This window comes from Bariatricus sp. SGI.019 (assembly GCF_050315235.1).
GTDB lineage: Bacteria > Bacillota > Clostridia > Lachnospirales > Lachnospiraceae > JAFBIX01.
Map to the genome: position 1 here is coordinate 1 of NZ_JBNPOQ010000003.1, position 57,671 is coordinate 57,671.

Annotated in this window: 57 protein-coding genes and 1 pseudogene; 49 read left to right on the forward strand and 9 right to left on the reverse strand. The window is 41.9% G+C overall.

Features of this window, described 5'->3' with window-relative positions; genetic code table 11:
• Positions 1-37 precede the first annotated feature (37 nt).
• Positions 38-1,018 (reverse strand): glycosyltransferase family 2 protein, encoded by a 981-nt coding sequence (locus ACQRD1_RS02375; protein ID WP_235232125.1) that lies wholly within the window; start codon positions 1,016-1,018, stop codon positions 38-40.
• A gap of 233 nt (positions 1,019-1,251) precedes the next feature.
• Here ACQRD1_RS02375 and ACQRD1_RS02380 point away from each other — a divergent pair, with 233 nt between their 5' ends.
• The 7 genes from ACQRD1_RS02380 to glmS all read left to right on the forward strand — a co-directional run bounded on the left by ACQRD1_RS02380 (position 1,252) and on the right by glmS (position 11,035).
• Positions 1,252-2,655 carry an undecaprenyl-phosphate glucose phosphotransferase gene (locus tag ACQRD1_RS02380; RefSeq protein ID WP_347376565.1) on the forward strand — a complete coding sequence of 468 codons (1,404 nt, stop codon included), beginning with the start codon at positions 1,252-1,254 and terminating at the stop codon, positions 2,653-2,655.
• A 21-nt stretch (positions 2,656-2,676) separates the two neighbouring features.
• Entirely contained in the window at positions 2,677-3,813 is a 1,137-nt protein-coding gene (locus ACQRD1_RS02385) for an LCP family protein (RefSeq protein ID WP_427786872.1), read from the forward strand.
• Positions 3,791-5,110, forward strand: coding sequence for an O-antigen polymerase (locus ACQRD1_RS02390; protein ID WP_427786873.1), 1,320 nt, complete (start codon positions 3,791-3,793; stop codon positions 5,108-5,110). The genes ACQRD1_RS02385 and ACQRD1_RS02390 overlap by 23 nt, the downstream gene beginning before the upstream one ends.
• A complete protein-coding gene (locus tag ACQRD1_RS02395; protein ID WP_427786874.1) occupies positions 5,103-6,041 on the forward strand; it encodes a glycosyltransferase family 2 protein in 939 nt (312 codons plus the stop codon). The genes ACQRD1_RS02390 and ACQRD1_RS02395 overlap by 8 nt, the downstream gene beginning before the upstream one ends.
• Before the next feature lie 94 nt (positions 6,042-6,135).
• Positions 6,136-7,503, forward strand: a complete 1,368-nt coding sequence (locus ACQRD1_RS02400) for an LCP family protein (RefSeq protein ID WP_427786875.1) — start codon at positions 6,136-6,138, stop codon at positions 7,501-7,503.
• A gap of 38 nt (positions 7,504-7,541) precedes the next feature.
• Entirely contained in the window at positions 7,542-9,071 is a 1,530-nt protein-coding gene (locus ACQRD1_RS02405) for a cohesin domain-containing protein (protein WP_427786876.1), read from the forward strand.
• 137 nt (positions 9,072-9,208) lie between these two features.
• Positions 9,209-11,035: a glutamine--fructose-6-phosphate transaminase (isomerizing) gene (gene glmS / locus ACQRD1_RS02410; protein WP_427786877.1), complete on the forward strand. Its 1,827-nt coding sequence runs from the start codon at positions 9,209-9,211 to the stop codon at positions 11,033-11,035.
• A gap of 7 nt (positions 11,036-11,042) precedes the next feature.
• Here the strand turns inward: glmS and ACQRD1_RS02415 are convergent, their stop codons facing one another.
• From ACQRD1_RS02415 to pdaA, 4 genes are all read right to left on the reverse strand, one after another.
• Positions 11,043-11,324, reverse strand: coding sequence for a DUF3791 domain-containing protein (locus ACQRD1_RS02415; protein WP_427786878.1), 282 nt, complete (start codon positions 11,322-11,324; stop codon positions 11,043-11,045).
• 3 nt (positions 11,325-11,327) lie between these two features.
• Entirely contained in the window at positions 11,328-11,804 is a 477-nt protein-coding gene (locus ACQRD1_RS02420) for a DUF3990 domain-containing protein (RefSeq protein WP_235232134.1), read from the reverse strand.
• Positions 11,801-12,016 (reverse strand): DUF3791 domain-containing protein, encoded by a 216-nt coding sequence (locus ACQRD1_RS02425; protein ID WP_235232135.1) that lies wholly within the window; start codon positions 12,014-12,016, stop codon positions 11,801-11,803. The genes ACQRD1_RS02420 and ACQRD1_RS02425 overlap by 4 nt, the downstream gene beginning before the upstream one ends.
• A gap of 98 nt (positions 12,017-12,114) precedes the next feature.
• Positions 12,115-12,939 carry a delta-lactam-biosynthetic de-N-acetylase gene (gene pdaA, locus ACQRD1_RS02430; RefSeq protein ID WP_427786879.1) on the reverse strand — a complete coding sequence of 275 codons (825 nt, stop codon included), beginning with the start codon at positions 12,937-12,939 and terminating at the stop codon, positions 12,115-12,117.
• A 138-nt stretch (positions 12,940-13,077) separates the two neighbouring features.
• On the opposite strand from pdaA, the gene ACQRD1_RS02435 reads away from it, so the two are divergent.
• From ACQRD1_RS02435 to thiI, 13 genes and pseudogenes are all read left to right on the forward strand, one after another.
• Positions 13,078-13,668 carry a YdcF family protein gene (locus ACQRD1_RS02435; protein ID WP_427786880.1) on the forward strand — a complete coding sequence of 197 codons (591 nt, stop codon included), beginning with the start codon at positions 13,078-13,080 and terminating at the stop codon, positions 13,666-13,668.
• A 9-nt stretch (positions 13,669-13,677) separates the two neighbouring features.
• On the forward strand, positions 13,678-14,652 hold the full coding sequence (locus ACQRD1_RS02440; RefSeq protein WP_427786881.1) for a leucine-rich repeat protein: 975 nt from the start codon (positions 13,678-13,680) through the stop codon (positions 14,650-14,652).
• Between the two features lie 16 nt (positions 14,653-14,668).
• Positions 14,669-15,961, forward strand: coding sequence for a vWA domain-containing protein (locus ACQRD1_RS02445; protein ID WP_427786912.1), 1,293 nt, complete (start codon positions 14,669-14,671; stop codon positions 15,959-15,961).
• Positions 15,962-16,253: 292 nt separating this feature from the next.
• A pseudogene (locus ACQRD1_RS02450) lies at positions 16,254-17,115 on the forward strand (Rpn family recombination-promoting nuclease/putative transposase).
• Positions 17,116-17,351: 236 nt separating this feature from the next.
• Positions 17,352-17,633, forward strand: coding sequence for a nucleotidyltransferase family protein (locus ACQRD1_RS02455; RefSeq protein ID WP_235232142.1), 282 nt, complete (start codon positions 17,352-17,354; stop codon positions 17,631-17,633).
• Positions 17,614-18,027 (forward strand): HI0074 family nucleotidyltransferase substrate-binding subunit, encoded by a 414-nt coding sequence (locus ACQRD1_RS02460; protein WP_235232143.1) that lies wholly within the window; start codon positions 17,614-17,616, stop codon positions 18,025-18,027. Before ACQRD1_RS02455 ends, ACQRD1_RS02460 begins: the two co-directional genes overlap by 20 nt.
• Positions 18,028-18,057: 30 nt before the next feature.
• The gene (locus ACQRD1_RS02465; protein ID WP_235232144.1) at positions 18,058-19,560 is read left to right on the forward strand and encodes an ATP-binding protein; all 1,503 of its coding nucleotides are present in this window, start codon (positions 18,058-18,060) and stop codon (positions 19,558-19,560) included.
• 17 nt (positions 19,561-19,577) lie between these two features.
• Positions 19,578-19,925: an arsenate reductase family protein gene (locus tag ACQRD1_RS02470; RefSeq protein ID WP_235232147.1), complete on the forward strand. Its 348-nt coding sequence runs from the start codon at positions 19,578-19,580 to the stop codon at positions 19,923-19,925.
• A gap of 241 nt (positions 19,926-20,166) precedes the next feature.
• Complete coding sequence (locus ACQRD1_RS02475) at positions 20,167-20,733, forward strand: manganese efflux pump MntP family protein (RefSeq protein ID WP_347375992.1); 567 nt, start codon at positions 20,167-20,169, stop codon at positions 20,731-20,733.
• Between the two features lie 45 nt (positions 20,734-20,778).
• Positions 20,779-21,732, forward strand: coding sequence for a 50S ribosomal protein L11 methyltransferase (gene prmA, locus ACQRD1_RS02480; protein WP_235232149.1), 954 nt, complete (start codon positions 20,779-20,781; stop codon positions 21,730-21,732).
• Positions 21,733-21,741: 9 nt separating this feature from the next.
• A complete protein-coding gene (locus ACQRD1_RS02485) occupies positions 21,742-22,479 on the forward strand; it encodes a 16S rRNA (uracil(1498)-N(3))-methyltransferase (protein ID WP_235232150.1) in 738 nt (245 codons plus the stop codon).
• Positions 22,480-22,522: 43 nt separating this feature from the next.
• A complete protein-coding gene (locus tag ACQRD1_RS02490; protein ID WP_235232151.1) occupies positions 22,523-23,683 on the forward strand; it encodes a cysteine desulfurase family protein in 1,161 nt (386 codons plus the stop codon).
• A 24-nt stretch (positions 23,684-23,707) separates the two neighbouring features.
• The gene (thiI, locus tag ACQRD1_RS02495) at positions 23,708-24,889 is read left to right on the forward strand and encodes a tRNA uracil 4-sulfurtransferase ThiI (protein ID WP_235232152.1); all 1,182 of its coding nucleotides are present in this window, start codon (positions 23,708-23,710) and stop codon (positions 24,887-24,889) included.
• A 74-nt stretch (positions 24,890-24,963) separates the two neighbouring features.
• On the opposite strand, the gene ACQRD1_RS02500 is transcribed toward thiI, so the two are convergent.
• Positions 24,964-25,197 (reverse strand): HPr family phosphocarrier protein, encoded by a 234-nt coding sequence (locus ACQRD1_RS02500; RefSeq protein WP_235232153.1) that lies wholly within the window; start codon positions 25,195-25,197, stop codon positions 24,964-24,966.
• Positions 25,198-25,345: 148 nt separating this feature from the next.
• Here ACQRD1_RS02500 and mtaB point away from each other — a divergent pair, with 148 nt between their 5' ends.
• The 8 genes from mtaB to ACQRD1_RS02540 all read left to right on the forward strand — a co-directional run bounded on the left by mtaB (position 25,346) and on the right by ACQRD1_RS02540 (position 31,824).
• Positions 25,346-26,629 carry a tRNA (N(6)-L-threonylcarbamoyladenosine(37)-C(2))-methylthiotransferase MtaB gene (mtaB, locus tag ACQRD1_RS02505; RefSeq protein ID WP_427786882.1) on the forward strand — a complete coding sequence of 428 codons (1,284 nt, stop codon included), beginning with the start codon at positions 25,346-25,348 and terminating at the stop codon, positions 26,627-26,629.
• Between the two features lie 57 nt (positions 26,630-26,686).
• Positions 26,687-26,950 (forward strand): IreB family regulatory phosphoprotein, encoded by a 264-nt coding sequence (locus ACQRD1_RS02510; protein WP_235232156.1) that lies wholly within the window; start codon positions 26,687-26,689, stop codon positions 26,948-26,950.
• A gap of 5 nt (positions 26,951-26,955) precedes the next feature.
• Entirely contained in the window at positions 26,956-27,381 is a 426-nt protein-coding gene (gene ruvX, locus ACQRD1_RS02515) for a Holliday junction resolvase RuvX (RefSeq protein WP_235232158.1), read from the forward strand.
• A gap of 23 nt (positions 27,382-27,404) precedes the next feature.
• Positions 27,405-27,665, forward strand: a complete 261-nt coding sequence (locus ACQRD1_RS02520; protein ID WP_235232159.1) for a DUF1292 domain-containing protein — start codon at positions 27,405-27,407, stop codon at positions 27,663-27,665.
• Positions 27,666-27,671: 6 nt separating this feature from the next.
• The gene (locus ACQRD1_RS02525) at positions 27,672-28,127 is read left to right on the forward strand and encodes a Fur family transcriptional regulator (protein WP_235232161.1); all 456 of its coding nucleotides are present in this window, start codon (positions 27,672-27,674) and stop codon (positions 28,125-28,127) included.
• 27 nt (positions 28,128-28,154) lie between these two features.
• Positions 28,155-29,822: a ribonuclease J gene (locus ACQRD1_RS02530; protein WP_347375995.1), complete on the forward strand. Its 1,668-nt coding sequence runs from the start codon at positions 28,155-28,157 to the stop codon at positions 29,820-29,822.
• A 93-nt stretch (positions 29,823-29,915) separates the two neighbouring features.
• Positions 29,916-30,599, forward strand: coding sequence for an O-methyltransferase (locus ACQRD1_RS02535; RefSeq protein WP_427786883.1), 684 nt, complete (start codon positions 29,916-29,918; stop codon positions 30,597-30,599).
• On the forward strand, positions 30,589-31,824 hold the full coding sequence (locus tag ACQRD1_RS02540; protein ID WP_427786884.1) for a peptidase U32 family protein: 1,236 nt from the start codon (positions 30,589-30,591) through the stop codon (positions 31,822-31,824). Before ACQRD1_RS02535 ends, ACQRD1_RS02540 begins: the two co-directional genes overlap by 11 nt.
• A 116-nt stretch (positions 31,825-31,940) precedes the next feature.
• On the opposite strand, the gene ACQRD1_RS02545 is transcribed toward ACQRD1_RS02540, so the two are convergent.
• The 3 genes from ACQRD1_RS02545 to ACQRD1_RS02555 all read right to left on the reverse strand — a co-directional run bounded on the left by ACQRD1_RS02545 (position 31,941) and on the right by ACQRD1_RS02555 (position 35,311).
• Complete coding sequence (locus ACQRD1_RS02545) at positions 31,941-32,981, reverse strand: PTS sugar transporter subunit IIC (RefSeq protein WP_427786885.1); 1,041 nt, start codon at positions 32,979-32,981, stop codon at positions 31,941-31,943.
• Positions 32,982-33,188: 207 nt separating this feature from the next.
• Complete coding sequence (locus ACQRD1_RS02550) at positions 33,189-34,040, reverse strand: response regulator (protein WP_235232166.1); 852 nt, start codon at positions 34,038-34,040, stop codon at positions 33,189-33,191.
• A 2-nt stretch (positions 34,041-34,042) separates the two neighbouring features.
• Positions 34,043-35,311: a sensor histidine kinase gene (locus ACQRD1_RS02555; RefSeq protein ID WP_427786886.1), complete on the reverse strand. Its 1,269-nt coding sequence runs from the start codon at positions 35,309-35,311 to the stop codon at positions 34,043-34,045.
• A 150-nt stretch (positions 35,312-35,461) separates the two neighbouring features.
• Here ACQRD1_RS02555 and sigK point away from each other — a divergent pair, with 150 nt between their 5' ends.
• From sigK to ACQRD1_RS02660, 21 genes are all read left to right on the forward strand, one after another.
• A complete protein-coding gene (sigK, locus tag ACQRD1_RS02560) occupies positions 35,462-36,079 on the forward strand; it encodes an RNA polymerase sporulation sigma factor SigK (protein ID WP_235232168.1) in 618 nt (205 codons plus the stop codon).
• A 132-nt stretch (positions 36,080-36,211) separates the two neighbouring features.
• On the forward strand, positions 36,212-36,928 hold the full coding sequence (locus tag ACQRD1_RS02565) for a FadR/GntR family transcriptional regulator (RefSeq protein ID WP_235232169.1): 717 nt from the start codon (positions 36,212-36,214) through the stop codon (positions 36,926-36,928).
• A 178-nt stretch (positions 36,929-37,106) separates the two neighbouring features.
• Positions 37,107-38,474, forward strand: a complete 1,368-nt coding sequence (locus tag ACQRD1_RS02570) for an aldehyde dehydrogenase family protein (protein WP_235232170.1) — start codon at positions 37,107-37,109, stop codon at positions 38,472-38,474.
• Between the two features lie 14 nt (positions 38,475-38,488).
• Positions 38,489-39,406 carry a phosphate butyryltransferase gene (locus tag ACQRD1_RS02575; RefSeq protein WP_235232171.1) on the forward strand — a complete coding sequence of 306 codons (918 nt, stop codon included), beginning with the start codon at positions 38,489-38,491 and terminating at the stop codon, positions 39,404-39,406.
• 9 nt (positions 39,407-39,415) lie between these two features.
• Positions 39,416-40,525, forward strand: a complete 1,110-nt coding sequence (gene buk / locus ACQRD1_RS02580) for a butyrate kinase (RefSeq protein ID WP_235232172.1) — start codon at positions 39,416-39,418, stop codon at positions 40,523-40,525.
• A 23-nt stretch (positions 40,526-40,548) separates the two neighbouring features.
• On the forward strand, positions 40,549-42,051 hold the full coding sequence (locus tag ACQRD1_RS02585; protein WP_235232173.1) for a sodium:solute symporter family protein: 1,503 nt from the start codon (positions 40,549-40,551) through the stop codon (positions 42,049-42,051).
• A gap of 175 nt (positions 42,052-42,226) precedes the next feature.
• Entirely contained in the window at positions 42,227-43,765 is a 1,539-nt protein-coding gene (locus ACQRD1_RS02590) for a YifB family Mg chelatase-like AAA ATPase (protein WP_235232174.1), read from the forward strand.
• Positions 43,766-43,773: 8 nt separating this feature from the next.
• Entirely contained in the window at positions 43,774-44,853 is a 1,080-nt protein-coding gene (gene dprA / locus ACQRD1_RS02595; protein WP_235232175.1) for a DNA-processing protein DprA, read from the forward strand.
• A gap of 40 nt (positions 44,854-44,893) precedes the next feature.
• A complete protein-coding gene (gene topA, locus ACQRD1_RS02600; RefSeq protein ID WP_235232176.1) occupies positions 44,894-46,975 on the forward strand; it encodes a type I DNA topoisomerase in 2,082 nt (693 codons plus the stop codon).
• A 72-nt stretch (positions 46,976-47,047) separates the two neighbouring features.
• Entirely contained in the window at positions 47,048-47,830 is a 783-nt protein-coding gene (gene codY / locus ACQRD1_RS02605; protein ID WP_235232224.1) for a GTP-sensing pleiotropic transcriptional regulator CodY, read from the forward strand.
• Between the two features lie 92 nt (positions 47,831-47,922).
• Positions 47,923-48,228 carry a hypothetical protein gene (locus ACQRD1_RS02610; protein ID WP_235232177.1) on the forward strand — a complete coding sequence of 102 codons (306 nt, stop codon included), beginning with the start codon at positions 47,923-47,925 and terminating at the stop codon, positions 48,226-48,228.
• Between the two features lie 115 nt (positions 48,229-48,343).
• Positions 48,344-48,628 (forward strand): co-chaperone GroES, encoded by a 285-nt coding sequence (locus tag ACQRD1_RS02615; RefSeq protein ID WP_427743297.1) that lies wholly within the window; start codon positions 48,344-48,346, stop codon positions 48,626-48,628.
• Between the two features lie 63 nt (positions 48,629-48,691).
• Positions 48,692-50,317: a chaperonin GroEL gene (groL, locus tag ACQRD1_RS02620; RefSeq protein ID WP_427786887.1), complete on the forward strand. Its 1,626-nt coding sequence runs from the start codon at positions 48,692-48,694 to the stop codon at positions 50,315-50,317.
• A 110-nt stretch (positions 50,318-50,427) separates the two neighbouring features.
• Complete coding sequence (locus tag ACQRD1_RS02625; RefSeq protein ID WP_235232180.1) at positions 50,428-50,919, forward strand: DUF6106 family protein; 492 nt, start codon at positions 50,428-50,430, stop codon at positions 50,917-50,919.
• 110 nt (positions 50,920-51,029) lie between these two features.
• Complete coding sequence (guaB, locus tag ACQRD1_RS02630; RefSeq protein ID WP_235232181.1) at positions 51,030-52,484, forward strand: IMP dehydrogenase; 1,455 nt, start codon at positions 51,030-51,032, stop codon at positions 52,482-52,484.
• A 210-nt stretch (positions 52,485-52,694) separates the two neighbouring features.
• Entirely contained in the window at positions 52,695-53,723 is a 1,029-nt protein-coding gene (locus ACQRD1_RS02635) for an aldose epimerase family protein (RefSeq protein ID WP_331473053.1), read from the forward strand.
• 91 nt (positions 53,724-53,814) lie between these two features.
• On the forward strand, positions 53,815-54,507 hold the full coding sequence (locus ACQRD1_RS02640) for a peptidoglycan recognition protein family protein (RefSeq protein ID WP_235232183.1): 693 nt from the start codon (positions 53,815-53,817) through the stop codon (positions 54,505-54,507).
• A 93-nt stretch (positions 54,508-54,600) separates the two neighbouring features.
• On the forward strand, positions 54,601-55,386 hold the full coding sequence (locus ACQRD1_RS02645) for a shikimate kinase (protein ID WP_235232184.1): 786 nt from the start codon (positions 54,601-54,603) through the stop codon (positions 55,384-55,386).
• Positions 55,386-55,889, forward strand: coding sequence for a YqeG family HAD IIIA-type phosphatase (locus ACQRD1_RS02650; protein WP_235232185.1), 504 nt, complete (start codon positions 55,386-55,388; stop codon positions 55,887-55,889). The genes ACQRD1_RS02645 and ACQRD1_RS02650 overlap by 1 nt, the downstream gene beginning before the upstream one ends.
• 115 nt (positions 55,890-56,004) lie before the next feature.
• Positions 56,005-56,568, forward strand: a complete 564-nt coding sequence (gene efp, locus ACQRD1_RS02655) for an elongation factor P (protein WP_235232186.1) — start codon at positions 56,005-56,007, stop codon at positions 56,566-56,568.
• Positions 56,569-56,713: 145 nt separating this feature from the next.
• Positions 56,714-57,589 carry a DUF5688 family protein gene (locus tag ACQRD1_RS02660; RefSeq protein WP_235232187.1) on the forward strand — a complete coding sequence of 292 codons (876 nt, stop codon included), beginning with the start codon at positions 56,714-56,716 and terminating at the stop codon, positions 57,587-57,589.
• Positions 57,590-57,671 lie beyond the last annotated feature (82 nt).

Here is a 57,671-nt window from a genome sequence, read left to right on the forward strand (position 1 = left end):
ACAGGCTGCCATGATGGCAGCCTGATATTATGAAAAATTAACGCTTTAGAATCTTTCGGGTGGTCCAGTCTTTCACATAAGCAAAAGTATGGATAATAAGCTCGAGTTCAATTTTTATATAATTTGTAAGATGGCGCAGTTGAAACTTTACTTTCTTCTGCGCTTTCATTGTCTGAAGTCCTTCTATGATCCCTTCTTTGTAATCCTTTCCAAAGCCTTTTTTGATAAAGAAAGCATATTTGACAACATATCCTGTAAAAAGCGGAAAAAAGTTCAGAATCAGCTGCAGGATCGGCATATTCTTATAATTCAGATAGATGTTGTTCCTTGCGGATAACTTGACCTTGAAGGAGTTATATTTGGAACCGCTGGTGCCACTGCCTACATGATAGACGAGCGCAGTAGGGCAATAGGTATTCTTGTAGCCATAGATCTTGGCACGGTATCCTACGTCAATGTCTTCCAGATAAGCAAAGTGATTCTCATCGAAATAACCGATCTTGCCAAAAGCCGAGCGTCGGTAAATAGCAGCACCTGCACAGGCGGTGAAGATCTCATCGGCTTCTGTATAGTTGCTCACTGGGCGTCCGGTGCCACGACATACACCCCAGCCGAGAAGTGTATAGAGGTCGCCGGCACTGTCGATGAGTTCGGGATGATACATCTGAATCATCTTGCTGCTGACAGAAAAGATCCTGGGTGAGCGTTCGATTGCCTTGATCATCTCTTCTACATAATGTGGGTCTACAGTGGTGTCGTTATTCAATAGAATGACATAAGGTGTGGTGGAATGTTGGATTCCTACATTCACGGCCTTACTGAATCCGTAGTTTTTATCCAGGGCGATCACTTCAATCTCGGGATAGTGTTCCTTCATATATTCAAGGCTTCCATCAGTGGAAGCGTTATCTACAACAAGAACTTTATAATCTTGGCAAGTCTGTTCTTTTAATGATGCCAGACATGGTTCCATAAAGTGTTTCCCGTTATAGTTAGGGATTACAATCGTTACTTTCATCTTATCAAACTCCATTTTGTGTCGTTATGGGCATATTATATCAAAATTAAGAAGTATATGCCACTGAATTTTGCAAGATATAAATGAAAATATTTCAAAAGTATTAATAGAATGTTAAGAAAAAGTGCATGCCAATGGGTTGTCGATTTTGACAAATTATTGTATTATAAAGTGTAATGGTCAGAACTGTGTGTCTGAAAGACTGGAATATTTTAGAAAAACGGGTGAAAAATGTGATTAAGGATAATCAAAAGTTATTGAATAGATTGCATGTAGTAATGGATGCTTTAGTGATTGTATTTTCATATGTAGCGGCATGGTACCTTAGATTCAAGAGTGGCATCTTCGAGCTGGATCCATGGTTCTTATCGCTACAGGAATATATGAAGGTACTGTTCTTCATTGTTCCGGGGTATCTGATCTTATACTATGCCTTCCAATTGTATACGCCGAAGCGAGTACAGGGCAGACGCCTGGAAGCATGGCATATTATGCAGGCGAATTCCATAGGACTGATGGCATTCATCCTGCTATTATATCTGACAAAGCAGCCGGATTTCTCCAGAACTATGATTTTTATCTTCTTCTGTGTGAATGTGTTCTGTGAAGTTCTCATGAGAAATATTATCCGGGAGATTCTGCGTAATATGAGAACACAGGGGTATAACCAGAAGCATATTCTGCTGATTGGTTATAGCCGGGCAGCAGAGCAGTATATTGACCGCATTAAGAGTCATCCTGAGTGGGGATATATTGTCAGAGGAATTCTGGCAGATAATGTTCCGAGAGGAACAGAATACCGAGGGGTTAAGGTCCTTGGACGGACAGAGAATCTGACGATCATTCTACCAGAGAACAAGTTGGACGAGATTGCGATCACTCTGGGACTGGCAGAATATCATAAGTTGGAGCATATTGTAGGTATGTGTGAGAAGTCAGGTGTGCATACGAAGTTTATTCCTGACTATAATAATATTATCCCTACTAAGCCTTATACAGAGGATCTGTTAGGACTTCCGGTTATTAACATCCGTCACGTACCATTGAATAATATGCTCAATGCAGTTATGAAGCGTTGTGTAGATATATTTGGTTCGTTGGTTGCAATTATATTGTTTTCACCAATTATGGCGGTGGTAGCGATTATTATTAAAGTGACTGCTCCGGGACCGTTGATATTCAAGCAGGAGAGAATCGGGCTTCAGAATAAGCCATTTTATATGTATAAGTTCCGTTCCATGATAGTTCAGGAAGCTAAGGAGGAGAAAGCAGGATGGACGACTAAGAATGATCCCCGTGTAACTCCGATTGGAAAGTTCATCCGTAAGACGAGTATTGATGAACTTCCACAGCTCTTTAACATCCTGAAAGGTGACATGAGTCTGGTAGGACCGAGACCGGAGCGGCCGCAGTTTGTTGAGAAGTTCAGTGAGGAGATTCCAAGATATCGAGTAAAGCATCAGGTGCGTCCTGGTCTTACAGGATGGGCACAGGTCAATGGATATCGTGGAGATACTTCCATCCGTAAGCGGATTGAATACGATCTCTATTATATTGAGAACTGGACTTTGGGATTTGACTTTAAGATTATATTTTTAACATTTTTTAAAGGTTTTGTTAATAAGAACGCTTATTAGTCTATACGAGGGAGATACAGTATGAGTAAAAAGAAGCGTATGAGTAAGAGGGCTGAGCGTGAAGAACGCAAGAAGCGTAGACGAAGAAAGAGAAGAAAAAGAATCGCTGTCTTATTCGTTGAAGTAGTGATATTGGCTGCCTTATGTGTAGTGGCATATGGCATCTTTAAGCTTGATAAGCTGGATATGAATGTTCTGAATCTGGATAATCTAGAAGCGTATCGGGACACAGGACCGTATACCAATATTGCATTGTTTGGTCTGGATTCCAGAAATGGTGAATTAGAGGGCGGTGTACAGAGTGACTGTATCATGATCGCAAGTATCAATAATGAGACACATGATGTCAGGATTGTGTCTGTGTACCGAGATACACTTCTTCAACAGGCGGATGGAACTTATGAAAAGGCGAATTCAGCTTATAATATCGGAGGTCCGGAAGATGCAATCAGCCTGTTGAATCGGAATTTCGATCTGGATATTCAGAATTATGTGAGTGTGAACTTCAGTGCGTTGGTGGATGTGATCGATGCATTGGGCGGAATTGAGATGGATATGACTGCAGAAGAAGCATTTTACAGTAATGGATATGCCTTTGAGACGGCGCAAGTGGTAGGACAGGAGATGATTCCGATTGAAGAAAAGGCGGGAACCCAGCTGTTGGACGGTGTTCATGCGGTAGGATATGCCAGAATCCGTTATACGGAGGGAAATGATTTCAAGAGAACGGAGAGACAGAGAGTGGTATTGCAGAAAGTGGCAGAAAAGGCAAAAAAAGCGAATGTTCTTACATTGAATGAGATTGTTAATAAGGTGTTTCCCCAGATCTCTACGAATCTGACGATTAAGGATATGCTAGGATTTGCAGCGCATATTATGGATTATAATATCGTAGATACTTCTGGCTTCCCATACGCGGTAACGACAGATGATTCTGTACGAAATCATGAAGGGTCTTATGTCATACCTATTGATTTTGTAGGTAATGTGACACAATTGCATGAGAATTTATTTGGTGAGACGTCTTATCAGCCATCGGAAAAAGTACAGCAGATTCATGATGATATTATCTATCTGTCAGGAGTGACAGAGGATACCAATGCCATGGAGTCTGCATTTGAAGGAGATATACACGATGAGGGAACGCAGTCGGAATAATATTATATTGGAATATGGAACTTATATGCTGACATTTTTCGCCAGTTATATCGCATCTCTTGCTGGGTTTTATTATCTGTCAGGAGCAATTCTCATAGGAGAAGCCCTATTTCTGTATGCGCATTGGGTACGTGAGACTGGTAGTCTGGTAGAATTGCGGGCATTATTTACATTGGCCTGGGTCGGCGGTCAGGGGATTGCCTGTCTTCAGCTGAGTAAGCTACAGACGGATTGGAGTTATATTACCTGGCTATGCTTTTTCCTAATCTATGCTGGCTTCGGCATTGGGTATGAGTGGGGACAGAGATATGGTAAGATAGAAGAAAAAGAGCTGGAGAAGGATGAGAAGCAGGCGAAAAGATTGTTCCAATGTATGATTGGACTGGCGGTTGCGTCGGTAGTATGCTTTGCATTTGAAGCGTTGAAAGTAGGATTTATTCCATTGTTTTCGAGTGAACCACATGCTTATTCTTATTTTCATGTATCGGGGGTACATTATTTCACGATTAGTTGCATCCTGATTCCGGCGATTACTATATTGTATGTGAAGGTTAGTAATGGAATATCAATGAAAAATAAGTTGATTCTGGTAGTGACAAATATAATCGCGATAGCCATTCCGTTTTTGTGTGTTTCTAGATTTCAGCTATTATTTGCAGTTGGATTTGCGGTGGTTACATATATTATAGTCAATAAGAAGATTCGTCTGCGGACGATGGCAATACTGATTGTGGCAGTGATTCCAATCTATGTTATCCTGACGGTATTCCGACATCATGACGTGACTTATCTGAACAGTATATTCGAGATGAAGTATGAGAAGATGCCAATCTTCGTCACGCAGCCCTATATGTATGTGGCGAATAATTTTGAGAATTTTAACTGTATGGTAGTGCAGCTGACGGAACATACCTGGGGAATCAGAATGTTGTTCCCGATATTTGCTTTGACGGGTTTGAAATTTGTATTTCCGCAGTTGACATCTTCTGTGATATATCTGACAAAACCAGAATTGACTACATTGACGATGTTCTATGATGCATATTATGACTTTGGGATTGTCGGAGTATTCTGTGTAGCACTGATGATCGGGATAGCTGCAAAAGTGTTGAGTCGTGTTGTGAAGAACAGTAAGAATCCGGTTGCGTATCTGTTCTATGGGCAGCTGGCAATCTATCTTGGGTTGGCTTTCTTTACGACGTGGTTCAGTAATCCGACGACATGGTTCTGGCTGGTATTGACAGGGGTGATGTATTGGTTTGTCGGATACGATGAGAGTAAGAAAAGGAATGAGTAGTAAGATGAGCAATCAGAGAAAGGTGGATGTGGTTATTCCAACATATCGCCCGGATGAAAAGTTTGAAGAACTCTTAAGAAGGTTAGGAAAGCAGAGCTATCCGGTGCACCATATCTATGTTATTGATACAAAATCAGACCATTTTCCAGAAGAAGTGGAGCAGATGCCAGGGGTGACGGTGCATCGTATCCTGCCGGAAGAGTTCGACCATGGTGCAACACGTGACATGGGGGTATCCATGTCGGATGCGGATGTGGTGGTATTCATGACACAGGATGCAGTGCCTGCAAACACAAGAGTGATTGAGGCATTGGTACGGCCACTGGAAGAGCATGAGAAGGTGAGTGTATCTTATGCCAGACAACTTCCGGCCAGGGATTGTGATTTTATTGAGCGTTATACGCGTACATTCAACTATCCGGGAGAAAGCAGAATCAAAGGGAAGGAAGATCTCACGGAATTGGGGATTAAGACTTACTTCTGTTCGGATGTATGTGCAGCTTATCGTAGAAAAGTGTACCTGGAATTAGGGGGATTCACGAAGAAGACGATCTTCAATGAAGATATGATCATGGCAGCACAGATGGTGCAGCATGGATATTCTGTGGCATATGCGGCAGATGCCCAGGTGATTCATTCGCACAATTATTCAGGAATCCAGCAGTTCCATCGTAACTTTGATCTGGCAGTGTCACAGGTGGATCACCCGGAAGTGTTTGAGGGGATCCGGTCCGAAAGTGAGGGGATTCGCTTGGTAAAGCAGACTGCGCTGCATCTGATAAAGAGTAAGAAGCCTTATCTGATTCCGTGTCTGGTCTATAAGAGCGGATGCAAGTATCTGGGATACAAATTAGGACAAAAGTATAAGAAATTGCCGCTGTGGCTTGTAAGGTTCTGTTCTATGAGTACGACATATTGGGAAAATCCTTAGAAAACCGCGATTTTTCATTGAAGTTTTGAGGAAAATGGAGTAATATAGTGAAGAGTGTTACCATAAGCAGGAATAGAAGAAAGGATTTTGGATAATGGCAAAAGGAAGAAAGCACTATAGACGTGGTCGCAGATCGAAGAAACGTGGATTTGCTGCCTGGTCATTAGGTAAGAAGATTGGAGCCATTCTTGGTGGAACCGTAGCGTTGGTTGCAGCGGCCGGAGCTGTGATTCTGGCAAGTAAATTGTCGAAGATTGAGACGACAGAGCTGGATAGCGAAGCGTTAAGTATATCAGAAGAAGCGAAGGAACGAGGTACGGGTTATCTGAATGTTGCACTTTTCGGTGTGGATTCCCGTGATAATGAGTTGGATGGGGATACTCGAAGCGATACAATCATGATTGCCAGTCTGAATCGGGAGACTATGGAAGTGAAGATTGTCTCTGTGTATCGTGATACCTTGATGGAGCAAAAAGATGGTACCTTGAATAAGGCCAATTCAGCGTATTCCTTTGGCGGGCCGGAAGATGCACTGGCAATGTTGAATAAGAATCTGGATCTGGATATTGAACATTATGTGACGGTGAATTTTAATGCGTTGATTGATGTGATTGATGCAGTTGGCGGCATTGAGATTGATGTCCAGGAAGAAGAGATCTCTTACATCTGTGGTTATGCGACCGAGATTATGAAGGTGACAGGAAAAGAATCACCTGGAGTGACTGAACCGGGGCTTCAGACATTGAATGGAGTACAGGCGACCGCTTATGCCAGAATCCGATATACGGCTGGAGATGATTTCAAGCGTGCGGAACGACAGAGAGATGTCCTGACGAAGATTATAGAGAAGCTGCAGGGGGCAAGTCTTGCACAGATTAACAAGATTATTGACGAGGTATTCCCAGAAGTGTCTACGAACTTTACTTTGACAGAGATTCTGGAGTATGCCAAGGATGCATTTGATTATCAATTGGGAGAGACGACAGGTTTTCCATTTGACAAATCAACGGATACATTAGCTAATGTGGGAAGTGTCGTAATTCCGGTTACTTTGAGTAGCAATGTGGAACAGCTTCATAAGTTCTTGTATGGAGAGAGTGATACGTATACGGCATCGTCGACGGTGAATTCCATCAGCAGTAAGATTGTAGCGAAAGCCGGTGACAGGCAGGCAGATACCGATGAAGCAACACAAGGAATTATGGAACAGCCTGAGGAGACCTATTCTGGCAGTGGAAGCGGAAGTACTTCTGGAACGACAGGTGGAAATAATAACTGGAGTGGCGGAACCGGTGGCAATGCAGGAACCGGTGGAAGCAGCGGAACCGGCGGCAATACAGGAACCGGTGGAAGCGGCGAAACCGGTGGAACCGGGGAGACCGGCGGAGGAGAGACCGGCGGTGGAACTGGAGAAACTGGTGGAGGAGAAGCCGGCGGTGGAACTGACGAATTCGGTATGTAAGAAGAAAAGTGGAGTATAGAGAAAACGAGGTAGATTACATGAGAAGAATAAGAAAAGCACTTGCTTCATTATTGTTGGTGTGTATGTTATGTCCATGCATATCCACGGTTGTGAATGCGGCATCTGCAGAATTGCGTTTTACAGACCCGTCTACGACCGTAGGCGCGGAAGTTGAGGTAACTGCAAAGTTAACGTCATCAGTGAATATACAGTCTTTGGATGCAACATTGACTTATGACAGTAGTATGTTGAAGTTTATCAGTGGTGATAATGCGTCTGGAGGAGATGGAACAATCACGTTGTCAGGCAGTGGAAATGGAACGAGCATGGATTTTATCCTTAAGTTCCAGGCTCTGGAAGAAGGCACTGCGAAGGTTGAGGTGTCACAGGCATCTGGAAAGGATTCTTCTGGTTCTTCTCTGCAGATTACCAATGGTAGTTCAGCAGTAACGATTGGTCCTGGAGATCCGTCTCTGATTACGGAAGATGAGGATACAGGCACAGTCAGTGGAGATGGTCCACAGGTGGAAGTGGATGGCGTACAGTATGTAGTTTCCAATGATTTTTCGGATGCTGTGATTCCGAGTGGATTCGAGAGAAGCGAGATGACCTTTGAAGGAACAACTTGCCAGGTTGTGACACAGGCAGCCAGCGGCGAATCTGCAATGTATCTGGCACCGATGGATGGCGGCGAGGCAGACTTCTTCTTATATATCAGTGACAGCGGAACCTTTATTCCATTTGAGGAAGTGGAGATTGCACAGGATCGATATCTGGTTCTTTTACGGGATGATGGATCGACAAAGCTTCCGAGTCAGTATCAGGAAACGACTCTGACCATGAATGGAAAAGAGTTCACCGCATGGCAAGATACAGACAATGCAGATTATTATATGATCTATGCGTTGAATTCAGATGGAGAGAAGGCACTGTATCGTTATGATACGGTGGATAAGACATATCAGAGATATGAGCCACAGGCATCTGCCGATGATACACAGACGAAATCATCTCCCAAGGGATTATGGGGTAAGATACTTCAGTTTATTGAAGATTTCCTGGATATTGCAGTCATTCTTGGTGGACTTCTTCTGCTCATATTATTGATTATTATCATTGTGGTTGCTGTCAAGCTGCGTCATCGGAATCTGGAATTGGACGATCTATATGATGAATATGGTATTGATCTGGATGAAGAGGAAGAAGAACAGGCAAAAGGTAAGAAGGCTTCAAAAGGGAAAAACACAGAGAAGAAGGCTTCGGGAAAGGCTAAGAATGAGCCGGCGGTTCGAGTTCCTGCGAAGACAGCTAACCTTAGAGACGAAGATGATTTTGACGATTATGGTGATGAAGACGACTTTGATGAGTTTGAAGAAGTTGATTATGAGGATGCCGATTACGATGATTTTGAAGATGAAGTTGATTACGAAGAAGAATACGGCTATGATAACGATGAGCCAGAAGATATCATCGATGACCTGGATGAACTTCTGAGCAGCCAGCCTAAGAAGCGTGGTCATATGGAACCAGATGATACGTTTAAGGTTGACTTTATTGATCTTGATTAATGTTATACGAAGGGGAATGCGGGGCGCATTCCCCTTCGTTCTTTACATTTGAGTGAGAATTTGATACAATACACATTGATAATGCAAAAAAAATATTGTTTTGTACAAATACAAGAACAAAGTAAGGAGTAAAAAATATGTGTGGAATTGTAGGATACATCGGAAATCAACAGGCAGCACCAATTCTCTTGGACGGATTATCCAAACTGGAATACCGTGGATATGATTCTGCCGGCATTGCAGTATACAATGGTGAGAAGATTGATATGGTCAAGTCTAAGGGAAGACTGAAGGTACTGAATGAACTGACACATGATGGGGCAACACTTCCGGGGACAGTGGGAATCGGTCATACGAGATGGGCAACTCACGGTTCACCGTCAGATGTGAATGCACATCCACATTTCAATAGGGATAAGAGTATCGTAGTGGTACATAATGGAATCATTGAGAATTACCTGAAGCTGAAGAAGAAGTTAGAGAAGCATGGATATGAGTTCGTGTCAGAGACGGATACGGAGATTATTGCACACCTGCTGGATTATTATTATCATGGTAACCCATTAGAGGCTGTGACGAAGATCATGCATCGTATGGAAGGCTCTTATGCATTGGGAATCATCTTCCAGGATCATCCGGATGAATTATATGCTGTGCGTAAGGACAGTCCATTGATCGTGGGGCATACAGAGGGAGGAAGCATTCTTGCGTCTGATGTACCGGCAGTTCTTCGTTATACCAGAGATGTGGTCTTTATTGAGAATGAAGAGATTGTCCGCATGAAAGCAGATTCTATGGAATTCTTTAATGTGGATGAAGAGCCGATAGAAAAGAAGGCTACCAGAATTGAGTGGGATGTGAACGCGGCTGAGAAGGGTGGCTATGAATACTTCATGCTGAAGGAGATGTATGAACAGCCGAAGGCAATTACAGACACGTTCTCTCCAAGAATCAAAGATGGTAATATTGTGATTGAAGAATTAGGAATGACAGATGAAGAGATCCGGAAGGTTCAGAAGATTATGATCGTTGCTTGCGGATCTGCTTCTCATGTGGGATATAGTAGTAAATATATCTTTGAAGATCTGACAAGGATACCGGTAGAAGTAGATCTTGCGTCTGAGTTCCGTTACAGGAATCCCATTCTGGATGAGAATACCATGGTGGTTGTCATTAGTCAGTCTGGTGAGACGGCAGATACGTTGGCTGCACTTCGAGAGTCCAAGAAGAGAGGCGCGAGGGTACTTGGCGTTGTGAATGTTGTGGGAAGTTCGATTGCAAGAGAAGCAGATAATGTTATGTATACGTGGGCTGGACCGGAGATTGCGGTTGCAACGACCAAGGCTTATTCTGCGCAGTTGATCGCAATGTATCTTCTTGCAATGAAGTTTGCACATGTAAGAGGGCAGATTGATGACAAAGAGTTGGCAGAGCTGCTGGCTGATCTGAAAGCGCTTCCGGCACAGGTTGAGATGCTGCTGAATAACAAGGAGAATATTCAGAAATTCGCAAACCGCTATCTGGCAGCAAGAGATGTCTTCTTTATTGGACGAGGAATTGATCATGCGATTTCCATGGAAGGTTCTTTGAAGTTAAAAGAGATCTCTTACATTCATTCAGAGGCTTATGCAGCAGGTGAACTGAAGCATGGTACCATATCCTTAGTGGAAGAGGGGACACTGGTGGCTGCAGTTCTTACTCAGAAGGATCTGTATAAAAAGATGATCAGTAATATGGAAGAGGTCAGAACTCGTGGCGCATTCGTTATGGCAGTGACAATAGAAGGTAATACAGATGTAGAGCGAGCAGCAGATTATGTGATCTATATTCCAGAGACGAACAAGTATTTTACAAATTCTCTGGCAATTATTCCTCTACAGCTCTTTGCATATTATATTGCAGTAGGACGTGGATGTGATGTAGATAAGCCGAGAAATCTGGCCAAATCCGTTACCGTTGAATAAGATTCTATTATGAATTGAGAAGCTTTGTAAGGGCATCTTGATAGGCAGTCAGCCTGTCGAGCTTCCCTTTTTGATATTCTTTTTTATAGTGGTATTCTAAGATGATTTCATCTGCAAGATAGTAATCACTTCTGCAATGCAAGTCACTGACACCTTCTTCTATTAATTGGCGTGTAGTAGAACAATAGAAGAGATCCAGGGCATGTTCAGTTGAACATTGCAGCTTTTCAGCAAGTGCAATGACGATTTTGGCGTATTTCATATGAAGGAGAGTTTTATTTGCTTCCATATATTATACCTCGTAATAGGATTGAAAAATCAGATGTTGATCGAGCAGTTCCTGGCTGGTAATACATATCTGATAAGACGGTTTATGGTATTGCAATCGTCCTAGTGTTTCTTCTTCAGATATTAAGTGTTCCAGATATAATTCAATAGTATTGAATACTTTATCATTGGCAATGCCGCCGCGAATCAGATCATATTCAGAAGATGAGATATGTCCTTGTCGGTTCTGTACAACGAAGCGGAGCCATTCAGAATCATAATGCAAAAAGGTCTTGATGCGATATTCATGCAACTTATCTTCATTGAGCTGATATTGGTTAATAATTCCAGGAAGATCCTGGCGTTTGTACTTTTGTACCCATCGTACAGCCTGAGATTCTAGAGGAGTCAGATAGAATCCTTGTCCGAAGTCCAGACGTTTTCTGGAATGTTCGGTATCAGGATGTTCAATTATCTGATAGGAGCCATGGTATAGAATCATAAGACACCTCTTTCTTGCATAATGTGAATCAGATCATCTACGATATATTCTTTACTCTGCGTATGGAGGCTGTCATAGCAAGGTATGACATAGTCATAGAGAAGATTACTTTTTTGAGTGAGTGCCTGATATATTACTTTGGCGTCGGTTTTTTGTTCTTGAGCTACCGATTCAATACAGAAAATTGCAAATTCCAATTCTTGGGTTGTCATGATCATAGACCTCCTATTAATGTTATCATACGTGTTTATCATTGTGATTTCAAGCCTTTTTATCTCCTCGGAGTATGGAAGAATACTCCGAGGTATGTCTATATCTCATCTAGAGATTCGAATGTGTATCCCATCTCTTCCCATTTGCTTAAGAGTTCATCAAGAATCTGAGCATTGGTGCTGGAAGTACTGTGAAGAAGAACAATGGCACCCGGATGGATCCGGGTGAGAAGCTTATCGAAGGCTTCCTCTTTGGTTGGCTGTTTATCTTCGTACCAGTCTACGTAGGCAAGACTCCAGAAAAAAGTGCGATATCCCAGATCTTTGGCCATCTGGAGATTCTCAGTACTGTATTTACCTTGCGGGGGTCGATAGAACTTGTTCATGGTTTTACCGGTGATCTCCTGATACAAGTCTTCTACATCTTTTAATTCCTGTGCAAAGGCTTCTTTGGTTGAGATCTGGGACATGTCGGGATGATGGAAGGTGTGGTTCCCTACAATGTGCCCTTCTTCGACCATTCGTCTGATTAGATCTGGGTTGTCAGAGAGGAAGTTCCCAACTACGAAGAAGGCAGCGGGTGTGTTATGTTTCTTTAGGGCATCTAAGATAGCGGCAGTATTGCCATTCTCATAACCACAGTCAAAGGTCAGATAGATGACTTTTTCATCAGTGTCCTTGGCATAATATGCGTTGTATTTTTCTAATTCATCAAAAGTTGCATTTGCGATTGGTGGCTGTCCCTCTTCCTGAAAGCTTAGTCCCCAGTTCTCTGTTGTTGGCAGGATGGATGTGGAAGAGACCGGAGAGCCGGCAGAGTCAGAGGAGATCTGCCTGGAGGCGACAAATCGACCGGCAAAAAAGCAACATATGAAGAGTAGAAGAATACCGATATATCGGATGAATTGGTGGATTGACAGCATAGACACTCCATAGAATATTGTTATCATATATATATGAGAGCTGGAAAACAATCATGTATGGAATCATATGTGCCTATTTCCTTGAAAAGAAAGTGGAAAGAGTGTAAAATACATGGAGTACGAAAGAAGGAAGAGAATATGAAGAGATTAAAGAATAGAATTGGATGGCTGGCAGCGGGAGTATTAGCAACGAATGGATGCTTATTTTGTATGATGTTTCGTGCCCCGAAGAAGTGTTGGGAGCAGGATAAATATGATTGTGCAGTTGTCTGTGGATGTCAGGTAGAAGAGGATGGAACCCCTTCTGATCTGTTGAGGAGCAGGGTGGAGAAAGCAGTGGAACTGTGGAAGGAAAAGAAAGTCCGTTATCTGATTATGTCTGGAGCTGCTGTACATAATGCATATGTGGAAGCTGAGGCAATGAAGCAGTATGCGATGGAACTGGGAGTACCGGAAGATTATATTCTGGAAGAGAAACAGGCGGTCAGTACATATCATAATCTGATGTATGTTGCAAAGTTGATGAGGCATTGTGGCTTTCGGGATTGTGTGGTAGTGACGAACGGGTGGCATCTTCGAAAGGCAGATCACTATGCCAGGAGAAGTGGCGTGCGGTATGTAATGGCTGCAGCAGAGAATCCACAGGAACAGAGCCTGAGACAGACAATCTGCCTATATATAGAGACGAATCTGCATATGTATTTGAACATGTGGAAAGGGTATTATTAATCAGAGAATATGTGGGAGAAGAGAAGTGGGCAGATCTGCCCAGAGATTCATTATAAAGATACGAATCAAGGTATTGTGATTACAAGTTGTTATGGTATCGAAGGACAAATCATCCTGCCGGATGAGATTCATGGCGTACCAATTGTTGGAATTGCCCCTTATGCGTTCGCTGAAAATCGTGAAGAGGAAGAAGGGGTATCTGTCTGGGAACATGAAGATGCAAGTCTTGTGGGAAAGCCGAATAGAATCTGTGGAACTTCTGTGACTGAGATCTGGCTTCCGGCGCAGGTAAGAGAGATTGGAAGATATGCATTCTATCGCTGCAGGAATCTTAAAAGGCTTATATTGTCAGATAGTCTGCTGGACTTGGGAGGCGGCGCACTGACGGGATGCCATCTGGAAGAAGTAGAGATTCATTTCTTCTACGGAGAACGATGCTGTCTGAAATCAATTGTAGACGAGATGCGATATGCAATCCGCACAAAGCTGTATTATGAAAATGGAATGGCGCAAGTACTATTTCCAGAGCATTATGAAGAGGCTGTGGAGAATACGCCGGCAAGAATTCTGGTGACCCATCATCATGGCGCCGGAGGATATTATCGTCAGTGCTTCTATGATCGGAAGCTGGATTATAAGAAATATGATGAACTGTTGTACCATACGGTAGCGGAGGAGCAGCCGGATGTAGCAGCGGAATTAGTGCTGAACCGGGTAAGATACCCTTATCAGTTGTCAAAAGCAGCGCAGGATGCTTATGAGGTTTATCTTAGAGAACATGTAGAGGTGGCAGCAGATGTTCTGATTACAGCAGAAGATATAGAAGGACTTCATTTTCTGTCTCTGGGGAATTATTGGACGCCGGAAGCACTGGAGCATGCAGTGAAGAAGGCGACAGAGGAGAAGAAGACGGAAGTGTTGAGTTTTCTTATGGATGAAAAGCACCGATGCTTTCCAAAGAAGAAAAAGACATTTGAATTATAGAGAAAGCTTAGTATCTATGGAGAGAGAATTAACGACAGGTGATAAATTGAATATGGTCAGCCAGAAGATTCTGAAGGTCGCCAGAAATGAGCTGTATCTGAAGATGCGATTCATGGATGTGGCCTTGAGCAGTCTGGTATATGTCATGGATGAGGGCTCAGAAGGCATGGGAACGGATGGACTCTATCTGTATTATCATCCTCAGTATCTAGGTGGACTGTATCGGGAAGACCGGATACAGGTGAATCGGATCTATCTTCATCTGGTTCTTCACGGAATCTTCCGGCATATGGTCAGAAGAAGAGGGCGGGAAGAGCGGCTGTATCATCTTGCCTGTGATATCGTGACAGAATCCATGATTGATGGTATGCAGCATCGTTGTGTAATGAAGAGTCGTTCCTGGCTTCGAAGAGAGACTTATCGGAAGCTTCACAAGGAGATGAAAGTTCTTACTGCAGAGAAGGTATATGGTGTATTGATAAGGTGGGGACTGTCTGAAGATGAGATGGTGCGTATGGAAGCAGAATTCCGTATGGATGACCATAGTTATTGGCCCTCCGACGATGATCAGAAGAAGCAGGAGCAGATTGAACAAAGGTGGAAGGATATCAGTGAGCAGATGGAGACTGATATGGAGACGTTTTCCAAGGAGGCATCTGCAGAGGCGGGGAATCTGGTAGAACAGGTACGAGTAGAGAACCGGGAACGGATGGATTATCGGCAGTTTCTGCGGAAGTTTTCAGTATTGAAGGAGGAGATGGCAGTCGATCAGGATTCCTTTGATTATGTCTTCTATAGTTATGGTCTGTCACTGTACGGGAATATGCCGTTGATTGAACCGCAGGAGTGGAAAGAGGTTCAGAAGGTAGAGGAATTCGCGATTGTAGTTGATACTTCTATGTCTTGTTCTGGAGAATTGGTGAAGAGATTTCTGGAAGAGACATACAGTGTACTAAGTGAAAATGACAGCTTTTTTCGAAAAGTAAATATTCACATTATTCAGTGTGATGACCAGATACAGATGGATCAGAAGGTGACTTGTGAAGAAGAATTAAAGGAATATATGGAGCATCTGGAGCTTAGAGGAGAAGGAGGAACGGATTTTCGTCCGGCATTTGCCTATGTGGAACAGCTGATGGGCCAACATGCATTTGAACGATTGAAAGGACTGCTTTATTTTACCGATGGGAAAGGTATCTATCCTTCCAAGATGCCGCCTTATGAGACAGCATTCGTGTTCCTGAAAGAAGATTATGAGGATGTAGATGTGCCGCCATGGGCGATGAAACTTATATTAGATATAGAATAATGGAAAGGTAGTCTCTTCTGTCAGCCCGGCGGTGACTGAGGGTATTGAATGGAATACCTTCAGTCATTGCAAAAGGGCTGAAAGAAGATATGAAAATTGTACGAAATTGATTAAGTGTATAGTTACGGATTTGAAAATGAGGGCAGATGAAATCCGTGAAGCAAAAAATCAGATTGAAGATGGTGTATATCAGGAAGAATTATATAGTGATTTATATTAATATATAGTATCACTTGATTTCATATGCTATAATCAACTCATAGAATTCCTCTGCATATGTGGAGGAAATATTATGAAGCAAAGGAAACAATTAAAGGAACTTACAATCAAGGACAATTTCATGTTCGGCGCAGTGATGATGGAAGAAGATAATTGTAAGAGTTTTCTGGAACTTGCGTTAGGGTTTCCAATTGACCGGGTAGAAGTCAGTAAAGAAAAAAGTATCGTGTATCATCCGGAATATAAAGGGGTTCGTTTGGATGTCTATGCTAAGGATGAGAAAAATACGCGTTATAACGTGGAGATGCAGGTCGCAAAGAAGTCAGAACTAGGGAAAGCGATCCCGTTATTATCATGGACAAATTGATATGGAGTTGTTGCTAAGTGGCAGTGATTACGCGGAACTGCCAGATGTGTACGTTATTTTCATTTGTGATTTTGACCCATTTGGCAAGCAAAGGTATCGTTATACTTTTGAATGGCGCTGTGCAGAAGATGCAGATGTAATGCTTCGGGAAGGCTGTAAAAGTATTTTTCTGAGTACACGTGGGGAAAATGAAGAAGAAGTCCCGGAAGAGCTTGTGAAGTTCCTGCACTTTGTTAAAGCAGATCTTGACGAAAGTGAAATCGATTTTAAAGATGATTTTGTAAGAAAACTTCAGAATACCATCTATAGGGTAAAATCGAATCGTGAAATGGAGGAGCGTTTTATGATCTTTGAAGAAATGTTGAGAGATGAACGCGCAGAGGGAAAAGCAGAGGGAAAAGCGGAAGCCAAAATAGAAGATATATTGGATATATTGGAAGATAAATGCCAGCTTCCAGCAGATCTTCGAAGCAGAATCGAAGATGAGAAGAATCTGCAGACACTGACAAGATGGTTGAAACTAGCAGCCAAAGCAGATTCCCTGGAGGAGTTCCTGAGTCAGATGTAAAGAGCGGATTCCATATTCAGTAATATCATATCTATGACCGGATGTTGTAAAGGTATATGGCTTTATAATATCCGGTTATCGTAACAATCACAATATTCATGCCAATTCAGGCACATATCAGAAAGAGATGCAGAGGAATTCTATCAGTGTTCAGTTGAGAGAGTCTTGATATTATATTTCCTTTGAAGTAAAATAAAATCGGCTTTAAGTATGATGGAAAAGAGGGGGCCTTTATAATGAATGTGATGCCAGTATCAGAATTGATTGATAAAGTGAAGCGAATATGCCAGGATCATGGCGTAGAACGATTGGATTTGTTTGGTTCTTTTGCTACAGGTACTGCATTGCCAACCAGTGATATTGATTTTGTGGTATATGGGTGTAAAGATGTTGAAAAGCTTGAACGAGAACTGGAAGAAATTGACACGCTGCGAAAGATAGACATTTTTGATTATGACAGTATTCACAATGAATTTCTTTTGGAGGATATAAAAAATTATGGAAAGCAAATATATTAATCGATACAATACATTTTGTAAAAGTTTGAAAAATCTGGAAAAGAGTAGAACTGCGGATCCGAAAGCTGATTTTGTTCTGGAAGGTACAGTATTGAATTTTTCACTTACTTTTGATATCTCATGGAAAGTTATGAAAGATATTCTGGTAAAACAGCTTGGTGTCCTTGATTTTGCCATCGGTTCTCCACGGGCAACTTTGCAACAGGCTTTTACGAACCATATGATAGATGATGATCAGTGGATGGTAATGTTGAAGACTCGAAATCAACTTGCCCATGATTATGACGGAACTTTTGCAAAAGAAAGATTTCAGGATATTATAAATGTGTATTATCCATTGTTTGTGAAATTTCAGGACACAGCTAAAAAGTATTATGAGGACATTACAGAATAAATGATAGGACAGAGATAAAAAGGACAGATTATGGATATCAAGAGAGCAAAACAAGAGATTAAGGATTCGATTGAAGCGTATTTGAAGAAAGATGCGGATGGGGAGTATATGATACCGGCGATCCGTCAGCGCCCGATTCTTCTGATGGGGCCTCCGGGAATCGGTAAGACACAGATCATGGAGCAGATTGCGAAGGAGTATAAGATTGGACTGGTGTCTTATACGATCACGCATCATACGCGGCAGAGTGCTATCGGTCTGCCGTTTATTCAGGAGAAGATGTACGGCGGCAAGAAGCATTCGGTCACAGAGTATACCATGAGTGAGATCATTGCTTCGGTGTATGATAAGATAGAGGCTACAGGAATCAAAGAGGGAATCCTCTTCATAGATGAGATTAACTGTGTGTCAGAGACTTTGGCACCGACAATGCTGCAGTTCTTGCAGTGTAAGATGTTCGGCAACCAGAAAGTGCCGGAAGGATGGATCATTGTGGCAGCGGGGAATCCGCCGGAGTATAATAAGTCCGTGCGGGACTTTGATATCGTGACTTTGGATCGCATCAAGAAGATTGATGTGGAAGAGAATTATGAAGTGTGGAAGGAATATGCTTATCAGGCGGAGATTCATCCGGCGATTCTGGCATATCTTGAGATCCGCAAGGATCATTTTTACCGGATTGAGACGACGGTAGATGGAAAGGTATTTGCAACAGCCCGTGGCTGGGAAGATCTGTCTCAGCTTTTGAAGGTATATGAAGCTTTGGGTAAAAAAGCAGACCGTGAGGTGGTCCATCAGTATATCCAGCACTGGAAGATTGCTAAGGATTTTGCCAATTATCTGGTGTTATATGAGAAATATAAGAAGGATTATGGTCTGGAGAAGATTATAGAAGGCTGTTATAGTAAAGAGACTCTGGAACAGCTGAATTATGCTCCGTTTGATGAACGGCTGAGTGTGGTTCATATGTTGATTGGAAGACTGGGAAGTCTGTTCAAGGAATACTTTGTAGAAGATCAGTATGTGACGATGCTGTATGAATATCTACGACTGTACAAGGAGAATCTGGATCTGGAAGAAGTGACTGCTCAGGCGGAAGGTGCTTATGAGACCTTGCGTAAGGCAGAGCAGTTGACGAAACTGCAGGATAAGATTTATCGAAAGGTTGTTGAGACTTTAGAGCGGTTCGGACAGATGGTGCAGCAAGATCATCTTACAAGTGAGGCGGCATTTGCCAGGGTAAAAGAGGAATTTCAACAGTCAGTGGAAGTACGGGAGCAAGTAGTGGAACATACATTACAGTCACTGAATCATGCGTTTGATTTTATGGAAGATGCATTTGGGGACAGTCAGGAGATGGTTGCCTTCGTCACAGAACTGAATACGAATTATTACAGTATTCAGTTCCTGAAAGACAATGATTGTGATAAATATTATCGCTATAACAAGCGGTTACTGTTCGATGAACAGCAGCAGGAGATCCTGAAGGAATTAGATGAAGTGGAACAGGATCTGAATACTGCTTTGAAATAAGAGGAGGAGAAAGAAGAATGTTATTCGTATATTATCCAAAATGCAGTACTTGCCAGAGGGCAAAGAAATGGCTGGAAGAGAAGCAGATTATATTTGAAGCGCGGGATGTTAAGCTTCAGAATCCTACGAAAGAGGAATTGATCGAATGGCATCAGAGAAGTGGACTTCCATTGAAGAAATTTTTTAATACCAGTGGTATGCTCTATCGGGAGATGCAGTTAAAGGACCGGCTTCCTGAGATGTCTGAAGAAGAGCAGTATGACTTGCTGGCTTCTGATGGAATGCTGGTGAAGCGTCCGATTGTTGTGACGGATGATCTGGTGTTGGTCGGATTCCGTGAGAAAGAGTGGGAAAAGCTAGTATAACTTGGATAATTTTTGTGTTTTTTATTGACAGCAATCGAAAGAATTTCTATAATATCAATTACGGTAAGGGAGTAGTTGGCGCTAAGAATGCGTAGTTTTGTCAACATACTGATGCACAAGGCATCTGGCATTACTTTAAATGATGAGACTTATCCGTGGATATGCCACGGATAGGTCTTTTTATATGCACTCCTGTTGCCGGGTATCCGGAAGATAGAATATTCACAAAAGGAGAAGGAATATGGGATTGATAGAATTATTTTTGATTGCGGTAGGCTTGTCTATGGATGCATTTGCAGTATCTGTCTGTAAGGGCCTTGCGATGAAGCGGTGTACGTGGAGCAAGGCGGGGATTGTTGGACTGTATTTTGGTGGATTTCAGGCATTGATGCCGTTGATTGGTTATATTTTGGGTGTGCAGTTTAAAGATGTCATTACTTCGGTTGATCATTGGATTGCGTTTATCCTGTTGGGAATCATAGGAGGAAATATGATTCGGGAAGCACTGGGTTCCTGTGATGAGTGCGAGGAGACGGATGAGTCATTGGATGTGAGAACCATGTTGGGTCTTGCGGTGGCAACCAGTATTGATGCATTGGCAGTTGGGGTGACATTTGCCTTTTTACAGGTAAATATTGTACCTGCAGTAAGTTTTATTGGGGTGATTACATTTACTTTATCCGTCGCAGGTGTTAAAATAGGCAATGTATTCGGAACAAAATACCAGACGAAGGCAGAGATTATTGGCGGTATTATCCTGGCTCTTATGGGATGTAAGATTCTGCTGGAGCATCTGGGCGTAATATAGAGACGAATGACGTAGAAGTAATGTTCAGAAAAAAGGAGAAGACTGATGAAGTGGAATCAATTTCGTTTGACGACGACAACAGAAGCAGAAGATATTGTCAGCAGTATGTTGATGGATCTGGGAATCCAGGGGGTACAGATTGAGGATAAGGTACCTTTGACTCAGGGAGACAAAGAGCAGATGTTCGTAGACATATTGCCGGATATGCCGGAAGATGACGGAAAGGCTTATCTGACGTTTTATCTGGATGAAGATGAGGACGCAGGAGCCATCCTGATGCAGGTGCGCAGAGAACTGGAAGAGATGAGAAGTTATCTGGACGTGGGTGAGTGCACGATTGAGGAGTCTCAGACAGAGGATGTAGACTGGGTGAATAACTGGAAGAAGTATTTTCACCAGTTTTATATTGATGATATCCTTGTAATTCCGTCCTGGGAGAATGTCGAGCCGAAGGATCAGGATAAGATGATCATTCATATCGATCCGGGAACTGCATTTGGAACAGGAATGCATGAGACGACCCAGCTTTGTATCCGCCAGTTGAAGAAATACGTGACGGAAGATACAGAGATCCTGGATGTGGGATGTGGAAGCGGAATCCTGGGGATGTTGGCACTCAAATTTGGAGCAAAGCATTCTGTAGGTACGGATCTGGATCCATGTGCGATTGATGCTACCCATGAGAATATGGAAGTCAATGGGATTCGGAAAGATCAGTATGAAGTCATGATTGGCAATATTATTGATGACAAGGAAGTTCAGGATAAAGTCGGATATGAGAAATACGATATCGTAGTGGCAAATATTCTGGCAGATGTTCTGATCCCGTTGACGCCGGTCATTCTCCATCAACTGAAGGCTGGCGGAATCTATATTACCAGTGGTATTATAGATGTGAAAGAAGAAGTGGTTGTAGAAGCTGTGAAGGCATCTGGCCTTGAGGTCCTGGAAGTGAATCATCAGGGAGAATGGGTGTCTGTTACAGCGAGAAAGAATTAGGAGCAGAGTATGCAGCATTTTTTTGTGACACCTTCACAGGTGAAGGAAGAATGGATCTATGTGGAAGGGTCTGATGTGAATCATATGAAGAATGTTCTGCGCATGCGTACAGGAGAAGAATTGATGGTCAGTGATGGCAATAATCTCCAGTATCGGTGTGCGGTAGAGCGTTATGAGGAAGAACTGGCGGTGTTGAAGATCCTGGAAGAATTGCCGGTGGATACAGAGTTGCCTTCGAAGATCTATCTGTTCCAGGGATTGCCGAAGCAGGATAAGATGGAACTGATCGTACAGAAATCGGTAGAATTGGGAGTTTATCAGGTTATTCCTGTGGCAACAAAGCGTGCGGTCGTGAAGCTGGATGCGAAGAAGGCTGCCAGGAAGGTGGAACGATGGCAGCAGATTGCCCAGAGCGCAGCGAAGCAGGCAGGGCGAGGATATATCCCGGAAGTGGCAGACGTAATGTCTTATCGTGAGGCATTGGAGTGTGCTTCGAAGCTAGATGTTGTACTGATTCCATATGAACTTGCTGAGGGGATGAAGGAGACCAAATCTGTGATTGAATCCATTTATCCCGGACAATCGATTGGAATCTTCATCGGGCCAGAAGGTGGATTCGAGAAAGAGGAAGTAGAACAGGCGTTAGAGTATGGTGCCCATGCAATAACATTGGGAAAGAGAATCTTGCGGACAGAGACGGCAGGACTTACGACATTATCCGTTTTGATGTTCCATTTGGAAGGGTAATCACATAATCTGGTAGTAAGAAGAAGCATAGGAAGTGAAAATGATGAAAGAGATCTATTTGGACAATTCTGCGACGACCCGGGCTTATGACAGTGTCGGGGATCTTGTGCGGAAGGTAATGTGTGAAGACTATGGCAATCCGTCTTCCATGCATGCAAAAGGCGTGGAGGCAGAGAAGTATATAAAAGAAGCAAAGGAGACATTTGCGAAGCTTTTGAAGGTTCAGGAGAAGGAAGTGTTCTTTACTTCTGGCGGAACAGAGAGTGATAATCTGGCGCTGATTGGTGCTGCAAGAGCGAATCACAGGGCTGGAAAACATCTGATCACAACATCCATTGAACATCCGGCAATCATTAATACGATGCGATATCTGGAGGAAGAGGAAGGTTTTCGTGTTACCTATCTTCCTGTTGATAAGTACGGAAGAGTGAAGCTGGATGCTTTGCAGGATGCGCTTTGTAAGGATACGATTCTGGTGTCCATTATGTATGTGAATAATGAAGTGGGATCGGTGCAGCCCATACAGGAAGCTGCAAGTATTGTGAAGGCTTATAATAAGAATATCCTGTTCCATGTAGATGCAGTACAGGGCTTTGGCAAGTATCATATATATCCGAAGAAATTAAAGGTAGATATGTGTTCTATCAGTGGCCATAAGATCCATGGCCCGAAAGGAACGGGGGCATTATATATCGGTGAGAATGTTAAGATCAAGCCAATCGTATTCGGAGGCGGACAGCAGAAGGATATCCGTTCCGGTACGGAAAATGTTCCGGGAATTGCCGGACTTTCTCTGGCAGCGAGGACGATTTACAAGGATTTGGACGCCAAAGTGGCAAAGATGCGAGAATTGAAGCAGCATTTTATCGATGGCGTCAGTCAGATTGAGGATATAACGATTCATGGATTGTATGATGAGACTTCAGCACCGCATATTATCAGCGTGGGATTTGCTGGAATTCGAAGTGAAGTATTGTTGCATGCGTTAGAAGATAAGGGGATCTATGTGTCTTCCGGTTCGGCATGTGCTTCCAATCATCCGCAGATCAGCGGCGTTCTCAAAGGGATTGGAGCAAAACAGGAATTCCTGGATGCGACGCTTAGGTTCAGTATGTCAGAATTTACAACCTTAGAAGAGATTGACGATACGCTGGAGACACTATATAATATAGTACCGATGTTGAGAAGATATACCAGACATTAGGAGAATCTGATAGGAGAATAGAAGATGAGATTTCATACTTTTTTGTTAAAATACGGTGAGATAGGAATTAAAGGAAAGAATCGCTACCTGTTTGAGGATGCACTCGTCAGACAGGTGCGCTTCGCCCTGAAGGATGTAGATGGAGAATTTCAGGTACACAAGTCTCAGGCAAGGATCTATGTGGACTGTGAGGGAGATTATGATTACGATGATGCAGTGGAGCATCTGAAGAGAGTATTCGGTGTGGTTGGAATCTGTCCGGTTGTCCGCATGGAAGATCAGGGGTTTGACCAGCTGAAAAAAGATGTAGTTGCATATATGGATGAAGTATATCCGGACAAGAATCTGACATTTAAGGTAGAATCCAGACGTGCCAGAAAGTCTTATCCAAAGAATTCTATGGAGATTAACTGTGATCTTGGAGAGGCGATTCTGGATGCATTTCCAGAGATTCGTGTAGATGTACATCACCCGGATGTGATGTTGAATGTGGAAGTGAGAAATGAAATCTACGTCTATTCTCAGATTATTCCTGGAGCAGGTGGAATGCCGGTTGGAACCAATGGAAAAGCGATGCTTCTGTTATCAGGAGGAATAGACAGTCCGGTAGCTGGTTATATGATATCCAAGCGCGGAGTAGGCATTGAGGCTACTTATTTCCATGCACCGCCGTATACCAGCGAACGTGCGAAGCAGAAGGTGATAGACCTGGCTAGAATCGTTTCTCGCTATTCTGGACCGATCAAGCTTCATGTAGTGAATTTTACAGATATTCAATTGTATATTTATGATCAGTGTCCGCACGATGAACTGACGATTATTATGCGTCGTTATATGATGCGTATTGCGGAGCATTTTGCAAAGGAAGATGGATGCCTTGGACTGATTACCGGAGAGAGTATTGGACAAGTAGCCAGTCAGACGATGCAGAGTCTGGCAGCAACGAACGATGTCTGTACGATTCCAGTCTATCGTCCGGTTATCGGATTCGACAAGCAGGAGATTGTAGACATCGCAGAGAAAATAGATACGTATGATACATCTATTCAGCCTTTTGAAGATTGTTGTACGATCTTTGTGGCAAAGCATCCGGTTACGAAGCCGAATATCGATGTGATCCGCCGTTCTGAAGAGAACTTGAGTGAGAAGATTGATCAGTTGGTACAGGAAGCAATTGATACTGTAGAGATTATCGAAGTGAAGTAAGCGTAATAGATCTGGTTGAGAAAAAAAGGTCAGACCCTGTAAGATACAAGGCCTGACCATTTTCCATCATTTTATTAGCAGATGTATGGCTTTAATGTCTCAAGAATTGTGTCGATTTCTGCATTGTCAGCATGGATATTCAGATCAATTGGTTTAGAAAGATCCAAACTGAAGATACCCATGATAGATTTTGCATCAATAACGTATCTTCCAGATACCAGATCAAAATCATAGTCGAACTTTGTGATATCATTTACAAAAGATTTTACCTTATCGATCGAATTTAAAGAAATCTGAACTGTTTTCATGTTGGAAATACCTCCTTAGCTTCATTTCGTGTTCTATAAACATCTTAAGAGTAAGGGGTATAAAAGTCAAGGAACAATTTGCCAAAGAATGTAAATTAATTTTAATGAATCTTACAACAATATACATAGAAAGGGTTTGTGGGAAGATATGAAGAAAGTAGCATTACATAATCTGGGGTGTAAGGTCAATGCATATGAGACAGAGGCGATGCAGGAACTCCTGGAGGAACATGGCTATGAGATCGTACCTTTTAAGGAAGGGGCAGATATCTATATTATTAATACATGTACGGTGACCAATATGGCGGACCGTAAATCACGGCAGATGCTGCACCGTGCCAGAAAGATGAATCCGCATGCGATTGTTGTGGCTTGTGGATGCTATGTGCAGGCGAAAGCGGACGAGTTGGATGAGTGCATTGATATTGTGGTCGGGAATAACCGCAAGAAAGATATTATTGAGATTTTAAAGGAGTATGAAAGAGGAAGGGAAGGTTCCTGCCAGGAGATGGTGGATATTAACCATACGAAGGAGTATGAGGAAATGCATCTGACCAGAACAGCAGAGCATACCAGAGCATATATTAAAGTGCAGGATGGATGTAATCAGTTCTGTTCTTACTGTATTATTCCTTATGCAAGAGGAAGGGTTCGAAGTCGTGATCATGAAAGCGTACTTCGGGAAGTACAGGGGTTGGCTTCCAATGGATATAAGGAAGTCGTTCTGACAGGAATTCATCTGAGTTCTTATGGAATGGATACGGGAGATCATCTGTTGAATCTGATTCTGGATATTCATGAGGTTCCGGGAATTCAGAGAATCCGTCTCGGCTCTCTGGAACCGCGCATCATTACGGAAGAATTTGCACGTACTCTTGCCAGTCTTCCGAAGATGTGTCCGCATTTCCACTTGTCTTTGCAGAGTGGGTGTGATGCGACATTGAAGCGGATGAATCGTCGCTATACGGCAGAAGAGTATTATGAGAAGTGTGTCCTTCTGCGGAAATATTTTCATAATCCAGCATTGACGACGGATGTAATCGTTGGATTCCCTGGGGAGACAGAAGAAGAGTTTGCACAGTCAAAAGCATTTGTAGATAAGGTGAATTTCTATGAGACGCATGTATTCAAGTATTCCAGACGTGAGGGTACCCTTGCAGCCAAGATGGAGAACCAGGTGCCGGAGACGGTGAAGACAGTCAGGAGTAATGAACTTCTAGAATTGAGCCGTAGAAAACAGAGGAATTATGAGGAAGCGTTGATTGGAACGACGCAGGAAGTATTGATGGAAGAAGAGATTCTTCACGAAGGAGAGAAGTACCAGGTGGGACATACGAAAGAGTATGTAAAAATTGGTCGGAAAACGACAGAGAATCTAACGAATCAACTGGTAAATGTAGAAATTGAGAGTCAGTTGCAAATAATTCATTGAATTTTTGGTGCTAATAGGGTAGAATAACATTGAAGTATTTTTGGAGGACGTGAGTATATGAAAGATTTAAGCAGCACTCAGTTTTTTCAGGTAGAAAGCGGTCCACAAATTCAAGCAAAAGATATACTTGAGATTGTGTACAAGGCATTGAGTGAAAAGGGATACAATCCTGTGAATCAGATTGTGGGTTATATTATGTCAGGAGACCCGACATATATTACCAGCCACAATGGAGCCAGAAGCCTGATCATGAAGATGGAGCGAGATGAATTGGTAGAAGAGATGCTTAAGACGTATATTGAGCATAATAAGTGGGTATAATTTCTATGAGAATCATGGGACTGGATTACGGTTCTAAGACCGTAGGAGTGGCAATCAGTGATCCTTTGGGAATTACTGCTCAAGGAATAGAGACCATATGCCGAAAGGACGAGAACAAACTGCGTAAGACCTGTGCACGGATTGAAGCGTTGATTGAAGAGTACGGGGTAGAGCGGATTGTACTTGGCCTTCCGAAGCATATGAATAATGATATTGGGGATCGGGCAGAACATTCAATAGAGTTTGGAAAGATGCTTTCCCGACGGACCGGCCTGGAAGTCGTGATGTGGGACGAGCGTCTGACTACAGTAGAAGCAGAACGGACTTTGATTGAGAATAAAGTAAGGCGAGAAGACCGCAAAAAATACATTGATAAAATTGCGGCTGTTTTTATATTACAAGGATATTTGGACTCGATTCACATGAACTAAAACCATTTTCGAGGTGTATATATATGGAAAAGATTAAATTCATGTCGGAAGAGATACAGGAAGAGATAGATTTTTTTGTGCTAGAGCAGACCAAGGTGAACGGGGTATCTTATATTCTGGTCACTGATTCGGAGGATGATGAAGCGGAATGTTTAATTCTGAAGGATACATCAGATGAAGCGTCAGCAGACAGCGTCTATGAGATCGTAGATGATGACGTGGAGCTTACTGCTGTTTCAAAAGTGTTTGAGGAACTGCTCGAGGATGTTGATATTGAAAGGTAATATACTATGTCTATCAGTAAAGAAAAGTTTAAAGAAATGCTGAAAGAAAAGGGTCTTAAAGTAACCAATCAGAGGTTGCTTGTATTGCAGGTGCTGGCAGAACACAGAGACAGACATATGACTGCAGAAGATATTTATGAACTGGTAAAAGAGGACTACCCGGAGATTGGGCTGGCAACTATTTACCGGACAGTGCAATTGTTATTAGAAATGCAATTGGTGGATCGTATCAATCTTGATGATGGATGTGTGCGTTATGAGATTGGTGAGTCTTTCGATGGAGTGGAAAGACACCATCACCATCATTTGATATGTAAAACTTGTGGGAAAGTGCTTCCTTTTAAGGATGATTTATTGGACGAACTGGAGCGTCATATAGAGGAAGAGACCGGTTTTCACGTGTTGGACCACGAATTAAAGTTCTATGGACAATGCCAAGAATGCCAGAAAGGGCAAAATTAGTACGGAGAAGCACGTGGAGGTGTAAATTTGAAAAAAGAGAACAACGGAAAATTGCGTATCATTCCGCTCGGAGGTCTTGAGAAGATCGGAATGAACATTACTGCCTTCGAATATGAAGACAGTATTATTGTCGTGGATTGTGGTTTGGCATTCCCGGAAGATGATATGCTCGGAATCGATCTTGTGATTCCGGATGTGACATATCTGAAAGATAATATTCAGAAGGTAAAGGGATTTGTGATTACGCATGGACATGAAGATCATATTGGAGCTTTGTCCTATGTGCTGCGTGAGATGAATCTTCCTATCTATGCGACGAAGCTTACTATGGGTATTATTGAGAAGAAGCTTTCAGAGCATAATCTGCTTCGCAGCACCAGAAGAAAAGTAGTAAAGCATGGACAGTCTATTAATCTGGGGCAATTTAGAATTGAATTTATTAAGACAAATCACAGTATTCAGGATGCGGCAGCTCTGGCTATCTATTCACCGGCAGGAATTGTAGTCCATACCGGAGACTTTAAGGTGGACTACACACCTGTATTTGGCGATGCCATTGATCTTCAGCGCTTTGCTGAGATTGGTAAGAAAGGAGTTCTGGCATTGATGTCAGACAGTACCAATGCGGAGAGGAAAGGATTTACCCAGTCCGAGCGTACCGTGGGAATTACATTTGACCACATATTTGCAGAGCATCAGAATTCAAGAATTATCATTGCAACATTTGCTTCCAATGTAGATCGTGTGCAGCAGATCATCAATTCTGCATGCAAGTATAATCGTAAGGTTGTAGTAGAAGGAAGAAGCATGGTCAATATTATACAGGTTGCCCAGGAGTTAGGGTATCTGAATGTACCGGAAAATACATTGGTTGAGATTGATCAGTTGAAGAATTATCCGCCGGAAAAGACCGTGTTGATCACTACCGGAAGCCAGGGTGAGTCTATGGCTGCCCTGTCACGTATGGCAGCAGATGTGCATAAAAAAGTGTCCATTATGCCTGGAGATACGGTAATCTTCAGTTCGAATCCGATTCCAGGTAATGAAAAATCAGTTTCCAGGGTTATTAATGAACTCTCCTCCAAAGGAGCTAACGTTATATTCTCCGATGCCCATGTATCCGGTCATGCATGTCAGGAAGAATTAAAATTAATCTACTCCCTGGTAAAGCCAAAATACGCGATACCGGTACACGGCGAGTACCGTCACTTGAAAGCAAACGCAGGAGTTGCCATGAATCTTGGTATTCCAAAAGAGAATATTTTCATCCTGCAGTCAGGCGATGTATTGGAATTGAGTGATAAAGAGGCCAAAGTCGTAGATAAAGTACACACCGGCGAGATCCTCGTAGATGGTCTCGGAGTAGGAGATGTAGGAAATATCGTACTTCGTGACAGACAACATCTGGCAGAAGATGGAATCATGATCGTAGTACTTACATTAGAAAAAGGCAGTAACCAATTGCTGGCAGGACCTGACATTGTATCACGTGGATTTGTCTACGTCAGAGAATCAGAAGGTCTGATGGAAGAGGCTCGTAATATAGTGACAGAAGCAGTCGAAGATTGCCTGCTGCACCAGCGTAATGCCGACTGGAGCAAGATAAAAATGGTAATCCGCGATACCATGAATGAATTCATTTGGAAACGGACAAAAAGAAAACCAATGATCTTGCCAATTATTATGGATGTGTAAAAAGGTGAAAAAGGGGACGTAGTATTTTTTAATTTTACTACGTCCCATATTGCGATTTGTGGTGTACCAAAATGAAAAAAGGGGTGTCCCAAAATGATTGTTGATGAAAGAATGGTGACGTATATTCATTCTCTGGAGACGCCGGAGAGTCCGTTGATTGAGCAGATTGAGCAGGAGGCTTTGGATACGTATGTGCCGATTATCCGTAAGGAGACGCAGAGTTTTCTGAAGGTGTTGTTGATGATGAAGAAGCCTGTGCGGGTTCTTGAGGTGGGAACTGCGATTGGTTTTTCGGCGCTTTTGATGTGTGAGTATTTGCCGGAAAATGGGCATATTACGACGATTGAGAAGTATGAGAAGCGGATTCCGATTGCGCGGGAGAATTTTAAGCGTGCGGGCAAGGAAGATCGGATTACATTGATTGAAGGTGATGCGCTTGAGGTGATGCGTTCTTTGGAAGGGCCGTTTGATTTTATATTTATGGATGCGGCTAAGGGACAGTATATTCACTATATGCCGGAGGCGATTCGTCTGCTTTCTAAGGATGGTGTGTTGATGTCTGATAACGTGTTGCAGGATGGCGATATTATAGAATCACGGTTTGCAGTGGAACGGCGGAATCGTACGATTCACAGCCGGATGAGGAAATATCTGTATGAATTGAAGCATAATGACCAGTTACAGACATCCATTATACCACTGGGGGACGGTGTGGCTCTTAGTGTGAAGAAGACCATGACGGTAGAAGATAAAGGAGAATTACAGAATGAAGAATAGACGACCTGAACTCTTGATTCCAGCCAGCAGCCTGGAAGTATTGAAGACTGCGGTTATATTTGGCGCAGATGCAGTATATATTGGCGGTGAGGCTTTTGGACTTCGTGCGAAAGCGAAGAATTTCTCGATGGAAGATATGCGCGAAGGAATTGAATTTGCCCATGAGCATGGAGTGAGAGTTCATGTAACGGTAAATATTCTTGCCCACAATGATGATCTGGAGGGCGTAGAGGAATATTTGAGAGAATTGAAAGAAATAGGCCCGGATGCGTTAATTATCGCGGATCCGGCAATCTTTGAGATGGCAAAGGAGATATGTCCGGAGATTGAGCGTCACATCAGTACGCAGGCCAATAATACGAATTATGGAACGTATCGTTTCTGGTGGAAGCAAGGCGCGAAGCGAGTGGTATCTGCCAGAGAGCTGTCACTAAAAGAGATTAAGGAGATTCGGGAACGTATTCCGGAAGAGATGGAGATTGAAAGCTTCATTCATGGAGCTATGTGTATCTCTTATTCTGGAAGATGTCTGTTGAGTAATTATTTCACCGGACGCGATGCCAATCAAGGAGCATGTACGCATCCTTGCCGTTGGAAATATGCGGTGGTAGAGGAGACCAGACCAGGTGAATATATGCCGGTTTATGAGAATGAGCGTGGCACATATATCTTCAATTCGAAGGATTTGTGCATGATTGAGCATATTCCGGAGATGATTGATGCAGGAATTGACAGTTTCAAGATTGAAGGACGTATGAAAACGGCATTGTATGTGGCGACGGTAGCCAGAACTTATCGGAAGGCTATTGATGATTATCTGGAAGACCCGGAGAAATACAAAGCAAATATGCCATGGTATCTGGATCAGATTTCCAATTGTACTTATCGTCAGTTCACGACAGGGTTCTATTTTGGAAAGCCGAGCGAAGAGAGCCAGATCTATGACAGCAATACGTATGTCAAGGAGTATACTTATCTGGGAATCATCGGCGGTGAAAAGGATGGGATGTATCGGATCGAACAGAGAAATAAGTTTTCAGTCGGAGAGACGATCGAAATTATGAAACCGGATGGCCGCAACATTGAAGTGACGGTGAGACGGATCGTCGATGAAGATGGAACTGAGCAGGAGAGTGCGCCGCATCCGAAGCAGGTACTGTATATTGACTTTGGAGAAGAGGCAGAACAGTACGATATCCTGAGGCGTGCAGAACCTGAGACTTAGAAGAACTAATGTATGATAGGAATGTGAAAGAGCAGAAACCCTTGGAAGGATAAGGTGTTTCTGCTCTTTCTTTACATTTCCTGAAATATTTACAATAAATAAGTAATAATTGAGATTTAGCATTCTGCGTTTGCAGCTTCATTGCCAAGAAGCTCAGCAGCAGGAGTTTTCACACGCTTTTTGAATACCATACTTCCGATCAATCCAGCTGTTATTCCACCGAGCACAGCAAAGACGAGTGCAAGAATTACTTTTACTGGTGAATTGAAAGCAAATGGTGCCAGAAGTCCAGGGATAGGGGAAGCAGTTCCCGGTGCATTATTGATGATATGGAACGCTGCTGCAGATATTCCGGCAAATCCGCCTCCGAAGAAGTTAGAACAATAGATCGGGATTGGGTTCGTGGTAATAATGTCAGCCTGTGTTAAAGGCTCCAACATCACTGCGATGACATTGCTTCTGTCACCTAATTTTAATTTTGAGAAAATGATTCCGTTCGTAAAGGATCCGCCGACACAGGCGATGGCAGCAATTCCCATAGCCAGTCCATCCAGGCTCAACATGGCAGTCAGTGCCATAGAACTGAGTGGAGATGTACAGATCATCTTTATAATACCACCAAGTAAGAATCCCATGACGATCGGAGACTGTTCGGTTGCAGCAGAGATCGTGCCGCCGATTTTTACTAATGTAGCATTAACCGCAGGGTTCACTGCAAATGCAATAAAACGTGCCATTGGTGCGATTAATAAAGCACCGCCGATCATGTTAAGACCTTCTGGCAATTTCTTTTCGATGATTGGAGAAACCAGACCAACGATATAGCCTGCAATAAATCCTGGCAAGATTCCGTAACCGCCGACAGCGACACCAGCAGTCACTGCAAAGACCGGATTAGCACCCATGGAGATAGGAACCATGATTGCAGCGGCTACGCCGCCAAGACTTCCGGAAGTTTCACCAACTGTACGGAAGAATTCAAGACCTAACAAGTCGCCAGTGATATATTTGTGAACTGCTTCTACCAAAAATGTGGCAATGGCAGCATTGGCCATACCGGACATAGCAAGCTGTCCTTTGGGCATTTTTAGACTGAATAAAGAAAAACCAGCCAATGTGATTAATAATAATCCGACTCCAGATAAAATTGTTAACATAGACATTCCCTCGCATTTCATATTGAATTTTTGAATAAGTTCCGTTTCTCTATTGATATAGTTAATATAATAACGAGACTTCAAAAAGTATCAAACGGTATCAAAATAGATGAAAAAAAAGAAGTATCATTAGAAATTTTGTGACATTTCACAAAAATACTCTAATGATACTGTATATAATAACGAAGAAAAATGTCTTTGAAATTATTAGTGGGACAGACAATATACCACCAAAGCATTCAGAAAGCTCTTGATCTTTACATTTCCATGCTTTTTACTTTTCCCGCGGATATAGTCCATCTCTTTTCGAACCTGCTCAAAATTATAAAGAGTATTCGAATATTCGGTAAATATTTCATTGCTGTAATCTTCAATTCCTAAGTGGGCCAGATTGACAAGCCCGGTGTTGACCGTTCGACGGATGCGCTGTTCCATGGATTTGGGTGAATCACTGAACTTGCTGCAAAGTTCATTTAATGTGGTGTCATTCATCTGTTCTTTATGCTCCATCAGGTATTCTGCAACCAGGGCAATATCTTTGCTTCCAATGTCTCCGATAATACCCAGCTGCTGTAAAACATTGCGGAGTGTAGAAGAAGATTCGCTGTTTGACGGAAGAGAAGATTCTGGCTTTATCTCTGGCTGCATACCTTCCAGGAATATATTTTGCATCTTGTTCATGGTACGCTGCATGGTAAGAGAACTACTGACTTTTTTTATGACTGTCTCGACCTCGATACTGTTAAGTGGTTTTTGGATAAAAAATTCAATACCTGCTTCATAGGCGGAAGCTATCATATCCTTGGAAGAGACTTGGGAAAGCATGATGTAGGATGCACCAGGAAGTTGGGCTTTTGCATGTTCCACAAAAGTGATTCCATCCATTTTAGGCATTAATAAGTCTACGATTACGATGTCCGGCTTGAGTGAAAGCAGATCATCCAAAGCATCCTGACCGTTATCGGCAGAGCCGCAGATGGTACCTAAGTTCCGTTCTGTAATAATGATTTTTAATATATTTCGGACATTTTGATCATCATCAATTAGGTAGAATTTCATAATTATGACCTCTTTTCAAGAATTTGTCTGGGAATCTGAATGGTAAATGTAGTTTTGCCAGGGCGGGAAGTAAGGTCTATCTTTCCATTCAGCTGGTTTTCGACCAGATCTTGTACTAGATTCAGTCCCAATCCTCGATTGACTTCCCCAGTTGTAAAATTAATCTTTGTAGAAAATCCAGGATGAAAAACTTCGTTAATATATTCTTCTTTGATACCGGGACCTTGATCGGTAACTTCAAATGTGCAGAAGTCTGAATCGGAAGTCTGAGATACTAAGATTGTCACACAAGACTCGGCAGCAGCTTCTATAGCATTATTAAATAGATTCCGAAAGACAGACATCAGTGCGTATTGCTTGTCTGTATAAAAATTATCGGAACATCTGACAGATAAGGAAAGTTCTTTTCCCTGTTCTCTTGCTGTCAGAGTGACAGAGTCTTTTAATAGTGTAAGAAGGTCTTCCAGATACATTCCATCGCTTTGAAATTCCTGGTCAAGCGCTTCAGATATTCCACGTAAGATCAACAAATATTCCTTTTTGATTTCATGGATATCTTTTGCCACTGACAGAGCAGATGAAGAGATTTCCGGATCTGTGTCAGATGCTTTTAGTTTTTCAAATAATCGATAAGAAGTGTTCATAGTCTCTTCGATAAGCGAGGTATTCTTGCGCATCCAGACCATTTCCCCATTTAATTTGGATATCAACAGAAGAAGGCGCTTGTAGCGATCTTCATGTTCTTGCTGTAAAAGTAATAACTTATATCGATCAAAAATGGTCAGGACGCACCAGATGACCAATGTACGCAGACAAGCGACCAATAAGATACTAAGTTGTGTCTTAACTGTTAAAGCATCATTTTGCATACGTAAAAAAAGTTCCGTAAAATTTGCTGTGTAGTCAATGAATATCAGTGGCAGAACAACCAATATTCTTGATAGGGTTCGATTCTTCAGCCAGTGCGTGTACAGGCAGAGAAGAAGACCGTAACAGATGTAAAATCCTGTCTCCGGGAAAAAAGAGGCTATACTTCCATCCAGCGTTCCCGATTGAAACCAGTTCATCAGTACACGCAAGGCGAATACGCCAAATGCAGAACAAAAAGTAACGGGAATCAGGGGGAAGTTCTCTGTCAAAAAGAAAAAGACAGGAATAAAAATAATGGCAATAGAAATCTTAAAATCTGCAATAAAAAGATTCATGCTAAGCTGTGCAGCCAGTATGATAAATATACTATAATACAAAGTTTTATTCAGTTTGTGATTCATGACATACCCCAAATCGTCAATATAAATCCATAGTTATTTATATTTACTATAACTTTTTTGGCGCTTTTTGTATAGAGAAAATTGAATGGAAAAGCACAAAAGAAATTAAATTTACATAAACTATATTAAATACGCTTAGAGGTGCTTTCCTTGAAATCATTTCCCCAACCCCTCACTGCAGCGGAAGAAAGAGAATATCTGCAAAAATATACGGAGGGTGATCTTGAAGCGAAACATATCTTAGTCGAGCGGAATCTGCGCCTCGTCGCTCATATCGTGAAAAAATATCAGTCTTATGAAGAAGAGGCGGAAGACCTATTATCCATCGGAACTATTGGACTTATCAAAGCGGTCGTAACATTTAATCCAGAAAAATGTGTTCGATTAGGGACATATGCGGCACGCTGTATTGAAAATGAAATCTTGATGTATCTTCGGGCCAAAAAAAAATCATCCAAAGAAATATCCTTGTATGAACCTATAGGAACCGACAGAGAAGGAAATGAAATTCAGCTTTTTGATATTATTGAGACAGAAGAGACAGATGCACATAAAAAAGTAGAACTAAGTGATGATATTCAGATATTATATGAGCGGGTAGAGTCAGAATTGTCACCAAGAGAAAGACTGGTATTGAAAATGCGGTATGGATTGTATAACGGAGAAGAGTATACACAGCGGGAGATTGCTAAGCAGTTAGGCATCTCTCGTTCTTATGTTTCAAGAATTGAAAAAAGTGCTATCGAAAAATTGCGAGGATATTTTTAAAAAGGGACATTGCACTGGGGACGGGGTTTTTGAAAAAACCCCCGTCCCCGATTCACAAATCCGAAAAGAGATGTTATAATATGGGATATGTGAAATTTATGAGATATTTCGATACGAAAGGTGAATTTATGTATGGGAAGTAACAATCTTTTTGCGGAATTGCCAAAGGGATCTATCTCTGAGATTATTATACAGAGAATTACGGATGCTTTGATCAGTGGGGAATTAAAGCCGGGCGATAAGATTCCGACAGAAATTGAATTTAGTGAGAAGCTTGGTGTAAGCCGCAATGCGATCCGGGAAGCGATTAAGGTGCTGGTCGCATTTGGAGTGTTGGAGATACGGCGTTCAGAAGGAACTTTTGTTGTTGAAGAATATAATAACAAATTATTGGATCCGTTGTTGTATGGATTGATTTTGTCTGAGCATTCGATGGAGGAACTTCTGGAGGTGAAGATTGCGGTGGCCAATTCAGTGCTGTATCTTGCGATCTTGAATGCTTCGGATGATGATATCCGTCAGTTGAGACAACTTGGTTTGGAATTTAAACGGATCATGAATGAGGCGCCGGCGGATATTGAGAAGATGTATCAGGCGAGTAAGCGTTTTAATGAATATTTGAGTGAAATATCTCAGAATAGGATGTTATATCAGTTGGACAGCATTATCCGTAAGATTGCATCATTTACAAGGCACAAAGCGATAGAAGTGTCGGTTGAGAGAAATCAGCTGAATGCACTCCCGGATAATTATCTGAAAGAGGTAGACATATTGGAAGCGAGAGATAAAAGTGCAATTGCAGCCTTTATGGATGAAAGATTAAAATTATGGCAGGATTTGCTGTTGTGAGAAAGATTGGTAAAAATTTATCAAATACGTTAAAATATCAACAAAATGAGGTTGTGTTTTTTGTATAGTTTACACAAAAAACCAACCTCATTTTGTTGATATATGCCGATTGAAATAGAACGTACAATGTAGTACATTAAACATACAATGATGGAACGATTTTAAGGAGGCAATAAGAATGGAAGCAAAAGAATATGTATTGGATCTGATTCAAAAAGGAAGAGCAGCACAGCAGGAATTTGAGCAGTTCTCACAGGAAGATGTAGATAAAGCTGTACGCGCGATCGGAAAAATTATCTATGACAATGGCGAAATGTTGGCAAAGATGGCTGTAGAAGAGACACGTATGGGAGTCTATGAGGATAAGATTAAAAAGAACAAAGGAAAATCAAAGGCTGTATGGAACAAATTAAAAGGTGTTAAGAGCCGTGGAATTATTGAATACGTGGAAGAGGAAGGCATTGTAAAAGTTGCAAAGCCAATTGGTGTTATTGGAGCTGTTTCTCCGACAACGAACCCTACCATGACTCCAATGCAGAATGCCATGATCGCATTGAAGGGGGGTAATGCAATCATCGTCGGACCACATCCACGTGCAAAGAAAACAGGGGTTGAAACTGTAAATCTTATGAGAGAGGCATTAAAGTCTGTAGGAGCTCCTGAGGATCTGATCCAGATTATCCCAGAACCAACCGTAGAACTGTCTGGCTTGTTGATGTCCGAGTGTGACGCTTGTATTTCTACAGGAGGTCCAGGAATGGTAAAGGCTGCGTATAAGAGTGGAAAACCGGCATTTGGTGTAGGAGCTGGAAATGTACAGACGCTGGTAGATACAGATGCGGATATTGCAGCAGTCGCAAAGAAAGTTGCCACAAGCCGTACTTATGATAATGGTGTTCTTTGTACTTGCGAACAGTGTGTACATATCCCGGCATCCAAACATGATGAGATGGTAGAAGAACTGGTAAAACAGGGTGCTTATTATATCAACAAACCAGAAGATGTTGAGACACTTCGAAAAGGTCTGTTCCCGAATGGTGTAATCAACAAAGACGCAGTAGGTGCTTCTGCAACATTTATCGCTGAGCTGGTAGGCCTGGAAGTTCCGGCGGATACAAGATTTTTACTGGTAGAGATTGAAAAATCTGGAGCAGAAGAGTGCCTTGCAAAAGAAAAACTGTGTCCGGTTCTGGCAATCAACAGCTATGATACCTGGGAAGAAGCAGTAGATAAGGCTGTCACAAACCTGAAAAATGAAGGAGCAGGCCACAGTGCCGTTGTTCATTCTAATACAAAAGAACATGTCGAGTATGCAGCAGAATTACTTCCGGTATCCCGTATTGGTGTAAACATGATCGGTTCTTCCGGACTTGGCGGTGGATTTGACAATGGTCTGAATCCAACAGCAACACTTGGATGCGGAACCTGGGGCAATAACTCCCTCAGCGAGAACTTATGGTGGAATCATCTTGTAAATATTGCAAGAATCGCATATGTATTGCCAGATAAGCCGATCCCGACAGATGAAGAGATCTGGGCTGAGTAGATTGGAGACATGTTATGATTCGTAGTTTTAAAGAGTTAATTGAAAAAGTACAGAATGGGGAGCCACAGACTTTGTCTGTGGCTGTTGCCCAGGATGCAGATGTTCTGTTGTCTGTCTGGAATGCATACCAGAATCGGATCATTCAAGGGGCATACCTGGTAGGAAATGAAAAAGAAATAAGAGAAATCGCGAAAGAACAGGGAATTGACCTGTCTAAATTTGAAATTGTAAATGAAGAAGAAAAGCCGGAAGCATGTGCAGCTGCAATTAAGCTGGTAAGAGAAGGGAAAGCATCCCTTCCGATGAAAGGATTCGTAGATACTTCGGTTGCATTAAAGGCTTTATTGAATAAAGAATACGGATTAAGAACCGGAAATCTGATCTGTCACGTAGGATTGATGGAAGTAGCAGGATTTGACCGTATGTTTTTGTTAAGTGATTCTGCCATGACGATCGCGCCTACATTGGAACAGAAGGTAGATCTGATCAAGGCATGTACACAGATTGCACATGCTATGGGAAATGACAATCCGAAAGTGGCAGTTCTCTGCGCGGTAGAGAAGGTCAACCCTAAGATGCCGGCAACTCTGGATGCAGCAGAGCTTACCAGGATGAATGAAGAAGGAGAGATCACTGGATGTATGGTCAAAGGTCCTCTTGCCATGGATAACGCAGTATCTGTTGAAGCTGCGCGCCATAAGGGAATTGACCATCCGGTGGCTGGAAATGCGGATATTCTGATCACACCGGATATTGAGGCGGGAAATATTCTGAATAAATCTATGGAATATTTTGCAAAATGTGAAAAAGCCGGATGTATTATGGGTGCTGCAAAACCTATGGTTTTGACATCCAGAGCAAGTTCGGATACATCCAAGATGAATTCTATTGCACTTGCTGTACTTGCTGCGCAGGCAGTGGGAAAGAATTAAGGAGGGCATATGTATCGAATTATTGTATTAAATCCTGGATCAACTTCTACAAAAGTTGCATTGTATGAGGATGATCAGAAGGTTTTTTCGGAGACAATTGATCATCCAGCCAAAGATCTGGCGGTATTTCCGAATATTGTGGATCAACTTCCTTATCGCAAGGAGATCATTACAAAAACTTTGAAGGAAAAAGGTGTTGATCCGAGTACGGCAGACGCATTTTCTGCAATCTGTACAGGACTATTGCCGATGGCAGGCGGTGTGTTCGAAGTAAATGAGAAAATGTATGAGCACGGGCAGATTGGGCCAGGAAGTAAGCATCCGGGAAATCTAGGCCCCCTTCTTGCAAAAGACTTTGCGGAAGAGTTTGGTGGACGTGCATTTATCGTTGATGCGAGCAGTGTTGATGAATTTGAAGAAGAAGCGCGTATGACAGGTTTTGTAGAACTGTTCCGTACCAGTCGTGGACATCCGCTGAATCAGCGCGCAGCAGCCAGAAGATATGCGGTTGATTGTCAAAAAGCTTACGAAGAATTGAATCTCGTTGTAGCGCATCTTGGTGGAGGAATCTCTGTCAGTGCACATTGTCAAGGAAAGATGGTAGATACCGTTGACAGTACACGTGGAGAGGGACGTATGGCTCCGACCAGAAGTGGCACCGCTCCACTTGCAGATGTAATTGAACTCTGTTATTCTGGAAAATATACGAAAAAGGAAATGCTTACGAAGGTAATGAAGACCGGTGGCTGGACGGCACATCTTGGAACGTCTGATGCCCGTGAAGTAGAGCAGAGAATTGAAGATGGCGATAGATTTGCAGAATTGGTATACCGGACAACGGCTTATCAGATTGCAAAAGATATTGCAGCGATGGCATCCGTTATGAAAGGAAAGGTTGATGCTATTATTTTGACCGGCGGAGTTGCCTATTCAGAGATGATGGTAAATATGCTGAAAGAGCGAGTTGAGTTCATTGCACCGGTTAAGGTATATCCGGGAGAATTTGAGATGGATGCATTGGCTGCAGGCGCTCTTCGTGTACTCGAAGGCAGAGAAGAGCCGAAATCATATACCGGAGAACCTGTTTTTCCAGGGTTTGACGTTATATACAAGAACTAGATAAGAAACGAGGAGAAGGAACATTGGACATTGGAATATGGAATCTGTTAGGAATTATACTGATTATAGCCATTATCATTGGCGTAGGTATCTATTCAGGAAGAATGGTATCGGATGCCTCAGATTTTGATACTGGTGGAGGAAAGGCAGGACCATGGATCGTGTGTGGAGCCATTATGGGAAGTCTGGTCAGTGGTCAGGCGACCATCGGGACTGCACAACTGGCTTTTGAATATGGAATGTCAGCCTGGTGGTTCACTTTAGGATCTGGAATTGGCTGCCTGATTCTGGCAATCGGGTATGTGATTCCATTACGGCACAGCGGCAGTATTACGTTGCTGGAAGTTATCGGAAAAGAATATGGCGCGAAGGCTGAATATGCAGGATCTGTATTGTGTTCCATTGGTATTTTTATCAGCGTGATTGCACAGGTATTGTCTAGCTGTGCACTTTTGACGACCATTTTTCATATGGATTTCTTGCCGGCAGCTATGATATCTGTCGTAGTTATGATGATTTATGTGGTGTTCGGTGGTGCATGGGGCGCCGGAATGGGTGGAGTGGTAAAACTGATTCTGCTCTATGGCGCATCCATATTGGGATTAGGAATTGTTCTGACGAACAGTCACGGAATCAGTGCTTTGGTTGATCAATTACGTGCGACACTTGTGGGAACGGATGTAGGAGAATTGGCTGGGATTACAGCTTCTGAAGATATGTCAGCAAGATATTTCAGTCTGTTTTCCAGAGGATTTTTGAAAGATATGGGTTCCGGCCTGTCACTTTTATTGGGAGTACTGGCAACACAGACCTATGCCCAGGCAATCTGGTCCGCCAAAAGTGACAGTAAGGCAAGAAAAGGTGCCATGTTAAGTGCAGTACTTATTCCGCCGATTGGAATTGCATGTATATTTATTGGAATGTTTATGAGAAATCATTGCATGACGACGAATGAAATTGCAGCGCTTACAGAAGCGGGAAAGAGCATTCCGGAGGGAATGATTGAGATTGCAAGTTCTTCGCAGGTATTTCCGACGTTTGTTCTGCATTATATGCCAAAGTTTATCGGGGGAATAGTACTTGGTACACTGCTGGTTACTGTTATCGCCGGAGGTGCGGGTCTGTCCCTTGGTGTGGCAACGATCTTGGTGAATGATATTTTCTGTAAGATATCAAAGCAGCTGGCGGATGTAAAGAAGAAGTTATATACAACAAGAGTTACGATTGTGGTCATTCTCTGTTGTGCAGCGGCAATTGCTCTGGTTGTTCCAGGAGCAATTATCAATGATTTTGGATTCTTGTCTATGGGAATTCGGGGAACAGTCGTATTTATTCCGCTTACCTGTGCTTTATTTGCCAAAGGGAAGGTGGCATCCTGGGCAGTGCTTGTCTCTATGGCCGCAGGACCAATTGCAGTGCTGGGCGGTAATCTTTTGGGGCTGCCGTTTGATTCCCTGTTTCTTGGAATCTTCGTATGTCTTGTGATTATCGGAGCCGGAGTTCTGGCACCTTCTAAAAATGCATAGAATCATATAAAAAAATAATTGACATTGCTGAATGATTGGGATAAGATGGATTCACATTTATGATAAGAGAATCCTCTTATCCCGATTTTTTTCTAGATAAAAATCTTATCGGACTGTTTCGGTCCAAATCATCCAAAGTATAATTTGATAATTGCAAAGAGAAAGGAGTGCGTAAATGGCATTTAGTTCAGTATTATCCGCTGCAATTCACGGCCTTCATGTAGAGTTGATACACGTGGAAGCAGATGTAAGTAACGGACTGCCAGTATTTCACATGGTGGGATATCTGTCTTCAGAGGTGAAAGAAGCCTCGGAAAGGGTACGGACTGCAGTACGGAATTCAGAGATTCGTATTCCGGCGAAAAAGATGGTAATTAATCTGGCACCGGCCACAGTAAGAAAGCGGGGAGCTTCTTTTGATCTGCCGATCGCGCTGGCGTTATTGGCTGCATTGGGAATATTCCCGGAAGAGAAGCTTAAAGATGTTCTTGTGCTAGGAGAATTGGGGCTGGATGGAAGTGTACAGGCGGTATCGGGAGTTCTTCCGATTGTGATGAAAGCACGGGAGGAAGGCTGTAAGGCCTGTATTCTTCCAAAGCAAAATATGTCGGAGGGAGCATTAGTAGAGAATATGCAGATTCTTGGAGTAGAACATCTGAAAGAGGCATGCGCTTATCTGAAGGGTGAGAAGGCATTGCAATATGTTAACTCTAAACATAAGCAAGGAATGGAGAATCCACTTGGAACAACGCTGGTAGATTACAGTGATATTCAAGGACAGCAGGCGGTCAAGCGGGCAGCAGAAGTGGCAGTGGCAGGAGGGCATAACCTGCTCCTTGTGGGACCGCCTGGAAGCGGAAAATCCATGATGGCCCAGAGAATCCCGACCATACTGCCACCTCCGACTCTGGAAGAAAGTATGGAGATTACGAAGATATATAGTGTCTTAGGAATGGTAGATAAAGAACATCCACTGATTACTGGGAGACCGTTTCGCAGCGTACATCATACAGTAACAAAGGCTGCACTAATAGGCGGAGGGCTGATCCCAGTGCCGGGAGAGATCAGCTTAGCGCATGGTGGTGTACTGTTCCTGGATGAATTGGCAGAATTTCAGAAGCCGGTACTGGAAGTGCTACGGCAACCGTTAGAAGAACATCAGATTCGGATTACCAGAAGTCATGGGAATTACGTGTTCCCGGCGAATTTTACATTGGCTGCAGCTATGAATCCATGTCCATGTGGAAATTATCCGAATCTTGAGAAATGCACATGTACTCCTTCACAGATTCAGCAATATCTTGGCAGAATCAGTCAGCCATTCTTGGATCGGATTGATATCTGTGTAGAAGCACCAAGAATTTCTTATGAAGAATTAAGCGCTGGAGAGAGACAAGAGAGTTCGGAATCTATACGCAGACGAGTCTGTCAGGCAAGAGAGATTCAGAACCTGCGTTATTTGGAAACGACAATCAGGACGAACTCCATGCTTAGTGCGAAGGATTTGCAGAGATATTGTGTCTTAGGAGCAAAAGAAGAACGTCTGATGAAGCAGGCATTTAACGTATTAGGACTTACAGCACGGACTTATCATAAGATATTACGTGTTGCACGGACGATTGCCGATATGGAGATGAGTGAGCAGATTCGGGAGCATCATCTGAAAGAGGCAATTGGATATCGAACAATGGAAAAGAAGTATTGGGGAAGGTGAATGAGTAAATGATGTATGAATATTGGCTGTCAGCAATTCGCCCGTTATCTGACAAGAAAAAAAGACTGTTGAGAGAAGAATATGGAGATGGAAAAACTATATATAATATAGAAGAAATACATCTGCGATTCCTGAACTTTTTGGAAAGTCGAGATGTGGATACTATTTTAAGATCAAAAAAAGAATGGGAGATAGAGAAGTGTTGGGAGAAACTGCAGGAACAAGGGATACGGATGATTCCGTATTTTTCAGAAGAATATCCCAAGAAGCTTACGAATATTTCGCAGCCACCTTACGCACTCTATGTAAAAGGTAGCCTTCCCAGGGAAAATCAGGTTTCAGTTGCAATTGTAGGTGCAAGAAGATGTACACACTATGGTGAACAGATTGCGTTAGAGTATGGTGAGGCTTTGGCTTCAGAAGGAATACAGATTATCAGCGGAATGGCGAGAGGAATTGACGGGGCGGGGCAAAGAGGAGCGCTGAATGCAGGAGGAGCAACCTATGGAGTGCTGGGATGTGGGGTAGATATCTGTTATCCCAGGGAGAATATTGGATTATATATGGATATTCAACAAAAGGGAGGAATCATATCTGAACAGATTCCCGGACAGCCCCCGTTGCCGGCTTATTTTCCTGAAAGGAACCGAATCATCAGTGGACTGGCGGATGTGGTTCTTGTAATAGAAGCAAAAGAAAAAAGTGGGTCGCTGATCACGGCTGATATGGCACTGGAGCAGGGAAAAGATGTGTATGCTTTGCCGGGACCTGTGACGAGTTCTATGAGTCAGGGATGCCATCGTTTGATTCGTCAGGGTGCAGGAATCCTGATATCCCCGGAAGATTTATTGATTGAGTTAGGTATAAATATTGTGAATCAAGGGCAAATAATTGACAAAAATGAAAAAGTGCTTGAAAGTACAGAAAATATGGTGTATAGTTGTCTCGGTTTATTTCCAAAGGGAATGAGTCAGCTATTAGAGGAGACTGGACTGAATGTACAGGAACTCCTGGAACAGCTGATTACTCTGGAAATGAAAGGATATGTGAAAGAAATATCTAAAAATTATTATGTAAAGCTCCGGTAGATGATACCGGTGGATATATTTTCATGGAGGAAATTATTTTATGGCACGTTATCTTGTAATTGTGGAGTCACCAGCAAAAGTGAAGACCATCAAGAAATTTTTAGGAAGTAATTATGTGGTGACCGCATCAAACGGACATGTAAGAGATCTGCCCAAGAGTCAGCTTGGAGTTGATGTTGAGCATGATTACGAGCCGAAGTATATTACAATCCGGGGAAAAGGAGAGATTCTTGCCAACCTTCGCAAGGAAGTGAAGAAGGCCGATAAAGTGTATCTCGCAACTGACCCGGACCGTGAAGGAGAAGCAATTTCATGGCATCTGAGTCAGGCTTTGAAATTGGAAAATAAAAAGACGTACAGAATCAGTTTTAATGAGATTACAAAAAATGCGGTAAAAGCATCTCTGAAAAATGCGCGAGAAATCGATATGGATCTTGTTGATGCACAGCAGGCACGAAGAATTCTTGATCGAATTGTTGGATATAAGATTAGTCCGCTTTTATGGGCAAAGGTAAAGAGAGGATTAAGTGCCGGACGTGTACAGTCGGTAGCACTTCGAATCATTGCAGACAGAGAAGATGAGATCAATGCTTTTATTCCAGAAGAATATTGGACGTTGGATGCGAATCTGAAGGTAGAGGGAGAGAGAAAGCTTCTGACAGCTAAGTTCTATGGAACAGATAAGAAGATGACGATTCATTCTCAGAAAGAGCTGGATGCAATCATGAAGGATCTGGAGCATGCAGACTATTCAGTGGCAGATGTAAAAAAGGGTGAGAGAACGAAGAAGTCACCAGTACCTTTTACGACAAGTACTTTACAGCAGGAGGCATCTAAAGCGCTCAATTTTGCAACAGCTAAGACAATGAGGATTGCCCAGCAGTTATACGAAGGAATTGATATTAAAGGAAATGGAACGGTAGGTCTGATCACTTATCTTCGTACCGATTCCACCCGTGTCTCTGAAGAGGCAGATGCCAACGTGCGTGAATATATTGCTTCAAGTTATGGACAGGATTATGTGGCTGTAAATGAGGCGAAGTCTGGAGATGGGCATAAGATTATTCAAGATGCCCACGAAGCAATTCGTCCGACGGATGTGACACGCACTCCGGCAGCAATGAAGGATTCCTTAACCAGAGACCAGTTCCGTTTGTATCAGTTGATCTGGAAGCGTTTTGTTGCCAGCAGAATGCAGCCCGCAAGATATGAGACCACATCTGTGAAGATTGCAGCTGGAAAGTATTATTTTACAGTGGCGGCTTCCAAGATTGCATTTGAAGGATTCCGAACGGTATACACAGAAGCAGGAGAAGAAAAAGAAGAAAATAATGTATTGCTGAAAGGATTGGATAAGGATTCCGTTCTTTCTAAGGAAAGTTTTGAGACAAAACAGCATTTTACACAGCCACCGGCACATTATACAGAAGCAACCTTGGTAAAGACATTGGAAGAGTTAGGAATTGGACGTCCGAGTACTTATGCACCGACGATTTCTACCATTATTGCAAGACGTTATGTGGCAAAAGAGAATAAGAATCTGTATCTGACGGAACTTGGAGAGGTTGTGAATAATATTATGAAGCAATCCTTCCCAAGTATTGTGGATGTGAATTTTACAGCCAATATGGAAAGCCTTTTGGACGGTGTGGCAGAAGGTAAAGTGAATTGGAAGACAATTATTGAGAATTTCTATCCTGATCTGGAGGCAGCAGTAGAGATTGCGGAGAAAGAACAGGAACAAGTGAAAATCGAAGATGAAGTGACGGATGTCATCTGTGATCAGTGTGGACGAAATATGGTCATTAAATATGGACCACATGGACGTTTTCTGGCATGCCCGGGATTTCCAGAATGTCGTAACACAAAGCCTTACCTAGAGAAAATAGGTGTTCCTTGTCCGTTGTGTGGTAAAGATGTGGTAATTCGAAAGACGAAAAAAGGAAGAAAATATTACGGATGTGAGAACAATCCAGAATGTGAATTTATGTCATGGCAGAAACCATCTACAAAGAAATGTCCAAGGTGTGGAAAATATATGGTAGAGAAAGGGAATAAGCTTCTCTGCGGTGATGAGCAGTGTGGATATGTAGAAAATAAAGAAAATAACAAAAATAATTAGGAAATTCAGGAAATTAATTGAAACTTCTAGAATTGTATGATAATATATCAATTAAAGGATGGTGGAATGTCAATGAGCGTACAATTGTTAGATAAAACCAGAAAAATCAACAAATTACTGCACAACAACAATTCGAGTAAAGTTGTATTTAATGACATTTGTGAAGTGCTTACGCAGATTTTAGATTCGAATGTATTAGTCGTAAGTAAAAAGGGAAAGGTACTTGGGGGAAGCAAATGTGACAATGTACCTTATATTAAAGAATTGATTGAGCAGGAAATCGGGAAACATATTGATGATATGCTAAATGAGCGACTTTTGAGTATCTTGTCAACCAAAGAGAATGTGAATCTGCAGACCTTAGGTTTTTCTGAAGATGCAGTGAAAAAATATCAGGCAATTATTACGCCGATTGATATCGCAGGAGAGCGCCTGGGTACTTTATTTATCTATAAAAAAGAACAGATGTATGAGATTGATGATATTATCTTGAGTGAGTATGGAGCAACAGTTGTAGGATTGGAGATGCTTCGTTCGGTGAATGAAGAAAGTGCCGAAGAGACCAGAAAAGAACATATTGTACAGTCGGCAATCAGTACATTATCTTATTCAGAGTTAGAAGCTATCATTCATATTTTTGATGAACTTGACGGAACCGAGGGAATTCTGGTTGCCAGCAAGATTGCGGATCGTGTTGGAATTACGAGATCTGTAATTGTAAATGCACTCCGTAAGTTCGAGAGTGCCGGCGTAATTGAATCACGTTCTTCCGGTATGAAAGGAACCTACATTAAAGTTGTTAATGATTATGTATTTACAGAATTGGAACATATCAAAGCAGAACGTATGAAATAGTCAGAGTAGAAAGGGTATCGGGCAACTGATACCCTTATTTGAGTTTAGCTGTAATATCTCGGCGGGGTATCAATAGGAAAGGAGAAATATATATGTACGAAAAGTGTCCGGCAGAGCTTCGAATGTCGAGAATGGTACTTAAAGACGGATATTTTGATGAAACTTCTCATCGCTGTAAAATCATTACGTATAATCCAGACGAAGAATGCATATATTTTCTATCAGAGGAGACAGAACTTCCGATATTTTCACTGGATGGAATCTATGAATGCCATATTGAGACGTCAAACGGAAATATTGGGTGCAATGGATTCATCAAAGAACGTTATTGGAATAAATCGGGGAAGATATTGAAGTTTCAGATTCGAAATGGATTTTATAAAAAACTTGTAAACTAAATAGAAAGTGTGTTGACAAAGTAGAAAGAGAGTGCTATTTTATATCTAGAGTCTTTTAGCACTCTCTTTTTGTGAGTGCTGACAAATCTTTGGATATAATTAAGGAGGAATAAATATGAAATTAGTACCATTAGGAGACAGAGTTGTATTAAAGCAGTTGGTTGCAGAAGAGACTACAAAGTCAGGAATAGTCATTCCTGGACAGTCAAAAGAAAAACCACAGCAGGCAGAAGTAATTGCTGTTGGACCAGGTGGAACAGTTGATGGAAAAGAAGTGACAATGAATGTTACAGTTGGACAGAAGGTTATTTATTCTAAATATTCAGGAACAACTGTAGAGATTGAAGACGAAGAATATATTATTGTAAAACAGGATGACATTCTTGCCATCTGTGAATAAAGAACAGTCAATAATAATGAATATAGAAAAGTTTTTTAATAGAATATAGGAGGCAGATTTATCATGGCAAAAGAAATTAAATATGGCGCAGAAGCAAGAAGCGCATTGGAAGCAGGAGTTAACCAGTTGGCAGACACAGTGAGAGTAACACTTGGACCAAAAGGACGTAATGTTGTTCTTGACAAATCATTCGGTGCACCACTGATTACAAATGATGGTGTTACAATTGCAAAAGAGATCGAATTGGAAGATGCTTTTGAGAATATGGGAGCACAGTTAATCAAGGAAGTTGCATCTAAGACAAATGATGTTGCCGGAGATGGTACTACAACAGCAACTGTATTAGCACAGTCTATGGTACATGAAGGAATGAAGAACCTGGCAGCAGGTGCTAATCCGATTATTCTCCGTAAAGGTATGAAGAAAGCAACAGATGCAGCGGTTGAAGCAATTGCTAAGATGTCCAGTAAAGTAAGAGATAAAGATCAGATCGCAAAAGTTGCAGCAATCTCAGCAGGCGATGTAGAAGTTGGAGAGATGGTTGCAGATGCAATGGAAAAGGTATCTAACGATGGAGTTATCACAATCGAAGAGTCCAAGACAATGAAGACAGAACTTGATCTGGTAGAAGGTATGCAGTTTGATCGTGGATATGTATCTGCATATATGGCAACGGATATGGATAAGATGGAAGCTGTTCTGGATGATCCATATATCTTGATCACAGATAAGAAGATTTCTAATATTCAGGAGATTCTTCCATTGTTAGAGCAGATTGTACAGTCTGGTGCAAGATTATTGATCATTGCAGAGGACGTAGAAGGAGAGGCACTTACTACGTTAATTGTGAACAAACTGCGTGGAACATTCAATGTAGCTGCTGTAAAAGCTCCTGGCTATGGTGACAGAAGAAAAGAAATGCTTAAAGATATTGCTATTCTGACAGGCGGACAGGTCATCTCTGATGAACTGGGAATGGATCTGAAAGAGACTACTCTGGATCAACTTGGACGTGCAAAATCTGTAAAAGTACAGAAAGAGAACACAGTTATCGTTGATGGTATGGGCGATAAGAAAGCGATTGCTGACCGTGTAGCTCAGATTAAGATGCAGATTGAAGAGACAACATCTGATTTCGACAGAGAGAAACTTCAGGAAAGACTTGCAAAACTTGCAGGTGGTGTAGCTGTAATCCGTGTTGGTGCAGCAACAGAGACAGAGATGAAAGAAGCAAAACTTCGTATGGAAGATGCACTTGCAGCAACAAGAGCAGCTGTTGAAGAAGGTATTATTGCAGGAGGCGGTTCTGCATATATCCACGCTACAAAAGAGGTTGCAGCTCTTGCAGATACTCTGGAAGGTGATGAGAAGACAGGTGCGAATGTAATCCTGAAAGCTCTGGAAGCTCCATTGTACCACATTGCAGCAAACGCCGGATTGGAAGGTTCTGTGATCATCAATAAAGTAAAAGAATCAGAGCCAGGTATTGGTTTCGATGCATTGACAGAGAACTATGTAGATATGGTAGAGAGCGGTATTCTTGATCCGGCTAAGGTAACAAGAAGTGCGCTTCAGAATGCAACAAGTGTTGCATCTACACTTCTGACAACGGAGTCTGTTGTTGCCAATATCAAAGAAGAGACCCCGGCAATGTCAGCTGGTGCAGGCGGCGGAATGGGCATGATGTAAACAGATACACATAAAGTGTGAAAATTTTGAAAACTCCTCTTGTGAGGAGTTTTCTTTTTGTCCTAAAATGTGCTACAATATCTTTAATTAAAATTTTGGAGGAAGAAAAAATGAGCGACTATTATACTGAACAATTGGTGAAGAAAAAACCAGATATGAAAGATATGATGACGAAAGCGATACTGATTGCGGTGACAATTGTATCTATTCTGGCAGTGCTTTATTATCCGATTATTATTCTGGTACCAGTTCTGTTAATCGGGCTTGATATATTCATGTTCCATCGGCTGAAAGTTGAGTATGAATACTTATATGTGAATGGCGATCTGGATATTGACAAGATTATGAATAAGTCAAAAAGAAAAAGAGTATTTTCGATGAATGTATCTGATCTGGAGATGCTGGCGCCGGCAGATGCAGTGGAGTTGCGTCAGTATCAGAATGCAAAGGTCTATGATTATAGTTCGGGAACTGGACAGGCAAGAGTGTATGCTCTGATAACAGCGAATCAGGGTGAGGTAAAGAAGATTCTGTTTGAGCCAAATGAGACGATTGTGGAAGGATTCTTCCTGATGGCGCCACGTAAAGTTATTCGCAAATAAATTGTCTGAAAAGAAAAAAGCGGACGAAATATGTTGACAAGTGATATACAAATTAGTTATTATAGCAGATAATCATAAAATTGAAGAGAGAGAAAGAGAGGATGACAATCATGGGAAAGATAATCGGAGAAGGCATTACGTTTGATGATGTACTTTTAGTTCCGTCTTATTCAGAAGTAATTCCAAATCAGGTGGATTTATCAACTTATTTAACAAAAAAAATCAAGTTAAATATACCAATGATGAGTGCAGGTATGGATACGGTAACAGAACATCGTATGGCCATTGCAATGGCTCGTCAGGGAGGAATTGGTATTATTCATAAAAACATGTCAATCGAACAGCAGGCAGAAGAGGTTGATAAGGTAAAGCGTTCCGAAAATGGGGTTATCACAGATCCATTTTATCTGTCACCGGAGAATACTCTGGAAGATGCCAACAATCTGATGGCTAAGTTCAGAATTTCAGGTGTGCCAATTACTGAAAATGGAAAACTGGTAGGTATTATTACAAACCGTGATTTAAAATTCGAAGAAGATTTCTCTAAAAAGATTAAAGAATCTATGACTTCCGAGGGATTGATTACAGCACCGGAAGGAATCACTCTGGAAGAGGCAAAGAAGATTCTTGCAAAAGCAAGAAAAGAAAAACTTCCGATTGTAGATGAGGATTTCAATTTGAAAGGTCTTATCACAATTAAAGATATTGAAAAACAGATCAAATATCCATTATCCGCAAAGGATTCCCAGGGACGTCTGCTCTGTGGTGCAGCGATCGGAATTACAGCAAACTGTCTGGAGAGAGCACAGGAACTTGTGAACGCAAAGGTTGATGTTGTTGTTATGGATTCTGCTCATGGGCATTCTGCCAATGTCATCCGAACTGTAGATATGGTAAAATCAAAATTCCCAGATCTTCAGGTGATTGCGGGTAATGTAGCGACAGGTGAGGCAACAGAGGCTTTGATCAAAGCTGGTGTAGATGCTGTGAAAGTTGGTATTGGTCCAGGATCCATCTGTACGACACGTATTGTGGCAGGTATTGGTGTTCCGCAGATTTCTGCAGTTATGGATTGCTATGAGGCAGCAGACAAGTATGGAATTCCGATTATTGCCGATGGTGGTATTAAGTATTCCGGCGATATGACAAAGGCTATCGCAGCCGGAGCCAATGTCTGCATGATGGGAAGCATTTTTGCCGGATGTGACGAGAGCCCGGGAACATTTGAACTGTATCAGGGAAGAAAGTATAAAGTATATCGTGGAATGGGATCTATCGCAGCGATGGAGAACGGAAGCAAAGACCGTTACTTCCAGTCCGATGCGAAGAAACTGGTACCGGAAGGTGTAGAAGGACGTGTCGCATATAAGGGCTCTGTAGAAGATACGGTATTCCAGTTAATGGGTGGACTTCGTTCCGGTATGGGCTATTGTGGAACTCCGACAATCGAAGATTTGAAGAGAAATGGCAAGTTTGTTAAGATTTCTGCTGCTTCTCTGAAAGAGAGTCATCCGCATGATATTCATATTACAAAAGAGGCACCAAACTATAGCACAGATGAATAAAATATAATAATTTTTATAAAAGGCTATCCGCTTTACAGATATTGTAGAAGTGGATGGCTTTTTTAGTAGAATCGGTATAAATAATGTTGACGATAGAATCAAAATGATATATGGTTTAGATTATGGAATAAATATTTCAGTAAGGAAGAGAAAGGTACAACGGTTGTGGTCCGCCTGTCTCTTCACGATTAAGAAAAAGAGGGTATGAGAATGAAAAGTGATTTTGGGACAACAGCAAAAGGAGAGAATGTGGTAAAATATTCTTTGAAAAATCAGAATGGAATGGAAGTTGTTGTGTCTGATTATGGTGCAACTTTGGTACAAGTTTTAGTTCCGGACAAGAATGGTTGTCTTCTGGATGTAGTGTTGGGATATGATACGGTAGAAGGCTATGAAAATGGTACGGTCCATCTGGGAGCAACGGTCGGCAGAGTTGCGAATCGGATTGGAAAGGCAGAGTTTAAGTTGAATGGAACGACTTATCATCTGACGCAGAATGATAATCAGAATTCTCTTCATGGCGGAAGGGATTACTATAATAAGAGAATGTGGCAAGTGGAAGAAGCAGATGACAGTCATGTAAGATTCTATCTTTACAGTCCGGATGGTGATCAGGGATATCCAGGAAATGCCAGGATTTATGTGACCTATACTTTGACAGAAGAAAATGAAGTAAAGATTCATTATCAGGCAGTTTCGGATGCAGATACATTAATGAATCTTACGAATCACAGCTATTTTAATCTGGCAGGACATGCGTCCGGAACGATACTTGATCAGGAAGTTATGATCTGTGCAGATGCGTTTACCAGAGCGGATGCAGAGTCTATTCCCACGGGAGAGATCGTTCCGGTAGAGGGAACACCTATGGATTTCCGACAGATGAAGGCAATCGGCAAGGAGATCGATATGGATTATGAAGCTCTGAAATTCGGCCTGGGATATGATCACAACTGGGTATTGAATGGTACGGGCGAGCGTAAGATCGCACAGATGTATTGTGAACAGACTGGAATTACCATGGAAGTATCTACAGATCTTCCGGGAGTGCAGTTTTATACAGGCAATTTCCTTGAGCATGAACAAGGTAAGGAAGGTACAGTATATGAGAAGCGTCAGGCCGCTTGTCTGGAGACCCAGTATTTCCCGGATGCTATCCATAAAGAGCATTTTGAAGGACCGGTTTTGAAAGCAGGAGAGAAATACGATACAACAACGACTTACAAATTCATAGTTTAAGAGGATTTTATCGGTTTTTAAGAAAGTCTTCATGAATACATAAAAAAGTTATGGTATACTCAGATGCAAGAACGTTAAACGGAGAAGACTCATGAAGAAGCGAAAAAGAAGATACCATAGAAAACTGACTGAAGCACAGCAAAAAAGAAGGGTCCAGCGTAATATACGTCTGGGCCTGCTCTTATTAGTCGTGCTATTCGTTCTTTTCATTATATTAAGAATTGCAAAGCCTTCCTGGTTTACAGACCAGTATATGGAATTGGATAATGACAGAATAGAGGCTCTGAAGCCGGATATTGATGTGGCACTGCTGACGGTGAATCCTTATTCCAGACCGGGAATAGAGACGAATAAAATTACAGGAATCGTTGTTCATTATACGGCCAATCCAGGGGCAACTGCTATGGAAAACCGAGATTATTTTGAGAGCCTGAAGGACGGACATGATACCAAAGTCAGCAGTAATTTTGTGATAGGTCTGGAAGGTGAGATTGTACAATGTGTGCCGACCTGGGAAGTAGCTTATGCCTCCAATGACCGGAATATTGATACTGTTTCCATCGAATGCTGTCACCCGGATGATACGGGAGAGTTCAACGATGCTACTTATCAGTCTATGGTACAGCTTTGTGCCTGGTTATGTCTAAAATTTGATCTGAACGAGGAGGATGTTATTCGGCATTATGATGTGACCGGGAAGAACTGTCCTAAATATTTTGTAGAAAATGAGGCAGCCTGGCAGGCATTCAGACAGGATGTTAAGAAAACATTGGAAAGTTATTAATGGAGTTGTCAAAGGAAAATCTTGCGCAACCTGTGGATTGTTGCTATAATACACACGTGCGTATGGTTAGTTAGAAAGTAGGAGAAGAGAAGGATGAACGACTTAGAGATGTACAGAGAACAACTCGGGCTGTGCGATGACAAGATTATTGATGCCTTAGTTGAGAGAAACTCCATTGTAGAAAAGATTATGGCGTATAAAGAAGAATATGGAATGCCAATTCTTCAGCCACAGCAGGAAGAGAAGCAAAAGAGACGGTTGGAAGCAAAGCTTGTTGATAACAAATACAGGGATGAGATATTTGATGTATTCCACTGTATTTTAAGAAATAGTAAGAGAATCCAGGCAAGAAAACTATTTGATTATAATATTGTGTTGATTGGGTTCATGGGTGCAGGAAAGTCTACGATTTCAGATTATCTGAGTATCATGTTTGATATGGATATCGTAGAGATGGACAGGGTGATTGCAGAACGTGAAGAAATGAGTATCCCGGATATTTTCTCTACCTATGGAGAAGAATATTTCCGAGATCTGGAGACGAATCTTCTGATCGAGATGCAGGCTCATAAAAATACGGTTATCTCCTGTGGAGGAGGAGCGGCACTTCGGGAACGTAATGTGGAAGAGATGAAGAAAAATGGAAGAGTGGTGCTCTTAACGGCAAGTCCTGAAATTATCTATGAGCGTGTCAAGGACAGTGATGATCGTCCGGTATTGCGCGGAAGAAAGAATGTAGAAGGTATCTCAGAGTTGATGGAGCAGCGCCGAGGAAAATATGAAGCAGCAGCAGATATTGTGATTAATACTGATAATAAGACGGTTCTTCAGATCTGTGAAGAACTGGTTCAGCGTCTGACAGAAATGGATGAAAAATAATGTTTGATATGTTTTTTCCAGATGCTTATGTAGCGTCTACGTATGTGATTGATTTTGAAAAATTATATGAGGAAGGTTACCGGGGCCTGATTTTTGATATTGATAATACATTGGTTCCTCACGGGGCGCCGGCTGACCACAGGGCAGTGGCACTGTTTGAGCGGCTGAAGAAGATAGGATTTTGCTGTTGTCTGATCTCTAATAATCAGGAACCGAGAGTCCAGATGTTTAATAAAGATATTCAGGTAGATTATGTCTATGACGCCCATAAGCCATCTACAAAAAATTACAAAAAGGCGATGGAGATCATGGGCACAGATCAAAGTAATTCATTGTTCATCGGAGATCAGCTTTTTACCGATGTGTGGGGAGCGAAACGTGCTGGAATCCGTAATATTCTGGTTAAACCGATTCATCCGAAAGAAGAGATTCAGATTGTATTAAAGAGATATTTGGAGAAGATTGTGCTGTATTTCTACAAAAAGAGCCTGAAACAGCGGTAGAATCCACTTTTAGCGGGTAAAAAAAGGTTGAAAAAAGGCATAATCTATTATAGAATGAATAGAGTGAAAAGAACGTAAAGTGCCATATGGGGCACAATTTAAGGAGGATTATATAATGGCTAAAAAAAGCGCAGGCGAATTTAGAAATGGTATGACATTAGAGATTGAGGGAAATGTATATCAGGTATTAGAGTTCCTTCATGTAAAACCAGGAAAGGGTGCAGCATTCGTTCGTACCAAGCTGAAAAATGTCATTGATGGAGGTGTTGTAGAAAGAACATTCCGTCCTACAGAGACATATGACGAGGCCTATATCGAGAGAAAGAAAATGCAGTATCTGTATAATGATGGAGATCTGTATTATTTCATGGATCAGGAAACTTATGATCAGATTCCGGTCAGCAAAGATACTGTTGGTGATTCTCTGAAGTTTGTCAAAGAGAATGAAGAAGTAACGATCGTTTCTTATCAGGGTAATCCATTTTCAATTGAGCCACCTCTTACTGTAGAGCTTCTGATCACAGAATCAGAGCCAGGTGTAAAAGGTAATACAGCAACAGGTGCTACAAAACCAGCTATCGTTGAGACCGGCGCTCAGGTAATGGTACCATTGTTCGTAGATCAGGGAGAGACGATTAAGATTGATACACGTACTGGAGAATATCTGTCCAGAGCATAATGATGAGATTTGTCGAACGAAAAGCCTTGCAATTGATGCAAGGCTTTTTTATAATTGTATTACCATAATATTTTATCTTTTTTCAGAGGCAGATTTCCTGCCATTTTCCATACTTAATTTATTGCTGCATAAGGAAAGGAGAAGAATGACATATTATCAATTTATCCGTGCAGTAGAAGGAAAAGTAAAGGAGGGAGTAAAGGACAACGTATCTGTATATATTCACACAACAGTAAAAAATAATGGTACGAAGAGAGAAGGACTGACGATTGCAGAAAGAGGAATCAATATTTCTCCGACTATCTATTTGGAAGAATATTACCAGCAATTTCAGCAAGGGGATTCGGTAGATGCGATTGCAGGTGATATATTAAAACTATATAGTGAGGTTAGGTTTCAGCGTTCCTGGGAAGGTGAATTTATTAAGGATTATAATAAAGTAAAGGGAAAGATTATCTATCACTTGATTAACCGGGAAGCAAATGAAGAATTATTAGAAAATGTACCTTATGAAGATTATCTGGATCTTGCGATTGTATTCTATGTGTTGCTGGAAATAAATACCTATGGCATGGCATCTATGATGATTCGCAATGAACATCTTGAAATGTGGGATGTTACGTCGTCTGAGATTTATCACCGCGCCTGTCAGAATACCTGGAGACTTCTTCCGAGTGAATTACAGACAATGCAATCGGTTATTGAACATCTTACTGGGAATCTAGATGAAGAAGTAAAGGATTTTATGTTTGTTTTGAGTAACCAGGCCCATAATTATGGTGCAACGGTAATTCTGTATGATAATTGTCTTCAGATGATAGGTAACTATCTGAAGGAGAACTACTATGTGCTTCCAAGCAGTGTTCATGAGGTCATAATTATCCCGGAAAGCGAATCAATCTCACAGGGGGAATTAAGCCGCCTTGTGAAGGAGATAAATGAGACACAGGTGGCGGAAGATGAGATTCTCTCTAATCAGGCATATTATTTCGATCGGAAAAAGAAAAAACTAATATTGTAACAAGAAAAGTAAAGGAAATGTGAGATTTGTCGAGATCATTTCCTTTACTTTATGGAATAAATATGTTAATATAACAGTTGCA

What these genes read in the sequence shown, in the direction of transcription:
- ACQRD1_RS02535 (WP_427786883.1), top strand. Translation starts at nt 29,916, where the DNA reads ATGATTGTTGATGAAAGAATGGTGACGTATATTCATTCTCTGGAGACG.
- prmA (WP_235232149.1), top strand. Translation starts at nt 20,779, where the DNA reads ATGAAGTGGAATCAATTTCGTTTGACGACGACAACAGAAGCAGAAGAT.
- ACQRD1_RS02445 (WP_427786912.1), top strand. Translation starts at nt 14,669, where the DNA reads ATGGAGAGAGAATTAACGACAGGTGATAAATTGAATATGGTCAGCCAG.
- efp (WP_235232186.1), top strand. Translation starts at nt 56,005, where the DNA reads ATGGCTAAAAAAAGCGCAGGCGAATTTAGAAATGGTATGACATTAGAG.
- ACQRD1_RS02470 (WP_235232147.1), top strand. Translation starts at nt 19,578, where the DNA reads ATGTTATTCGTATATTATCCAAAATGCAGTACTTGCCAGAGGGCAAAG.
- ACQRD1_RS02465 (WP_235232144.1), top strand. Translation starts at nt 18,058, where the DNA reads ATGGATATCAAGAGAGCAAAACAAGAGATTAAGGATTCGATTGAAGCG.
- ACQRD1_RS02610 (WP_235232177.1), top strand. Translation starts at nt 47,923, where the DNA reads ATGTACGAAAAGTGTCCGGCAGAGCTTCGAATGTCGAGAATGGTACTT.
- ACQRD1_RS02635 (WP_331473053.1), top strand. Translation starts at nt 52,695, where the DNA reads ATGAAAAGTGATTTTGGGACAACAGCAAAAGGAGAGAATGTGGTAAAA.
- buk (WP_235232172.1), top strand. Translation starts at nt 39,416, where the DNA reads ATGTATCGAATTATTGTATTAAATCCTGGATCAACTTCTACAAAAGTT.
- ACQRD1_RS02425 (WP_235232135.1), bottom strand. Translation starts at nt 12,016, where the DNA reads ATGACAACCCAAGAATTGGAATTTGCAATTTTCTGTATTGAATCGGTA.
- ACQRD1_RS02490 (WP_235232151.1), top strand. Translation starts at nt 22,523, where the DNA reads ATGAAAGAGATCTATTTGGACAATTCTGCGACGACCCGGGCTTATGAC.
- glmS (WP_427786877.1), top strand. Translation starts at nt 9,209, where the DNA reads ATGTGTGGAATTGTAGGATACATCGGAAATCAACAGGCAGCACCAATT.
- ACQRD1_RS02500 (WP_235232153.1), bottom strand. Translation starts at nt 25,197, where the DNA reads ATGAAAACAGTTCAGATTTCTTTAAATTCGATCGATAAGGTAAAATCT.
- ACQRD1_RS02475 (WP_347375992.1), top strand. Translation starts at nt 20,167, where the DNA reads ATGGGATTGATAGAATTATTTTTGATTGCGGTAGGCTTGTCTATGGAT.
- ACQRD1_RS02550 (WP_235232166.1), bottom strand. Translation starts at nt 34,040, where the DNA reads ATGAAATTCTACCTAATTGATGATGATCAAAATGTCCGAAATATATTA.
- ACQRD1_RS02455 (WP_235232142.1), top strand. Translation starts at nt 17,352, where the DNA reads ATGAATGTGATGCCAGTATCAGAATTGATTGATAAAGTGAAGCGAATA.
- ACQRD1_RS02570 (WP_235232170.1), top strand. Translation starts at nt 37,107, where the DNA reads ATGGAAGCAAAAGAATATGTATTGGATCTGATTCAAAAAGGAAGAGCA.
- dprA (WP_235232175.1), top strand. Translation starts at nt 43,774, where the DNA reads ATGATGTATGAATATTGGCTGTCAGCAATTCGCCCGTTATCTGACAAG.
- ACQRD1_RS02395 (WP_427786874.1), top strand. Translation starts at nt 5,103, where the DNA reads ATGAGTAGTAAGATGAGCAATCAGAGAAAGGTGGATGTGGTTATTCCA.
- ACQRD1_RS02650 (WP_235232185.1), top strand. Translation starts at nt 55,386, where the DNA reads ATGTTTGATATGTTTTTTCCAGATGCTTATGTAGCGTCTACGTATGTG.
- groL (WP_427786887.1), top strand. Translation starts at nt 48,692, where the DNA reads ATGGCAAAAGAAATTAAATATGGCGCAGAAGCAAGAAGCGCATTGGAA.
- thiI (WP_235232152.1), top strand. Translation starts at nt 23,708, where the DNA reads ATGAGATTTCATACTTTTTTGTTAAAATACGGTGAGATAGGAATTAAA.
- ACQRD1_RS02510 (WP_235232156.1), top strand. Translation starts at nt 26,687, where the DNA reads ATGAAAGATTTAAGCAGCACTCAGTTTTTTCAGGTAGAAAGCGGTCCA.
- ACQRD1_RS02460 (WP_235232143.1), top strand. Translation starts at nt 17,614, where the DNA reads ATGGAAAGCAAATATATTAATCGATACAATACATTTTGTAAAAGTTTG.
- ACQRD1_RS02385 (WP_427786872.1), top strand. Translation starts at nt 2,677, where the DNA reads ATGAGTAAAAAGAAGCGTATGAGTAAGAGGGCTGAGCGTGAAGAACGC.
- ACQRD1_RS02540 (WP_427786884.1), top strand. Translation starts at nt 30,589, where the DNA reads ATGAAGAATAGACGACCTGAACTCTTGATTCCAGCCAGCAGCCTGGAA.
- guaB (WP_235232181.1), top strand. Translation starts at nt 51,030, where the DNA reads ATGGGAAAGATAATCGGAGAAGGCATTACGTTTGATGATGTACTTTTA.
- ACQRD1_RS02400 (WP_427786875.1), top strand. Translation starts at nt 6,136, where the DNA reads ATGGCAAAAGGAAGAAAGCACTATAGACGTGGTCGCAGATCGAAGAAA.
- ACQRD1_RS02545 (WP_427786885.1), bottom strand. Translation starts at nt 32,981, where the DNA reads ATGTTAACAATTTTATCTGGAGTCGGATTATTATTAATCACATTGGCT.
- ACQRD1_RS02405 (WP_427786876.1), top strand. Translation starts at nt 7,542, where the DNA reads ATGAGAAGAATAAGAAAAGCACTTGCTTCATTATTGTTGGTGTGTATG.
- pdaA (WP_427786879.1), bottom strand. Translation starts at nt 12,939, where the DNA reads ATGCTGTCAATCCACCAATTCATCCGATATATCGGTATTCTTCTACTC.
- ACQRD1_RS02435 (WP_427786880.1), top strand. Translation starts at nt 13,078, where the DNA reads ATGAAGAGATTAAAGAATAGAATTGGATGGCTGGCAGCGGGAGTATTA.
- ACQRD1_RS02390 (WP_427786873.1), top strand. Translation starts at nt 3,791, where the DNA reads ATGAGGGAACGCAGTCGGAATAATATTATATTGGAATATGGAACTTAT.
- ACQRD1_RS02440 (WP_427786881.1), top strand. Translation starts at nt 13,678, where the DNA reads ATGTGGGAGAAGAGAAGTGGGCAGATCTGCCCAGAGATTCATTATAAA.
- ACQRD1_RS02525 (WP_235232161.1), top strand. Translation starts at nt 27,672, where the DNA reads ATGTCTATCAGTAAAGAAAAGTTTAAAGAAATGCTGAAAGAAAAGGGT.
- ACQRD1_RS02615 (WP_427743297.1), top strand. Translation starts at nt 48,344, where the DNA reads ATGAAATTAGTACCATTAGGAGACAGAGTTGTATTAAAGCAGTTGGTT.
- ruvX (WP_235232158.1), top strand. Translation starts at nt 26,956, where the DNA reads ATGAGAATCATGGGACTGGATTACGGTTCTAAGACCGTAGGAGTGGCA.
- ACQRD1_RS02625 (WP_235232180.1), top strand. Translation starts at nt 50,428, where the DNA reads ATGAGCGACTATTATACTGAACAATTGGTGAAGAAAAAACCAGATATG.
- ACQRD1_RS02420 (WP_235232134.1), bottom strand. Translation starts at nt 11,804, where the DNA reads ATGATTCTATACCATGGCTCCTATCAGATAATTGAACATCCTGATACC.
- ACQRD1_RS02375 (WP_235232125.1), bottom strand. Translation starts at nt 1,018, where the DNA reads ATGAAAGTAACGATTGTAATCCCTAACTATAACGGGAAACACTTTATG.
- codY (WP_235232224.1), top strand. Translation starts at nt 47,048, where the DNA reads ATGAGCGTACAATTGTTAGATAAAACCAGAAAAATCAACAAATTACTG.
- ACQRD1_RS02485 (WP_235232150.1), top strand. Translation starts at nt 21,742, where the DNA reads ATGCAGCATTTTTTTGTGACACCTTCACAGGTGAAGGAAGAATGGATC.
- topA (WP_235232176.1), top strand. Translation starts at nt 44,894, where the DNA reads ATGGCACGTTATCTTGTAATTGTGGAGTCACCAGCAAAAGTGAAGACC.
- ACQRD1_RS02590 (WP_235232174.1), top strand. Translation starts at nt 42,227, where the DNA reads ATGGCATTTAGTTCAGTATTATCCGCTGCAATTCACGGCCTTCATGTA.
- mtaB (WP_427786882.1), top strand. Translation starts at nt 25,346, where the DNA reads ATGAAGAAAGTAGCATTACATAATCTGGGGTGTAAGGTCAATGCATAT.
- ACQRD1_RS02565 (WP_235232169.1), top strand. Translation starts at nt 36,212, where the DNA reads ATGGGAAGTAACAATCTTTTTGCGGAATTGCCAAAGGGATCTATCTCT.
- ACQRD1_RS02415 (WP_427786878.1), bottom strand. Translation starts at nt 11,324, where the DNA reads ATGGAAGCAAATAAAACTCTCCTTCATATGAAATACGCCAAAATCGTC.
- ACQRD1_RS02660 (WP_235232187.1), top strand. Translation starts at nt 56,714, where the DNA reads ATGACATATTATCAATTTATCCGTGCAGTAGAAGGAAAAGTAAAGGAG.
- ACQRD1_RS02520 (WP_235232159.1), top strand. Translation starts at nt 27,405, where the DNA reads ATGGAAAAGATTAAATTCATGTCGGAAGAGATACAGGAAGAGATAGAT.
- ACQRD1_RS02575 (WP_235232171.1), top strand. Translation starts at nt 38,489, where the DNA reads ATGATTCGTAGTTTTAAAGAGTTAATTGAAAAAGTACAGAATGGGGAG.
- ACQRD1_RS02640 (WP_235232183.1), top strand. Translation starts at nt 53,815, where the DNA reads ATGAAGAAGCGAAAAAGAAGATACCATAGAAAACTGACTGAAGCACAG.
- ACQRD1_RS02555 (WP_427786886.1), bottom strand. Translation starts at nt 35,311, where the DNA reads ATGAATCACAAACTGAATAAAACTTTGTATTATAGTATATTTATCATA.
- ACQRD1_RS02645 (WP_235232184.1), top strand. Translation starts at nt 54,601, where the DNA reads ATGAACGACTTAGAGATGTACAGAGAACAACTCGGGCTGTGCGATGAC.